Here is a 55,174-nt window from a genome sequence, read left to right on the forward strand (position 1 = left end):
CTGCTCGCGCGCCCGGGCGGCGTCGGCGGCCTCCGCGCGGGTCCGCGCCGCGTCGGCGCGGGACTGCTCAATCTGGCGCCGGACGTCCTGCACCTCGGCCTGCCACCGCCCGGCCCGCTCGGTCGCCTCGGCGGCGGCCCGGGTGGCCCGTTCGGCCTCGGCGCGCAGCGCGTCGCGTTCCACGCTCAGATCGGCCACCCGCTGCCGCTCGGCGTCGCGTTGCGTGCGCAGGTCCCGCACCTCGGCGCGGGCCTGGTCCCGGTCGCGCTCGGCCTGGGCGCGCAGCGCCTCGGCGGCGCTGGCGTCGTGGCGCGCCTGGTCGCGGGCGGCCTCGGCGTGCCGCGCCCGTTCGTCGGCGGCGGTGGCCTGCTGGTGTGCCTGCTCGGCGCGTTGGCGGGCGTCGTCGGCCTCGGCGCGGGCGTCACGGGCCTGCTCGCGGGCGCGCGCCGCGTCGGCCGCCGCGGTCTCGGCGTCGTCGCGGGCCTCGTCGCGTTCGGTCTGCGCCGCCGCGATCTCGGTGGCGGCCTCCGCGCGGGCCTGGGCGAGCTGCCGCTGCACACCCACCGGGGACAACTCGGCGTGCAGCGACTCCGTCAACGTCTCGACGATCTGGTCGAGCCGATCCACCGCCTCCCAGGTGCGGGCCACCTGCCCGGGCAGACCGGGGGCGTTGCGGTGCCGCATCCGGCTGTTGCGGGAGGCGCGCTGGCAGGCGCCGTCGTTGTCGCGGCAGTAGCGAAACGGTCGACCCGCGCCGACACGCTGCGGCACCGGCCGTCCACAGTGGGCGCACGGGCGGGTTTCGGTGGTGCTGGGCTGGGCGTCCATCGAGGGCGAAGTCTAGTGCCGGCGAATCAGCTCGTCGCCCGGGCCGTCGCGTCCAGGGTGTAGCGGCGTTGCAGCAGCAGCGCCGCGAGCATCGCCACCGCCGGCAGCAACCCGAAGCCGTAGCGGACCGCCGCTAGCGCGGCGTCCGGCTGCACCGGCGACTCACCGGCGCTCGAGGCCACGAAGCCACCCACGGTCAGGCACAACGCGTACGCGTACGGGCCCAGGGCCGCGCCGGTGGCCTCGGTGGCCGTCCACACCCCGGTGTAGGTGCCGGCCCCGGTGCCGCTGGCGTTGCTGGCGGCGCGGATCACGTCGGGCAGCATCGAGAACGGCAGCAGCTGCATGCCGGCGAACGCCACCCCGAGCACCGCCACCGCGCCGATGAGCACCGGCAGGCCGGCCGGGCGGCCCACCGCCAGCACCAGCGAGCCGGCGGCGAACGCGCCCTGCGCGCCGAGCAGCGCCCGCTGCTTGCCGACCCGGCGCGCCATCACCAGCCAGGCCGGGGTGACCAGCAGCGCCGGCGCCACGAACGCGGCCACCAGCACCGTGGTCAGGCCGGGCGCGCGTAGCTCGTACTCGGCGTAGTAGGGCACCCCGGCGAGCACCAGGTGGGTGGTGGTGGACATCGCCAGGTACGCGGCGACCAGCCACCGGAACTGCGGGTCGCGCAGCGCCGTGCGCAACGCCCGCCACCCACCGTGCCCAGGCGCGGTGGTCACCGGCGCGGACCCGCGCAGCCGGGCGATGCCGGCGACACCGACCAGCATGGCCGCGAGCATCCCCACCGCGAGGACCACGCCCATCCGCTGGTAGCCGCCGCGCGTCGCGGCGTCGCCGCCGGTGAGCAGGGGGGCCAGCAGGCCGGACACCAGGATGCCCAGGGTCAGCACCACCATCCGGAAGGCCATCAGCCGGGTGCGTTCGTGGTAGCCGATCCGCAGGTCGGCCGGGGTGGCCAGGTAGGGGACCTGGTAGGCGGCGAAGAGCAGGTTGCCGGCGATGAAGAACACCGCCACCCACGCGGCGGCCGGCCCGCCGGTCAGGCCGCCGGGCACGGCGAAGAGCGCGGCGAACGCCACCGGCAGGGCGCAGCCGAGCAGCAGCAGGCGACGCCGGTCGCCGCGTCGGGTCTGTTCGACGTCGGCGCGGTGCCCCACCCAGGGGTGCAGCAGCACGTCGGCGATCTTCGGCAGCAGCAGCGCCAGGCCGGCCAGCCACGGCCCGACGGCGAGCACGTCGGTGAGGAAGTAGAGCAGCAGCAGGCCGGGCACTGTCACCCAGATGCCCATGCCGAGCGAGCCGGCGGCGAAGCCCGCCAGGGGGCCGCGCGGCAGCGTCGTGTCGAGGGCGGCCGCGGGCCGCCGGTCCAGCCCGGTCATCGCCGCATCCTCTCCGCAATCCAACGGTTGCTGGATTCTAGGGGCAGAATGACGGTCATGACCATGCCCCGCCGCCGCCCGGGTCGGCCCCGCCGCGACGAGACCCGGCCGACCCGCGAGGTGGTGCTCACCGCGGCGACAACGCTCTTCGCCGAGCGGGGCTTCGACGCCGTCGGGCTGCGGGAGGTCGCCGCAGCCGCCGGGGTCGACGTCGCCACCGTCGCGCACCACACGGGTACGAAGGCAGCGCTCTACGACGCGTGCTTCGCCCGGGTGTTCGCCGCCGAACGGGACGTGCTGACCGAGGCCGCCGAGCAGGCCCGCGCCGCTCTCGACGCGGGCCCCGGCGCGGCGCGACGGGCCCTGCACGAGTTGGTCGACGTCTTCGTCGACTTCCTGGAGGACCGCCCCGAGACCACCGCGCTGTGGCTGCGCCGCTGGCTGGAACCGCAGCGGCACGCCGAGCTCGACACGCGCTATGCCGACCCGTTGTACCGGCTGGTCGCGGAGCTGCTCACCGCCGCCGCGGCGGCCGGCGCGCTGGCCGAGCCGACCCCGCACATCACGGTGCGGAGTCTGGTGTGGGCGACGCACGGGCACGTGGTGGCGTTGGCAGCGGGTGCGCCCGGCGCTCGGGAACGGCGCGAGTTCCGGGCGTTCGTGCATCGCCTGCTGGACGGGCTGTACGGATCACCGACCCCTTGACGGGCCGCCGCCGCGCGACGATTATCCATCAGACGTTGGATTAGTGGGGGCGGCAATGGGCGTACCACAGCGGGTGGCGGTGATCGGGGCCGGCGCCGCCGGCCTCGCCGCGATCAAGGCACTACGCGACGCCGACGTGCCGGCTGTCGGCTTCGAGGCCGCCGAGCAGGTCGGCGGCCTCTGGGTGTACGGGGCACCTGACTCGCCCGCGTACCGCACGCTGCACCTCAACACCAGCCGTGGTCGCACCCAGTTCGCCGACCACCCGATGCCCACCGACTGGCCCGACTACCCCGATCACCGTCGCGTCGCCGGTTACCTCGCCGACTACGCCGCGCGTTTCGGGCTGGCCGACACCATCCGGCTGCGCCACACCGTCGAGCGGGTCACCCGGAACCGCACCGGCACCTGGACGGTGGCCGCCAGCGGCTCGACCGGCACGGTCGAGGTCACCGTCGACGCCGTGGTCGTCGCCAACGGGCACAACCGGGTGCCCCGACTGCCCGACCCCGGGTACCCCGGCACCTGCACCGCCGAGCAGATGCACAGCCACGACTACCGGGGCCCGGAACAGTTGGCCGGCCGGCGGGTCCTCGTCGTCGGCGGCGGCAACTCCGCGATGGACATCGCGGTGGACGCGTCGTACGCCGCCAGCCGCACCCTGCTGTCGCTGCGCCGGGGCGTCTGGGTGGTGCCGAAGTACCTGCTGGGTCGCCCCTCGGACACCCTCAACGGGGCGTTGGCCCGTCGACTGCCGTGGCGTCTGCGCCAACGCATCAGCCAGACGATGCTGAGCGCCACCGTCGGCAACCCCGCCCGCTACGGGCTGCCCACGCCGGCGCACGGTTTCCTCCAGGACCATCCGACGCTCTCCGACGGGTTGCTGTCGCGGCTGACCCACGGTGACGTCGAGGCCCGACCCGGCGTCGCCGCCCTGGACGGCGAGCGGGTGGAGTTCACCGACGGCCGCAGCGAGAGCGTCGATCTGATCATCTGGTGCACCGGTTATCGGGTGGACGTCCCGTTCCTCGACCCGGCGCTGCTCGCCGGGGGCGCCGACACCCTGCCGCTGTACCGGCACGTGTTCCACCCCGACGCCCCCGGGTTGAGTTTCGTCGGGTTGATGCAGTCCACCGGTTCCGCGTTCCCCCTGGTCGAGGCGCAGGCCAAGCTGATCGCGGCGCACCTCGCCGGCCGGTACGCGCTGCCGGACCCGCAGCGGCAGCGCGCCGTGTGCCGGGCCGAACTGCGGGCCGCTACCGCCCGCTGGGGTCAGCACCGCCCGGCGATGCGGGTGGACTTCGACGTCTACCTGGCCGAGTTGGCCCGGGAGTTGACCGCCGGGACCCGCCGCGCCCGCTCCGGTGCGGCGTCCTCGGTGGGGGCACCCCGGTGAGGGGTCGGTCCCTGGCCGGTCGGCGGGTGCTGGTCACCGGGGCGAGCGGGACGTTCGGCCGCCATCTCGGCGCCGCGCTGGGCGCGGCCGGCGCCCGGGTGGTGGGGCTCGACCTGCACGCCCGCCCCGACGACGAGGTGCCGGTGCTCGGCTGCGACCTGACCGACCCGGACGCGGTACCGGCGGCGGTGCGGGCCGCCGTCGACCGGCTCGGCGGGCTCGACCTGTTGATCAACAACGCCGGGGTCGGTGGTCCCGCCCCGGCCGAGTTGCCGCCCGACGAGGTGGTCCGTCGGCAACTGGAGGTCAACCTGCTCGCCGCCTGGCGCACCACCGCCGCCGCGCTGCCCCCGCTGCTCGCCGCACGCGGACGGGTGATCTTCGTGGCCAGCCGGATGGCGGTGCTGCCGCTCCCGCTCGCCGCCGCGTACGGGGTGAGCAAACGGGCAGTGGTCGCCTACGCCGACGCGCTGCGGCACGAGGTCGGCACCCACGTCGGGGTGAGCGTCGTCTACCCCAGCATGGTCGCCTCACCGATCCACGACAGCACCGCCGAGGCCGGGCTGTCCCTGCAAGGGGTGTCCCGCCCCGAGCCCGTCGAAGGGGTGGTCGCGGCGATCCTGCGGACCGCCACCGCCCGGCGGGCGCCCCGGGACGTGGCGACCACCGCCCGCGGCCGGTTGGAGATGGCCGTCGGCCGGCACACGCCCGCGCTGGCCGATCGGCTGGTCCGCCGTACCCTCGCCGCCCGGCTCGCCGCCGGTGACCTGGACGCCGCGCCGCTGGCCGCCGGGATGGTCGACCGCCACCGGGGGCGGTGACCGCCCAGGGTCAGGGCGTGGCGACGGCCGCGCGCGAGCGGTCGGCGGCGATGCGTACGGCCAGTGCCGCGAGCGCGGTGCCGGTCACCCACCGCTGCACCCGCAGCCACACCGGCCGGCGGGCGAAGAACTCCGCGAGGGCGCCGGCGCTGAGCACGATCAGCGCGTTCACGCTCAGCGCGACGACGATCTGGGTCAGCCCGAGCAGCAGACTCTGTGTCGCCAGGTGCCCGCGGGTCGGGTCGATGAACTGCGGCAGCAGCGACACGTAGAGGATCGCGATCTTCGGGTTCAGCAGGTTGGTGACCAGGCCCATGGTGAACAGCCGCCGGGGCGGGTCCGGTGGCAGCGGCGTGGGGGCGAATGGTGAGCCTCCGCCCGGACGCAGCGTCCGCCAGGCCAGCCAGAGCAGGTAGCCGGCACCGGCGAGCTTCACCACCGCGTACAGCGTCGGCACCAGGACGAAGACGGTGGCCAGGCCGGCGACCGCCGCCGCCAGGTAGACGCCGAAGCCGGCGGCCACCCCGAGCAGCGAGATCAGCCCGGCTCGGCGGCCCTGCGCCACCGAGCGGGACACCAGGTAGACCATGTTCGGGCCGGGCGTGAGCACCAGCCCCAACGCCACCAGCGCGATGCCCAGCAGCGCACCCGTACTCACCACGACGATTCCCCCGTTCGTTGGACCCCACACCGACCGTAATCGGGATGAACGTCCCGACCCAGGGCCACCTCACCGGCCGTGGCCTGCGATCCGGGATGATCCGCTCGTGTTCGGCGCGACCCGGCAGCACCGCGGCGGGAATGCTCGCCGTCGCAGGCGCGCTGACCCCTGACAAGTGCGCGTCGCCGGGCGGACGCGGCGCGTTACGGTGGCCAGGGGAGGTGCCGCAGGGTGAGCGAGGCGTGGGAAGCGGCAGTGGAGTCGCAGATCCGGGGAGCCGTGCAGCGCGGCGAGTTCGACGACCTGCCCGGCATGGGCAAACCGATCCCCGGCCGTGGGATGCCGTACGACGAGTCGTGGTGGATCAAGAGCTTCCTGGAGCGCGAGGCGCTCCCCAGTGACCTGCTCCTGCCCACGTCGCTGCAACTGCGTCGCCGCGTCGAGCAGGTGCCCGACGAGGTCCGTCACCTGCCCACCGAGCGGTCCGTCCGCGACTTCGTGGCGCAGCTGAACGCACAGATCGTGGCGTGGCTGCGCAACCCCGACGGTCCCCGGGTCGTGGTGCGGCCGGTGAACGCCGATGACGTGGTCCGCCGTTGGCGCGCGGAACGGGCCCGGCCCGAGGTCACGACGACCGCCACCGGACCGGCGACCGTTTCGGCACCGCCGCGGCGGCCCCGCCGCAGCTGGTGGCGACGGTGGCGCCGACGGGGCTGACCCCGAGGCCACCACCACGGCAGACTGTGCCGATGCTGATCGAATCGCGGTCACCCGACATGCCCTCGACGCCGGGGGTCGCGCTGCGTCAGTGGTGCGCCGGCGACCTGGATGAGCTGGTGCAGGCGTACCGGGATCCGGTGCTGCGCCGCTGGACCAGAACTCCGGTCACCACCGCCGCCGAGGCCCGGCGGTGGTTGGACGGCACAGTGCGGGACTGGGCCGACGGCCGGCGGTACACCTTCGCCGTCGTCGAAGAGCGGGCCGACGGCGCTCGGCTGGTGGGCAACGTGGTGCTCAAGGGGGTCACACCGCAGCGCCCGGCGCCGGAGGTGGGTTACTGGACGGCGTCGTGGGCGCGCGGTCGCGGCGTCGCCCCCCGCGCGGTCACCGCGCTGAGCCGCTGGGCGTTCGACCGTTTCCCCGAGGTGGCGCGTCTCGACCTGTTGCACCAGGTGGACAACGTGGCGTCCTGCCGGGTGGCGCAGAAGTGCGGCTTCGTGTTCCAGGAGGTGTTGCCGGCCCGGCCGCCCTTCCCGCTCGACGGCCACCGGCACGCCCTGCACGCCTAGTCGTCAGTCCACCCTGGCCCGCCAGCTCCAGGAGGTGCGTCTCGCCCGGCCGGGCAGCTCACCGCGGCCGGTCATCCAGAGCAGCACCTCGGGTGCCGCACCGGCCGGTGCGTCCGGGAAGAGCCGGCGCAGCACCAGCGTGCTCAGCCGCTGCGGCGGCTGCCACGGCACACCGAGGCCGAGGGTGATGTCGTGGGTGTGCAGCAGGGTCTCGGCCACGCCCATGGCGGCGAAACCAGCCGGATCACACGGGCCGAAGTGCCAGGCCCGCGCGTCCGGTTCGGCGGCGTCGACGGCGGCGGCGAGCAGACCGGCGCAGGCCCGCACCACTGTGAGCACCTGCGTCGGGCTCGCGTCGGGAGAGACCCGCAGGTCGTACGGTAGGTAGCCGTCGTCCGGGCGGCCGGTGACCTGCCCCGCGTAGGCGAGGAGGTCGTGCGCGACGTGCGCCGCGGTGGTCCAGCAGCTCCAGCTCAGCGGGCCGGCCGGCACCGACCAGTCGCGGTCCCGGTGTGGCAGCAGCACCCGGGTCATTTCCTCGGCCGCCTCCCGCAGGTCGGCGCCGGTCACCGCAGACATTCGCCAACCCGCGCGGCAGCACCGGGCGTGGAAATCCCGTCATGGGTGAAGAGCGTCGAGGCGTGCAAGAATCCATCCTCGCAGGTGGGGGGAGGCGAGCGGAATGTTGCCCAACATGGTGGTGGACACGACGGTGTTGCCTCCGGCGGACAGGTTCGCGTTCTGGTATGCCCTGGTCGCCCAGGAGACGGCGCCAGCGCACATCAGCAGCGGCCACCTGGACAACTTCGTCGCCTACGTCCAGGCCATCGATCTCGGTCGCATTCGGATGACTTCGCTGCGGTACCCGTCGCTGGACGCGATCCGCCCCACCAAACTGGTTCGCAGCGCCGAGGGGGACGTGTACCAGCTCACGCTACCACTGACCGGTCACAGCACCCTGATCCAGGACCGCGCCGAGTCCACGCTGGAACCCGGCAAGCACTTCACGCTCCTGGACCCCGCGCGGCGGCACGTCGCCCGGCACCGCGCCGACGGCGCCGGTCTCGCCACCACGATCACCGTGCAGATACCGCACGCGGCGCTGCCCCTGGCGCCGGACCGGCTGCGTCGCCTGCTGGCCACGCCGATGCCGTCGCACCTCGGCGTGGGCGGACTGTTGGCCCACCACCTGCGGAGCATCGCGGCGCACCCGGAGCAGTTCGAGCCGGCGCAGGCCGAGATTCTGGGTGGGGTGGCGGTGGACCTGCTCACCGCCGTGCTCGCGCAGTACCTCGACATCGAGGACACCCTGTCACCGGAGGCCCGGCACACCACGCTGCGGGCCCGCGTCGTCGATTTCATCGACCGCCACCTCGACAGCGACGAGCTCAACCCGAGTAGCGTCGCCGCCGCCCACCACATCTCGCTGCGGTCGCTGCACCGCCTGTTCGAGGCGGAGGCGACGACGGTTGCCGAACTCATCCGCTCCAAGCGTCTGGAGCAGTGCCGGCGTGATCTCGGCAACCCGCTGCTGCGGCAGCCGGTTCATGTCATAGCCGCCCGCTGGGGTTTTCCGGACCGGGCCCACTTCAGCCGCCTCTTCCGTGCCCACTACGGACGTTCACCGCAGGAGTACCGGATGGGCGTCGCTCGCCAGAATGGGTGACCGCGGCCGACCGCTACCGCCGCCGGTCGGTCGGATCGTCCTCGACGAAGTCACTGACGGCGGCGCGGATGCTCTCGCCGTACGGGTCCTCGGGTAGCCGCACCAGGTGTTCGCGGGCGCGGGCGAGGTGCTCCCGGGCTAGGCGGACGTTGCCCAGGCGTCGGTGGCAGTCGGCCAGGTTGAGGTACAGCGACGGCAGGAACGCCTGGACCTGGAGCGAGGGTAGGTATTCCTGGGCGCGTTCGTCGGTCAGCTCGGACACGGCGGCCAGGGCTCGTTCGTCCCAGGCCAGTTCCGCCTCGGTGGTGTCCTGCAGGTCGGCGAGGTAGTGCGCCAGGGTGCAGCGGTGCAGGGCGTCGCCGGTGGGGCCGAGCTCGTCCCACACTGCGGTGAGCAGTTCACGGGCCCGGGCAGGCGCGCCGCTCTGGCCGAGCTGGACGGCCTTGATGATGCGGGTCATGGTCGGGTCGGCGGTCGCTTGGTCGCTCATGTCGCCGATGGTCGGGCCTCAACCCGGTCGAGGGTCAAATTGCTCTCGAACCCCTACAGCAACCCGGATTCAGCGGTCGGGGCGGCTGCCATGGCACGCCGAGGCCGAGGGTGATGTCGTGGGTGTGCAGCAGGGTCTCGGCCACCCCCGTCGCGGCGAAGCCGGCCGGGTCGCAGGGACCGAAGTGCCAGGCTCGCGCAGTCGCCGGCGCGGCGTCGACGGCGGTGGCGAGCAGCCCGGCGTAGGCACGCACCACGGTGAGCGCCTGCGCCGGGCTCGCGTCGGGGGAGACCCGCAGGTCGTACGGCAGGTAGCTGTCCCTGGGGCTGGCGGTGACCTGGCCGGCGTAGGCGAGCAGGTCGTGCGCGACGTGCGCGGCGGTGGTCCAGCAGCTCCACGTCAGCGTGCCTGCGGGCACGGCCCAGTCGCGCTCGCGGTGCGGGTGCAGCACCCGCGTCATCTCGTCGGCCGCCCCGAGCAGGTCGGCGCTCGTCACCACTGGCATCCGCCGACCCTCGCAGGGGCGCTCCGATGGTGCAACGTCTCAGCTCCGCGCCGGTGACCACCCGTCGGCGACGAACCGGGAGGCGTCGGCACCCTCGCCGGAGAAGAGCATGCCGTGCCGGTCCGCCGCTACGACCCGGTCGACGTAGACGCCACGCCCCTGGCCGGAGCCGTCGGTGCTGCTACTGAATCGCAGGTGGGTGGCCTGATCGGGCAGCGCCACCGTGACCTGCCACCACACCCGACCCCCGTAGCCGGTGACCGTGCCGTCGGCGCTCCACCGGCGGGCGGCGTCGCGGAGCTGCATTGTCGCCGGCGCCCAGGTCTGACCACCGTCGGTGGAAACCTCGAATCGCGCGCTGTCGAAGCGGGGCTCGGTGTCGTACCAAAGCAGGAAGCTCGCCGCCCCGCCACGGCCGGGCCGACGCAGCGGCGCCGTGAGCGTGCTCGTCGCGGAGTCGCGTGGGTCGGCCCGCCAGGCGCTGGCCGAGCGCGGCCGTACCGGCATCGCCTCCGCGAGGTCACGCGCGACGGCCCGTCGGGCGACGTTGTTGCTGCCCCAGCCCCGGTCCGGGTGCACCCGGTTGCTGAGCATGACGACGAACGAGTGGGAGAGCGGGTCGATGACGATCGACGTTCCGGTGAAGCCGGTGTGCCCGAAGGCCACCGGAGAGGAGAGCCCCATCATGTACCAGTGCTTGTTCAGCTCGAAGCCGAGCCCGCGGTCGCTCTCCGGGTAGGCCGACTCGAGCGGCGCGTTGTGATTGACCAGCATCGCGCGCACCGTTTCCGAGCGCAGGATCCGCCGGCCGCGGTATTCGCCGCCGTTGAGCAGTGACTGGCAGAGCACGGCCAGGTCCGCGGCCGTGGAGAAGACCCCGGCGTGCCCGGCCACTCCGCCGAGCGACCACGCGTTCTCGTCGTGCACCTCACCCCACACCATGCCGCGTCCGGCGTACGGCTGGTATTCGGTCGCGGCGATCCGCGACCGCCGCTCCGGGCCGGGGTTGTAGCCGGTGTCGGTCATGCCCAGCGGCCCGGTCACGCCGTCGCGGACCAGGTCGGCCAGCGGCCGACCGGTTACCCGCTCCAGCAGGACGCCCAGCGCGATCAGCCCCAGGTCGGAGTAGACGTACTGGCTACCGGGCGTTGCCCCGGCGGTGAGCGGCGTGGCGAGCGCGGCGGCGAATCGCTCGGCCGGTGTCGGGTACCTGCTCCACAGTGGTGTGAACGCGGGCAGACCCGATGTGTGGGTGAGCAGCATCCGCACGGTGACCGCCGCCTTGCCGCCGGCGGCGAACTCCGGGACGTACCGGACGACCGGCGTGTCCAGCTCCACCCGCCCCCGCTCCACCTGCTGCATGGCGACGATCGTGGTGAACAGTTTCGACACCGACGCCAGGTCGAAGATGGTGTCGCGCCGGGTCGGGATCTGCTGGTCGGCGGGGAGTTCCACACCGACCAGGTCGGGCGGTGGCCCAACTGCGGAGTACTTCACCGCGCTGCCCACGGCGGCGTGCTCAACGATCACACCGTCCTTGGCAGCCAGGACCACCGCGCCGGCGTACGCCGGGTAGCCGGGGTGCTCCGGGGTCGGCTGGAGATACGCCGCCAGGTCGGCGGGCAGGCGATCCACCTGGTTGGGGAGCAGTCCGACCTGGCGAGCGCTGCCGCGCCGCAACGTGTCGTGACGGAACTGGATGTCCGCGGGGGTGACGGTCGGCGGACCGGACGTAGGTGTCGCGGCGACGGCCCCGGTGGTGGGCAGCACCGTGCCCAGGATCACCAGACCCAGGCCGAGCGCGAGTGAGCGGAGCGGACGACGGGTCGACCTGGTCATGACCGCACTCCTCAGTAGAGCAGGTAGGGCCGGCGACGCCGGTTGAAGGTAACCAACTCCTCGGCCCAGGCGCCGACGACGTCGTCCACGTCAGCTCCGGCATCAATCTGGGTCCGCAGTCGCGGCGACCCGGTGAGCTTGTCGATCCAGTACGGGCGCACGGTGTCCCACGAGTCGCGTCGCCAGGCGAACGCCGGGTACCTGTGCGCCTCCACGAGCATGGCCACTCCGGTGCGGATCGGGTCGTACACCGCCGGGTCGACGACCTTGACCTCGACGCCGGCGCAGAGCTTGTTGAGCAGGTCCGGCTTCTGCCCGGCCGCGGTCGGCGAGAAGTACGCCTCGCGGAACTCGACCCCGGGCAGGTTCCGGGCGTTGAGCCGGTCACCCCAGTGGTGGTCGAAGTCCGTCGCCAGCCCGCCGATCAGCTCGAACGGGCGGCACGTGCCGCGCCCCTCGGTGATCGAGGCGACACCCTCGAACAGCCCGGTGCCCGGGTAGACCAGAGCGGTGTCCGGGGTGGGCATGTTCGGGCTGGGCATCACCCAGGGCACGCCGGTGTCGGCGGCGAGGGCGTCGCGCTTCCAGTGCCGGCACCGCACCACATGCAGGTCGACCGGTCGTCCCGTCTCGGCCGGCAGGAACGTGGCGTTGAAGAACCGGGCCAGCTCTCCGACGGTCATCCCGTGCTGCTGAATGATCTCCTTGAGACCCACGCCCGAGGTGTACGGGCTGGTCATCATCGGCCCGTAGGCCCGCCCGCCGATCGGGTTGGGCCGGTCCAGCACGACGTAGCGTTTGCCGACCCGGGCGGCGGCGACCATCGAGGTGTACATCGTCCAGATGTAGGTATAGAAGCGGACTCCGACGTCCTGGATGTCGAAGACCACCGTGTCCACCCCGGCCTCGGTGAACATCGCTTCCCACCGGGTCTGCGAGGCGCCGTACGCGTCGTACACCGGGATGCCGGTGCGTGCGTCGACGCCGGTTCCCTCGCTGCCACCGGCCTGGGCCGAGCCGCGGAAGCCGTGCTCGGGGCCGAACGCCGCGACCAGTTGCACCCGACCGGAGCCGTGCATCAGGTCGACGAGATGCCGGTAGGACGCATCGACGCCGGTCGGGTTGGAGATGACGCCCACGCGCTGACCGGCGAGTTCGGCGAACCCGGACGACACCAGCTCGTCGAGGCCGGTGCGGACCCGACGGTCACGGGAGTTGGCCGCCGCCGGTCCGACACCGAGCGTCCCCGCCCCCAGCGCGCCCGCACCGACCGCGCCGACCAGGAAATTCCTCCGCTGCATGCTTGCCTCCTACCAGCTCAGGCCGTGGCCGTAGGGGTAGAGCACGGAGCCCGTCCCCTCGGCCGTGGGGATCGTGACGGGCAGCCGTCCGCTCGGGGACAGTTCACCGTGCAGCGCGCGGACGAGGGCGTCCATCGCCGCGCGGGTGTACGAGTACGTCGCCAGGTAGGTGGTGACACCCGGCAGGTACGCGATGTCGTACGGGTCGCGGACGGCCACGACGACCACGGGTTTCCCGGCACCGAGCAGCGCCGCGACGAGGCGCTGCTGGGTGGCTCGCGGGTCGGTGACGGCGGTGTCCCACGCCTTGTTCACGAGCACGACGGTGAGGTCGTGCTCGGCGGCCTGGCTCGCCGTGGCGGTGATCGTCGCGTCGGAGGGCAGGGTCGCCGGTCGGGCGGTGACGCGGGCACCACGCGTGGTGAATCCGGCGGCGACCGTCGCGACCGGGGCGAAGGCGGCGCTGTCCCAGCCGGTGATCAGGACCGACCGGTCGGCGTGGGGCAGGGGTAGCACTCCGGCATCGTTGCGGACGGCGGTGAGCGTCGGGTCGGTGACCTGGGTGACGGCGGCAAGGTGCTCCGGAGCGCCGACGGTCCGGACGGCCTTCTCGACGTCGACCAGCGGCGAGCGGGCAAGTCCCTGGCGATACTTCACGCCGAGGATGCGCCGGACCGACTCGTCGATCCGACGCTCGGTGAGCTCGCCGGTGGCGACGGCCCGCAGCACCGCGTCCCGCGCCAGCGCGAGATTCGGCGGCATCAGGAGCTGGTCGGCGCCGGCCTTGAGCGCCAGTACGGGCACCCGCTCGTCGCCGTACTTCGCCCGCACGCCAGCCATGTTCAGCGCGTCGGTGACGATGACGCCCCGGAAACCGAGCTCGCCGCGCAGCACGCCGGTGAGGATCGTCGGCGACAAGGTCGCGGGGTCGCCGGACGGGTCGAGCGCCGGGACCACGATGTGCGCGGTCATGATCGTGTCGACACCGGCGCGGATGGCACGCTTGAACGGCGGCGCGTCGATCCGATCCCACTCGGCGCGGCTGTGGTTGATCACCGGGAGACCGGTGTGGCTGTCGGTGGCCGTGTCGCCGTGCCCGGGGAAGTGCTTCGCCACGGCGGTCACCCCGGCCCGGTCCTGGAAACCGGTGACCTGGGCGGCGGTGAGGTCGGCCACGAGGGTGGGGTCGGCGCCGAAGGACCGCACGCCAATCACCGGGTTGCCCGGGTTGACGTTGACGTCGGCGATCGGCGCGTACGGCTGTTGGATGCCGACGGCGCGCAGCTCGCGTCCGGTGACCTCCGCCGCCGTCCGGGCGGCCCGGGGCGACCGCCCCGCGCCCAGCGCCATCGACCCGGGGAACTGGGCGGCGGGGGAGGGCATTCGCACCACCGCGCCCTGCTCCTGGTCGGTGGAGATGAGCAGTGGCACCCTGCCCTTTGCCCCGTCGCCACGGGCAGCCCTCTGCAGTCCATTCGAGAGGATCGCGATCTGCCGGGGGCTGTCCAGGTTGTGCGACCAGGAGAAGTAGCAGACGCCGCCCAGGTGGTACCGCTCGATCACCTCGGCCGGCGTCTCCACACCGAAGGCGGCGAGGTTCGCGGTCCGGTCCGCGGCGCTGGGGTCCGTGGCGTCACCGCCGTAGACGTAGGTGGCGAAGAGTTGTCCGACCTTCTGCTCCAGGCTCATGTGTTGCAGCGTCGACGTGACCCAGCCGTGCTCGGCGGTCGAAGGGCGCACCGGCGTGGCGGCCTGGGCAGGCAGGGGAGCGAGAGTGGCCGCCAGTGTGGCCGCCAGGGCGGTCGCGGTAACGAGTCGGGTCTGCATAGACGCCTCTCAGTCCGGGTGGCTGAAACTTAGCTACACGTCAGCCGCCAGTCAAGAAGACAACCTACGGATTGCCGCCGGCCGACACGGGAGGCTCTCGGGAGTGTGCTCGAACTGTCGTGAACGGACACTCGGCGCAGAGTCAGGAAATTACAAAGCTTTGCTCGAATCTTGCAGAGCGCTGTTCGTGATCGGTAAGCTGCCGTGGTGAGCGAGCATCCGCTGGTCGAGGCGAGAGATCTGACCAAGGTCTATCCACCGCGTGGGTCCACAGCGGAGTTCCGTGCCGTCGACGGCATCGACTTCACACTTGAGCGCGGGGAGTCCTTCGGGCTTCTCGGCCCCAACGGCGCCGGCAAGTCGACCACCATGCGGATGATCGCCGCGACGTCGCCGATCAGCGGCGGCAGCCTGCGCGTGCTGGGAATGGACCCGAGGACACAGGGGCCGGAGATCCGCGCCCGGCTGGGCGTCGTCACGCAGGACGACCACCTGGACAACGAGCTCACCGTGCGGGAGAACCTGCACATCTACGGGCGATACTTCGGCCTGCCGAGGGCCGTCATCCGGGACCGCGCGACTCGGCTGCTCGACTTCGCCCAGCTGCAGGAGAAGGCCGGCGACCAGGTCGAGACGCTCTCCGGCGGCATGCGCCGGCGGCTGACCATCGCCCGTTCCCTGATCAACGAACCGGACATCCTGCTGCTCGACGAGCCGACCACCGGCCTCGACCCGCAGGCCCGACACGTCCTGTGGGACCGGCTCTTCCAGCTCAAACAGCAGGGCGTCACGCTCATCCTCACCACGCACTACATGGACGAGGCCGAGCAGCTCTGCGACCGGCTCATCGTGGTCGACCACGGCCGCATCGTCGCGCAGGGCTCACCCCGGGAACTGATCACCAGGTACGCCACCCGGGAGGTGCTCGAACTCCGCTTCCGCCTCGACGAACGGGACACCGCGGCGGAGAAACTTCGTACGTCGGTGCTGGCCACCGGCGGCAACGACACCGACGGCCGGGTCGAGCTGCTCCCCGACCGGCTGCTCGTCTACACCGCCGACGGCGAGGCCGCCCTCGCCACTGTGCACGCCATGTCGCTCACGCCGCTCACCGCACTGGTCCGCCGCGCGACGTTGGAGGACGTGTTCCTCAAGCTCACCGGCCGATCGCTCATCGAGTAGCAGGGGAGACCACTGTGCTTCGTGTCTTCCGATACTGGATCACGCTCTACCGGCGCACCTGGCGCGGCACGATCGTGATCAACGTGCTGAACCCGTTGCTGTTCCTCATCGGCATCGGTGCCGGCCTGGGCGCCCTCGTCGACGACAACGCGCCGGCCCAGATCGCCGGCGTCTCCTACGCCGCGTTCTTCGCCCCGGGCATGCTGGCCGCCGCCGCGATGCAGAACGCGTTCCTGGAAGGGTCCGCGGGGGTCGCCCGGGCTGCGGGCTTCGGGGCGTACCGCAGCGCGACACCGACGCCGCTGAGGCCGGAGCAGCTCGCCGCCGGGCACCTGCTCTTCATCACCTTCCGGGTGCTCATCGCCAGCGGCGCCTTCATCGTGGTGATGGCCGCGTTCGGGCTGATCAGGGGGTGGTGGGCGCTCGGCGCCCTGCTCGGCGCGACGCTGACCGGGGTCGCGTTCGCGGCACCCGCCGCCGCGTGGGCGGTCGGCGTCCGCAAGCTGCGCCAGATCGACACGGTGTTCCGCTTCGTCATCATGCCCCTCTACATGTTCTCCGGCACCTTCTTCGCTGTCTCGCAGCTACCCGAGTGGATCCGACCGGTGTCCTACCTGCTGCCGTTGTGGCACGGGGTGGAGCTGTGCCGCACGCTCAGCCTCGGCACGGCGACGATCGTCGGCAGCTCGGTCCACATCGCCTACCTGCTGGTGCTCGCGATCGGCGGCTTCCTGGCCGCCCGGGTCACCTACCGCCGACGGTTGCGCCCGTGACGGCCCACGCCCAGCGCCTCGGGGAGACACCATGACCACCATCGCCGTACCGGCCTGGACCAGACGCCGGGCCCTGGCGCTCATCGAACGCAACTTCATGATCTACCGCCGGTCGGTCACGCCGCTGCTCAACGCGCTCGTCGAACCGATCCTGTACCTGCTGTCGATCGGCGTCGGCGTCGGGATGCTCGTCGGCACCGTGCCCGGCGTCGACGTGCCGTACGCCGCCTACGTGGCCCCGGCGATCCTGGCGACCACGGCGATGAACACGGCGTTCAACCAGACGAGCTTCGGTGTCTTCGTCCGGATGCGGGTCGAGAAGACCTACGAGGCGATCCTGCCGACGCCGCTCTCCGTCACCGACATCGCCGTCGGCGAGGTGACCAGCGCGATGATCAACGCGCTGTTGACGTCGGTCGGGTTCCTCACCCTCATGGCCGTGGGTGGGCTGGTCACCTCGGCCTGGGTGCTGCTGGCCCTACCGGCGTCGCTGCTGATCTCGTACGCGTTCGCCGCCGGCGGCCTGGCCGTGACCACGTACCTGCGCGACTTCCCCGACTTCCAGTACATCCAGCTGTTCATGCTGCCGATGTACCTGTTCGCGACGACGTTCTATCCCCTGTCGGTCTATCCGGAGGCGGTGCGGCCCCTGATCCAGGCACTGCCGCTCTACCACAGCATCGAGTTGGTCCGGGAACCCGCGTTGGGCCACCTCGGCTGGGACCTGTTGATCCCGGTGGCCTACCTCCTCGCGTTCGGCTCGCTCGCGATGTACGTCGCCACCCGTCGAATGACCCGGGCGATGCTGCGCTGACCGGCTCGCCAGCGTGTCAGCGCTGGGCGACGATGGCCTCGACCACCGAGCGGACGGGGGTCGGGCGGTGACCGATGACTGTCTCCAGCGTCGGATCGGTCACGGCGAACTCTCCTTCTCGCGCCGCGCGGTACATGCCGAGTGTGAAATCGGCCGCGGCCGCGGGCATGCCTCGCTCGATGGCGGATGCCCGCCACGCGTCGTCATCCACGACGACACGTTCGACGGTGCGGCCCGTGATGTCGCTGAGGATGGCGGCCACCGCTTCGAGGTCGAGCGTCTCCGACGCGGTCAGCGGTGCCGTGACCCCATCGAGCAGGCCCTCCTCGGTCAGGGCGACGGCTGCGGCCTCGGCCAGGTCGGCGTGCGCGGTCCAGGACACCGGACCGTCCGCCGGTGCCACGAGTCGACAGGTCTCCAGCGCCGTTGCGATGGAGAGGCTGAGCGTGCTCGCGTAGAAACCGTTGCGCAGGGCGGTGAAGGGAACCCTCAGCCCGGCCAGGTGCTCCTCGGTCGCGGCGTGGGTGGGCTGGGGGGCAAAGAGCGAGCCCCTGGAGGCGGCCTGGTGGCTGGTGTACAGGATCCGTTTGGCTCCCGCGGCGCGGGCGGCGTCGATGGCGGCGCGGTTGGCGACGAGCGCACCGGGCCCGCGGATGGCGGCGGACACGATGAGGACCTTGTCGGCACCCTCGAAGGCGTGTCCCAGCGTGGCCGGGTCGGTGAAGTCTGCGGCGCGCACCCGCACTCCACGCTCGACGAGGCTCGCGGCCCTGTCGACGTCGCGCACGCTCACGCCCACGGTGTCGGGTGGCAGCCGGTCGAGCAGCCGGTCGACGATCTGGGATCCGAGCTGACCAGTGGCGCCGGTGACGACGATCATGACGAACACTCCTTGTTATCGGCGTTACGGCCGGAACGTTAGCACTGATATTCCGTGGTTAACAAGGCGCTGTTAGCATCGGTTCATGCTGACGACGCAGGACACCGCATCCCGCGACGACGTCCGTGCGGGCATCGTCGCGGCAGCAACACGGCTGCTGCGCGAGAAGGGCGCGAACGCGGTGACAACCCGCGCCGTCGCCCAGGCCGCAGGCGTGCAGGCACCAACCATCTATCGCCTCTTCGGCGACAAGGACGGCCTCATCGACGCCGTTGCCGAACACGTGATGGCCAGCTACGTCAGCGGCAAATCGATCGCAGCGGACGCCGCGACGGGCGACCCCGTCGCGGACCTGCGCTCCGGATGGCGCGCGCACGTGGAGTTCGGCCTGACAAACCCCGAGCTGTATGCGCTGATCGCCACCCGGGGGAGCGGCGCACCCTCGCCGGCGACGGTCGCCGGCCTCGACGTGCTACGTCGCCGCGTCCGGCGACTCGCCGCAGCCGGTCTCCTCCGGGTCGACGAAGAGCGCGCACTCCTGATGATCCACTCCGCCGGCAACGGAACCGTCCTCACGCTGTTGGGAATGCCCACCGACCAGCGCGACCTCGGTCTGGGCGAGGCCATGCTCGAAGCCGTGCTGACCAGCATCCTGGCGACAACTCCGGCGACACCCGACACCACCACCAACGCGGTCGCGGTGACCTTTGCGACGGTGCTGCCCGACCTCCCAGGGCTCACCGACGCCGAACGCGCGCTGATGGCCGAGTGGCTGCACCGATCGCTGACTCACCCGACGTGATCGCATGGCGGGGAAACCAGTCGACGGGACCGTGCTCGGGGATATAGCTTGCAGGTGACCGCGACACCGCCCGAGGAGGTGAGACCCATGAACGTTGTAGCGATGTGGGTGCTCCCCCTTGCCGTCACGGTCGGGCGATTGACGTAGGTGTCGCCGGGAGCGCCTTGCCACCACGGCACTCCCGAGAGGCAACACCTATGCACCCTCCGCGATTCACCGCCGAGCCGCCGTCCATCGACCCGGTCGAGCCCGACTCCATCGTGGGCGACGTCAGCGGCCGCCCCTCATCGCCGGCCTCCAGCACCGACAGCGCACCCCGCACGTACGACGTGATCATCGCGGGGTGCGGGCCGACAGGCGCGACGCTCGCCGCCGAGCTGCGGCTGCACGATGTACGGGTACTCGTTGTGGAAAAGGAGACCGAGCCGTCGTCGGCCGCCCGCATCGTCGGCCTGCACATCCGCACTCTGGAGCTGATGGCGATGCGCGGGCTGCTGGAACGCATCCTCCCGCACGGGCGGCAGCGTCCGGCCAGCGCCTTCTTCGCCGCCATCCCGAAGCCCGCGCCCAAGGGCCTGGATTCCCGGTACGCCTACCTGTTGGGTATTCCGCAGCCGGTCATCGAACGTCTGCTCGAAGAGCACGCCGTCGAACTGGGCGCGCAGGTCCGGCGCGGTCGCGCGGTCACCGCCTTCGAGCAGGACGACGAGGGGGTGACCGTCGAGCTGGCTGACGGGGAACGGCTGCGGTCGCGCTACCTCGTCGGCTGCGACGGCGGGCGCAGCAGCGTTCGCAAACTGCTCGGTGTCGGCTTTCCCGGCGAGCCCGCACGGACCGAGAGCCTGATGGGCGAGATGGAAGTGGGCGTCCCGCCGGAGGAGATCGCCGTCAAGGTGGCTGAGATCTGCGAGGCCCATCAGCGGTTCTGGCTGCGGCCGGCAGGAGTGGGCGTCTACAGCGTCCTGGTCCCCGCCGCCGGCGTCAGTGACCGCGCCGAACCGCCCACCCTCGACGATTTCAAGCGCCAGTTGCGCGCCATCGCCGGGACCGACTTCGGCGTGCACTCCCCGCGCTGGCTGTCCCGCTTCGGCGATGCCATGCGGTTGGCCGACCGTTATCGGGTCGGGCGGGTGCTGCTGGCCGGCGACGCGGCGCACATCCATCCCCCCATCGGCGGACAGGGCCTCAACCTCGGCGTTCAGGACGCATTCAACCTCGGCTGGAAACTGGCCGCACGGATCCGCGGCTGGGCGCCGGAGACACTGCTGGACACCTACCAGGCCGAACGGCGTCCGGTCGCCGAGGAGGTGCTGGACAACACCCGAGCCCAGACGGAACTGCTGTCCACCGAATCGGGCCCACAGGCCGTGCGGAGGCTGCTCACCGAGTTGATGGACTTCGACGAGGTGAACCTCCGTCTGCTCGAGAAGATCACCGCCATCGGCATCCGCTACGACTTCGGCGCAGGTCCCGACCTTCTCGGTCGCCGCCTGCGCGACATCGACGTGAAACAGGGCAACCTCTACGGTCTGCTGCACCACGGCCGCGGCCTGCTGCTGGACCGCACCGAACGCCTGACCGTTGGTGGCTGGTCAGACCGGGTCGACTACCTCGCGGATTCCACCGCGGCGCTGGACGTTCCAGGCGTCCTGCTCCGCCCCGACGGCCACGTCGCCTGGATCGGTGACGACCAGCAGGATCTGAACGACCACCTCTCCCGCTGGTTCGGCAGGCCCGCCGACTGATCTCGCCGAACTACCAGGTGCCGAGCGTGGCGACGTCCTGGTACGTCGGGACGTCGCCACAGCACCCGGAATCGGCGTGACACCGGCCGGTCGTCCGGAGGATTCCTGGCACCGCTCATCGGCGTGATGCTCCGGCTACGCCTCGTCCACACCGATCGCGTTGATCGTCATGTGCCAGCGGCGAGTTCAATGAGAACCGGGCGCAGTCGATCGGCCAGGGCCGCGTCCGTGCGAGTGAGTTCTGTGGCCAGGGCGCCCACGGCGGCCGACAGTGCGCGACGTAACTCGGCCTCGTCCAGGGAGCGGACCAGGGTCGTTTCGAGGGGTGCGGTGATGTTGGTGGGTAGGAGGTGGGCGCCCTTGGCGTAGCTGGTGGCATGGCCCAGGCGCTGGCAGGCCAGTGCAATCGTCTGGGTACGCATGGCGCTGATCCAGTGCTCCGCTTGCCAGTATCTGCCTCGCTCGATGCTGATCCGCCCGTGCAGGGCGTGGTGCCACGCCAGGCCGGCGATTGCGTCGTGGTCGCTCGACATGACCGGCTGGGACGGTGCGGATTGCCCGAACATGAGGCGCCAGCTCGGGCCTCGCGGCCCGAAATCGGCTTCCGGGCTGAAGGCGAGGTCGACTTCCAGGCAGTGAGGAAGCAGGAACACCCGGTAGATCACCGACCCGGAAGGCAGGTCCCAGTGATGGACGGCGGCGAAGTCCCGGTACATCTGTTGCGTCCACCGATGCATGACGGCGTCGAGCGGGTCGCTGACCGCGAAGGCCAGATCGACATCTGACCAGCGATCCTCATCGTCGGTGGCATGCGAGCCGGTGACCGCGGCGGCGAGGACAGCGGGATCGTGTTCTGCGAGGTGCAGCAGCCGCTGCCGGATCAGGTCGCGTTCCTCTACGGAGAACATGCGGTCACGCTGGTCCGACATCGAATTGAACGCCTGCCGGGGATGAGCCGACGGCCCGAAGCTGTATCGGCACCAGGCCACCAGCCTCCTCCTCGCACCCGTCAACAGCAGGACGCGAAAATGCTACCCAGGTGCCTCGACCTCGAGGTGGAAGTCCGGCGCACAGGTTCGCCGGTGGCGCTCTCGGCGGTGTTCACCGGCGCTCACGCTCCCACTCGCCGCTGACCGATCCACGCACTACGGCAGTTGGCGATGGCTCAGCAGCCCGTCGATGATGACGTTGAGTTTCCAGGTGGTAGAGACGTGGCTGTTGCGACCGGCGGTGGTCATGGCTGGGCGCAGGGCGTGGATGGTTGGGTGGGTGTCCGCAGGGAGGTCGCCGTAGACGGAATCGAGTTCGAATCTGGCGGCCTCGGACATGGCTTCCTCGGTGGCCTCGGCTGCACTCCCGGTTGCTGCCAAGGTGCGCTGGTCGCGCAGTCGGGCGGCGAGTTCCAGGGCTGACGAGGTGACGTACTGGTCGAGCAGGTCTGCCGCCCATGGGCACAGGTTGTCGTCGATGCCGCCGGCGCGCAGCAGGGCCATCGTCGCTTCGAGGATGCGTAGGGCGTGCGGCCCGGTCGGCACTCGGGAGATCGCGACCAAGGCGATGTCGTCGTGGCTGGCGAGGGTGGTGATGGCCCGGCTGACAAGCAGCTCCAGTTGCGCCCGCCAGTCACCGTCGGCCGGGCCGGGAAGGTCGACTCCGGCCAGCGCAAGGTCGTAGACCTCGGTCATCAACTCGTCGCGGTCGGCCACATAGACGTAGAGCGACGCCGGGCCGGTGTCCAGAGCCTGCGCGACGCGACGCATGGTCACCGCGCTGTAGCCGACCTCGCCGACCAGGTCCAGTGCCGCTGCGACGACGGCCTTGCGGCTCAGTGGCGCTTTGGCCGGGCGGGTGCGCGGCGTGTCTCGGACCGTGCTGTCACTCACCCCACCAGCCTACCGCTTGACGAACACCATTCGCAACGAACATAGTTCGTAACGAACACCGTTCGTCAGGAGGCGTGATGGAAAAACGTTGGTGGGTGCTCGTGGTGGTGTTGACGGGCGCAGTCATGGATCTGCTCGACTCGACCGTGATGACCGTCGCCGGTCCCTCCGTGCGGGCCGGGCTCGGCGGAACAGAAGCCACCTTGCAGTGGCTGACGGCGGGCTACGCGCTCCCGTTCGGGGTGTTGTTGGTGATCGGAGGGCGCCTCGGTGACCGGTGGGGACGCCGGCGACTCTTCCTGATCGGCGCGACCGGCTTCACGCTCGCCTCGATGGCCTGCGCCGTCGCCGCATCGCCAACAATGCTCGTGGCGGCGCGGGTGGCGCAGGGCGCACTGGGCGCGTTGATGATTCCGCAAGGCTTCGGCGTGCTGACCGAGGTGTTCACCAGCGGCCGGGAACGAGGACGAGCCTTCTCCCTGTTCGGCCCGGTCAGCGCGCTGGCAGGGATCGGCGGGCCGATCCTCGCCGGTGTGCTGATCGCCTGGAATCTCGGCGGCCTCGACTGGCGGCTGATCTTCCTGATCAACGTGCCCCTGGGCGCTTTCGTCATCCTCGGAGCGCTGGCCTGGATGCCGGCCGACCACGGCGACCGCTCAGCGCGACTCGATCCGCTCGGCGTGATGCTGGTCGCAGCCGGATCAGCGGCGTTGGTTCTGCCGCTGATCCAGGGCCGGGAGGCGGGCTGGCCATGGTGGACCTTCGCCATGTTGGCCGCCGCCGCGTTCGCGTTCGCGGCCCTCGCACGGCGGCAGACGACCAGTTCCTCTCCGATCCTCACACCGGCCCTGCTGCGTAAGCGACCGTTCGTCGCCGGCTTGTCCGTAGCCGTGGTGCTGTTCGCCGGGTCCGGCGGGCTGATGCTCATCTTGTCGCTGTTCCTGCAACTTGGCCTGCACTATTCGGCTCTGCACACCGGCCTGGCGCTCGCGCCAGTGGCCGTGGGCATCGCGATCTCCTCCCTGCTCGTTCCGGCCCTGTCTCCGCGTCTGGGCCGCCACCTCCTTCACGTCGGGCTCGGTGCGGAACTACTCGGAGCGCTCGGCTTCGCCGTTGTGGCGGCCGCCGGTACTACGGACGTTGCGTTCGCTGCCGCGGGTCTGGTGAGCGGGCTCGGACTAGGGCTGCTGTTCGGCCCCCTGATCCAGAGCACCCTGTCCGTCGCCGCCCCTGACGAGGTGGGCAGCGCCTCCGGAACCATCAACGCCGTCCAGCAGATCGCCACCGCTCTCGGCGTCGCTGTCCTCGGCACAGTCTTCTTCGCCAGCACCGCCCCAGCCCGGGCCCTGGTCACCGGCGCGCTCGTCGTAGCCACCTCCTGTGTGCTCTGCGCCGTCGTCGTCCTCGCCCTGCCCACCACCGAAAGGAACGCAGCATGAGCCTCAACGTCGTAGTTCTCGGGGCCGCAGGTCGCACCGGCCGGCTCATCGTCGCCGAGGCCCTGCGCAGCGGACACCATGTCACCGCCGCCGTCCGCAACCCCGCAAGCGTCCCTGCGGCCCCGGCTCTGCGCGTGGAACGTGCCGACGTCCGCGACGCGGACAGCCTGCGCGCCGTTATCAAAGGTCACGACGCTGTCGTCTGCGCCATCGGCGCCCCCGGCCGCAAAGCGAACAATCTCTACTCCGACGGTGCCCGCGCCACCGTGTCCGCGATGCAAGCCAGCGGGGTAAAGCGGCTGCTGGCCATCACCTCCGTCGGTGTCCGGCACGACGACCCCCGGCACGCCTGGTGGTACCGCGCCCTGATCCGCCCCATCGGCGCAGACCTGTACGCCGACATGGCGCGCATGGAACACATCGTGCGCGACAGCGACCTCGACTGGACCTTCGTGCGACCCACCTACCTCCAAGACCGCGAACCCACCGGCAGCTACCGGGTCACCCACGACAGCACGCCGAAGGGCGGCTGGCGCATCACACGCGCCGATGTCGCGCGCTTCATCGTCGAGGAGCTCGACGCGCATCGTTGGTCACGCCAGGCACCCAGCCTCGCCGAATGACGGCGCCGACCAAGACTTGACGCCCACCCACTCCCGGCCGAGACGCCCTTGCGGTCTCCATGACCCACAGTGGTCTCCGCCGAGATACCGACCGCAGACCCGACAGTTGAACAGGCGCTCTCACTAGGAGGACGGGCCACGTTGCGCGAATCATCGGCGCCCGTAGCCAGCTCGGCGGGCCAGGGCAGGACCCGTTGCCCTGCTGGTGCTGGAAGACTGATCGAATGACTGGGCTGACAGCCGACCTCGTCGTCGATGGTCGTGAACCGCAGACCCCGGCACTCGCCCCGAACGGACGCCTGCTCTGCTACGTCCTCGCCCCGATCAGCCGGGCCGGTGACCACCTCGACACCGAACTCTGGCTCGTCGACACCGATGGCGTCGCGTCGCGCCGGGCGACCACCGACACCGCAACCGAGTCCCGGCCACGCTGGTCGGCAGACTCGGAGACGCTGTTCTTCCTGTCCGACCGTGCCGAGCGCGGGACCCCGCAACTGCACGGGCTCACCCTCGCCGACGGCACGGTGACCACCTGCACCAGCTGGCGCGGCGGCGTCATCGACCACCTGCCGCTCAGCGACCCCAACCTGGTCGCGCTGCTCGCCGAGGACGAACCCACCGAGCAGGACGCGCGCCGCGCCCGGGACCGCGACGACGCCATTGTGGTCGGCGAGCGCGAACCGCGCGCCCGGATGCGCCTGCTCGACCTGCGTACCGGCCGGGTGGCCACCCCGACGGTGTTCGGTGACCGGCACGTCGTGGAACTGCGGCAACGCCCCGACGGCGGCCCCCTTGCCGTGCTGACCTGGGCCAGCGCGGACAACGACTACGGCCCGCGCACCGGCCAACTGCACCTGTTCGACCCCACCACCGGGACTGCGGAGACCCTCGGACCCGTCGCGGCCGACGCACGATCGCTGGCCTGGTGGCCGGGTGAGGACGGTTGGCACGTCGGTTACCTCGCACTCACCCCACCGCTTTTGCAGGCCGGCACCGCCGTGTTCGACCTGGCCGTGGCGAGCCGCGTCCTGCGCAACCGGACCGCCAGTCTCTCGATGTGCCCCACCGAACTCTGCCAGACCGATTCCGCCCCACTGGTGGTGTTCGCCGACGGCCTGAACACGACCCTGGCCCGGCTCGACCGCGCCGATCTCACGACCCTGTCGCATCACCCCGGACGCCTCGACAACCTCACCACCACCACCGATGGCAAAGAGATCGCGGTACGCACCGGCACCCGCTATCAACCCTCGAACGTTCACATCGGACCGCCGACCGGGCCGTTGCGAAGAATCACCAACACCCGACCGGAACTGGACGCCGTCACATTTGGTACGCAACAACCGCTCGCCTACCGCGCCGCGGACGGCCTTGACCTGGACGGACTGCTCGTACTCCCGGTCGGAAGAACCGCATCGGAAGGCCCGTTCCCGCTGGTCACGATCGTGCACGGAGGCCCGTACGACCGCTACGCCGATCGTTGCCAGTTGTTCTGGTTCCCCAGCGCGCAGTGGCTGGCCGCCGCCGGCTATGCCGTGTTGCTGCCCAACCCGCGCGGCGGCCAGGGCCATGGCCACGAGTTCGCGGCGAGCGTCGCCGGCCGGGTCGGTCAGCAGGAGTGGACCGACATCCTGGCCGGCATCGACCTGCTCGTCGCCGAGGGCATCGCCGACCCCGACCGGCTGGGCATCGCTGGCTGGGGCCACGGCGGCTTCATGTCCGCCTGGGCCATCGGCCAGACCGATCGCTTCCGCGCCGCGCTGGTCGGTGCCGGCGTCATCGACTGGGGCATGCTCGCCGCGACGGGGGAGAACGGCCAGTTCGAAGCCGCGCTCGGGGGCAGCACCGGCTGGTCCGGCATCGGACCACACCCGCATGACGCGGTCAGCCCGATCTCCTTCGCCAGCCGCATCCGCACTCCGGTGCTCATCCTGCACGGCGCCGAGGACAGTAACGTTCCCCTCGGGCAGGCCGTGTACCTGCATCGGGCGTTGCGCCATTTCGACGTCGACCACGAGTTCGTGGTGTACCCGAGAGAGGGCCACTCGATCCGGGAACGCCACCACCAACTCGACGTCCTGCGCCGGACCCGCGCCTGGTTTGATCGCTGGCTCCAGCCCTGACCGGGGGGCGCGTGGAGCAACTGTCGTTGCTACCCCACCACCGTCGCCGACCTCCGGCATCCACGCCCACGGCACCTGCCGCTCCACACCATCGGCACCGACATGCACGGCCTCGAGATCGGCGAGCGCGGCTCGCCCCTGGCTGATCGTCGGGACATCATCCGCCACATCAGCTGAGACAAAGGTGCTGGGCCGCCAGACCTCATGAGACACGAACTCAGCCCCCCGTTTGCGCGGTCCAGGCAAAATACGATCCGTGCCATCGTCGAGAGATGAGCCTGCAGCTGAGCAGCCGATGATCACCGACCCGACGCTTGCCCGCATCAATCAAGGGGTGCAACTGCATCATCATCAAGGCCAGCGTGAGACCGCCCGCGACCTGTTCGCGCAGATCTGGGATGAGATCGGCGCTGAGCGAGGCGATCCTCTGCACGTCTGCGTCCTCGCGCACGCGATGGCCGACGTGCAGGACGACGTCCACCAGGAACTGATCTGGGATCAGCGAGCGCTCGCAGCGGCCGACCTGCTCAGCGATACCCGGGTTGCCGAAGCCGGGGTGACGCTGCCGGTGGCCGGCCTGTATCCGTCGTTGCACCTCAACCTGGCTGAGTGTTACCGCAAGCTCGGCGATCTCAGCCGTGCCCGCGAATACCTCCAGCGTGCGCAAGCGGGAATCGGTGCGCTCGGCGATGACGAGTACGCGCGGCTCATCAAGGATGGCCTCGATCAGGTGGCGCAAAAGCTGGCCTCTGAGTAAGCGCGCGACACCGCCGAGGCCCTCCGTGTCCGGCCTCAGCTCACCGATACTTGCGCTTCAGGGCTCCCGTCGGCTGCGGTCTCACCCCCTCCCTCGGGAGCCGCACTCCGTCCGCCAGATCAGCTGAGACTCCGCCACCTGTACCGACAGACCGCTGAGACTCCGCCGAGCCGGCTGAGACTGACAGAGAACTCGCCGCCTCTCTCGCCGCCTCTCTCGCTGCATCCCTCCGCCAACGCCCTTGACGGCATTACCGGATTTTTATTAACGATAATTCGCTAATCAGGCGCCACAAAAGGTGCGAAACGACCATGCATCATAATGACAGTTCTTGTGCGTAAGGAATCAGGCTGGTGTAAGTGGTCCGTTGGGCCGGCGCGAGCCCTCGCTGGGGGCCTACCGGAGTACGTCGGAAACCGGCAACAGGCCGATCAGTGCAGGTCAGCGTGGGGTCCCCCCACAGCTTCTGCCCGGTTAGGTAGAGTCGCGCCCGGCGCGGGGGCCTTGTCCTGTTGTGGTCGGGCTGGTGGGTGGACCCGTGGCGTTGATGGAACGGACCGCGTATCCGCAGTTCAAGCGGGTCGTGTCTGCCCGTGAGCTGCGGGAGACGTTTACGCCGACAATCGATGAGATTCGCTGGGCCCGGGAGAAGACCCGTTCAGAACAGCATCTGCTTGCCCTGGTCGTGTTGTTGAAGGTGGTTGCTCGGCTGGGGCACTTCCCCGTTCTATTCGAGGTGCCGATCGCGATCGTGGAGCACGTACGCATCGCGTTGGAGCTCAAACCGGACATCGAGCCAGGACATGACTCGGACCGGACCCTGCGGTTTCACAAGTCGCTGGTCCGCGAGCGGCTGGGTATCACCTCTGATCCAGAGCGGGCTAGTGCCGTGGCCGAGGCGGCGATCCGGGAGGCGGCCAGGACGAAGGACAATCTTCCGGATCTGATCAATGTGGCATTGGAGGAGCTGGTCCGGGCCCGGCTGGAGTTACCTGGTTACACCACGTTGGATGAGATGGTCGGGACGATCCGTACGCAGGTCAACACCGCGGTGTTCGCGGGGATCGCCGCTCGGATGAGCGGTCCGGCCGCAGATGAGGTGGATGCGTTGCTGAAAGCGGACCCGATCCGGCGGCGTAGCCAGTTCGATCAGGTCAAGACGGTGGCCGGCGCGCCGACCGTGGGCAACGTCAAGGACCACGTGAAGCATCTGGCTTGGCTGGACGCGCTCGGCCCGACCGAGGAGTGGCTGGACGGGTACCGCCGGCGAAGGTGGCTCTCTCGCCGGCGAGGCCAGCCAGACCGATGTCGCTGACTTGGGCAAGTACGGCACCGCCCGCAGGCAGGCGCTGATCGTCTGCTTGGTCCACTCGGCCCGGGTGCGGACCCGCGATGAGGTCGCAGCCATGTTCTGCAAGCGGATAGCCGCTATTCACAAGAGAGCCAAGGAGCGTCTCGAATCGATCCGTGAGGCGTCTCGGGCGGAGTCCGAGCGGCTGCTGGACACGTTCGGGGAGGTCCTGGCGGTGGTCCGGGAGGCGTTGGGAGTGTCCGCCGAGGACCAGGTCGTCGGGGAGACCAACGTCCCGGACTCGGTGTGTGTACAGACGGGGCGCATGGTGCTGGGCGCCCTCGCCCAGGCCGGTGGCGTGACCGCGTTGACCAGCGCGCACGAAGAGGTGTCGGCGCACCACGGCAACAACTACCTGCCGTTCGTGGAGAAGTATTACCGGGGCAGCCAGGCAGCGCTGTTCCAGGTGCTCGACGTGCTCGGCTTCCAGCCCACCAGCTCCGACCACAGCTTGTCCAAGGCGCTGGAATTCCTGCGCGCCAACCGCTCCCGCAGCGGGGAGCACCTGCCGACGAAAGTCGGCGGGAAGCACGGCAAGGACGTCCATCTGGACCTGTCGTTCGCCTCGGAGAACTGGCGGAAGATCCTTCTTGATGGGCGGCGGCCCGGACGGATGGTGCGCCGGCATTTCGAGGCGTGCGTGTTCTCGTACCTGGCTTCCGAGCTGCGTAGCGGCGACATGGCCGTGGTCGGGTCGGAGTCGTACGCCAATTTCACTGATCAACTGCTGTCGCCGGCCGAGTGTGAGCCGTTGATGGCCGAGTACTGCCGGGAGGCGGGATTGCCGCCCGATGCCGCCAGCGCGACCGCCGAGTTGCGGGCCCGGCTGGAGCAGACGGCGGTGAGGGTCGACGAGGGGTACCCGGGCAACGCTGATCTGGTCTTGTCCGAGGGCCGCCCGGTCCTCAAACGCCGTAAAGGCAGAGAGCGACGCCAATCGGCGTTGGATCTGGAGGCGGCGATCCTGGACCGGCTGCCCGAGCGAGGCATCCTGGACGTGCTGACCCGCACCGCGTACCCGACCGGGTGGACCCGCCATTTCGGGCCGCCGTCTGGCAACGATCCGAAGATCAGGGATGCGATGGGCCGGTACGTGCTGCTGACGTTCACCTATGGGGCGAACCTCGGCCCGGCGCAGGTGGCCCGGCACATGGCCGGCAAGATCAACGCCACGCCGCGTTGGACATGACTCTGCTGTGGGGTGACGGGACCAGAGTCGGGGCGGACGGCACGCAGATGGATACCTGGTCGGACAACCTCCTCGCGGAATCGCACATCCGCTATGGCGGCTACGGCGGGATCGCCTACCGGCACATCTCCGACAACTACATCGCCCTGTTCTCCCATTTCATCCCGTGTGGCGTGTGGGAGGCGGTCTACATCCTGCAAGGGCTGCTGGAGAACAAGAGCGACGTGCAGCCCACCGAGATCCACGCCGACACCCAGGGCCAGTCGCTGCCGGTCTTCGGACTGGCTCACCTGCTGGGGTTCGAGCTGCTGCCGCGTATCCGAAACTGGCAGGATCTGACCCTGTACCGGCCCGGCCGCGACACTCGCTACGAGCACATCGATTCCCTTTTCGGCGCGGACGCGGTGGACTGGAAGCTCATCGAAACCCACTGGGACGACCTGATGCGCGTGGTCGTGTCGATCCGCGCCGGGAAGATTTCCTCAGCAACGCTGCTGCGCCGGCTGGGCACCGAGTCGCACCGCAACCGCACCTACCGGGCGTTACGCGAGGTCGGCCGTGCGGTGCGCACCATCGTCCTGCTGCGCTACCTGTCCGAGCCTGAGCTGCGCGAGGGCATCACCGTGGTCACCAACCGGGTCGAGGCGTTCCACGGGTTCGCCAAATGGCTCTCGTTCGGTCACGACGGCATCCTGGTCGACAACGACCCAGACCAGCAGGAGAAAATCGTCAAGTTCAACGAGCTCCTCGCGAACTGCGCGATCTACTCCACCACCCTCGATATCACCACCGCCGCCAACGAGCTAATCGCGGCCGGATGGCAGGTGGATTCCGAGGACCTGGCCACCATCACCCCGTACGTCACCAGCAAGATCCGCCGATTCGGTGATTGGAAACTTGACCTCACCCCACCACCGGCGACCCTGCCCGTGGCGCTCGACCTCGCCCCGGCGGAGCCGATCCGGATCCGTGCAGGCTCGTGACATCTGTCCCGGTCAGCGCTAGGTGCTGCGCCGGCTAGGCTTCCTGCCCAAACCCGGTGGACGCCGCCTGTGCCCAGTGCTTGGGTACGTGACCCCTGCCGCAAAGTAGCCCTGAGTAACTTTGGTTGACGCGGCTATGTCGCCACTCCTGCGGTGTCGAGCTTGTCCGACATGCCGGGAGATCGCTTCTTTCCTGTTCATGGCGCCACTGTGCGGGTCGTGGCCGTGCCGACGGCGTGTTCTGGGTGCCGGCTGACGGGTGCCGGTGCGGGCCCCGAATGCGCTCTACCGGTTTCTTCGAGGCAGGAACATGGCGAGTGGCAGGAGAAGGACCGCGAACCCGACCGTCCACCAGAAGGTTTTCGCGAACGCGTGAGTGAGGATCTCGGGGGATGCGCCGCCGCTGGCCTGGTCATTGATCTGCTGTTGGAGGATCACAGCGACCAGCGCGGTGCCGAAGGACGCGCCGACACGTTGGATCACGTTGGTGGCGCTGGTCGCACGAGGGATCGCGGAGTGCGGTAGCTGGTGATACGCCGCTGCCATCGTCGGGATCCCCACCGCACCCAGGCCGATGCCGCGCAGCACAAGAGACGCGATCAGGAAAACGTCGTTGGGGTCGGACGGTAGCTGGGTGTAGGCGAGTGTGCCGGCTGTGGTGATCAGCGCGCCGAGGGCTACCAATGGTCTGGCGCCGATACGGTCGGCCAGTGGGCCGACGACGGCCAGGGCGAGGGCCGTGCCGATGCCTTGGGGGGCGAGTGTGAGGCCCGTGGTGAGCGCATCGAATCCGCGGGCCTGTTGGTAGTAGAGGGGCAGCAGGAACATTGGACCGTAGAGCGCCGCGCCGGATAGGAACATCAGCGCGGCTGACGCGCTGAACGAGCGGTGCCGGAACAGTCGTAGGTCGATGATGGGAGTCTTGGAGGTGCGTAGGGCGTGCGTGACGAACACCGCGAGGAGGGCGAGACCGATCACGATGGGCGCGAGCACATTGATGGCGGCGAAGCTGGATTCCGCGCCCGCCTTGGACAGACCGTAGACGATCGCCACTACGGCCGGTGAGAGCACGGCGAGGCCCAGCACATCAAGCGGGGGGCGGCTTTGGGGCGGATCGGCGGGCAGTTTCCACCAGGCCAGCACGAAGGCGAGTACGCAGACGGGCACGTTGATCAGGAAGATCCAGCGCCACGGCAGGGCGTTGAGCATGAGGCCGCCGAGCACTGGTCCGACGATGGGGACGAGGTTTCCGGGGATGGCGACCAGCGCCATGACCCGGCCGAAGCGGCGTGAGCCGGCTGCCTGCGCGAGGATGACCTGGGTCAGCGGCAAGATCATTCCGGCGCCGAGTCCCTGCACTACCCGGAAGACGATCAGGCTTTCCGCCGACCAGGCAGCTGCGCACAGCACTGAGCCGGCGAGAAACAGCGCCAGTGTGCACAGCCAGGTCGCCTTGGCGCCGAACCGATCGACGCACCACCCGGTGAGCGGGATAACCAGCGCCATCGCGAGCAGGTACGCCGTGGACACCCACTGCACGGTTGAGGCAGGGGCGGCGAACGCCTGGCCGAGCTGATCCAGCGCGACGCTGATGATGGTGGTGTCTAGCAGCGCGGCCGTCGCGCCGAAGAGCACGATCCCGGCGAGCCGGAGCAGCGCCGGATCCAGCCGCTCCGTCGTCGCCGGCGCGCCTGCCAGATACTCCTCTCTCGTGTCCCGCTCGGTCACGCCTGTCCTGCCCGTGTTCTGACTCATGTGACCCCACCCCTTCTAGCTGGCATGCCAACACTATGGCGGAATTGCTGGCATGCCAACAAAGGTGTTAGCGTGAGATCATGACCACTGAGGCTGGCCCGGGTGGCGCCCGCGCGCCGCACGCGGGGATAAGCGTCGCCGAGGCGCCGTTGAGCTCGCTGCTACTGCAGGCCGTCCGCGCGCACGCCGCGAACGCGACCGCGATGTTGCAGCGCATCGAACTGGTCGCCCCGCAGGAACTGGTGCTGCTGTTCCTGCAGGAGAACGGGCGATCTCCGCAGTCGGAGATCGTCCATTTCCTCGGGCGTGACCGGTCCACCGTCACCAACACCCTCCAGGCGATGGAGCGCGCCGACCTCATCACGCGCACACCGTCCAGCACCGATAAGAGAACGATGATCGTCGCTCTCTCGGGCAAAGGTCGACGGCTGTGTCCCAAGGTCCGCGCGATCTGGTCCGAGCTTGAACGGCTCACCTTCGGCGGGCTGACCGATCAGCAGCGCGTGGACCTCGCCCAGACGCTCACCGAGGTCCGCCGCGGCCTACCGGCCCCTGCGGCCCATACCCGACGAGACCCGGCCGACCTTGAGGCACGAGCCACCCGGGAAAGGACAGCACGATGAGCACCGAGCACCACGAGATTGACGGGCCGCTGCGGATCGCGGTCATCATCGCGAGCACCCGGACAGGACGCTTCGGCGAGACGGTGGGCCGCTGGTTCGTCGCCCGCGCCGAGCAACACGACGACCTGAAACTCGACGTCATCGACCTATATGACATCCCGCTACCGGACAACCTGGAGCAGACAGCACAGGTAACGGCATTCACCGCCCGCGTCGGCGCCGCCGACGCTTTCGTCCTTGTCACCCCCGAGTACAACCATGGCTACCCCGCCGCGCTGAAACGCGCGATCGACGCCGTCCGCTCCGAATGGCAGGCCAAACCGGTGGGTTTCGTCTCCTACGGCGGATTGGCCGGCGGCCTGCGCGCGGTCGAACAGCTACGACAGGTCTTCGCCGAGGTGCACGCCGTCGGTATCCGCGAGACCGTCAGCTTCCACATGGCACACAACCAGTTCAACCCCCATGGGGAACTCGTCAACCCGCACACCGCCAACACCGCCGCCGCCACGCTTCTGAGTCACCTCACCTGGTGGGCCCAAGCGCTGCGCGCCGCCCGCGCCGCCCAGCCGTACCCCGCCTGATCACCCATCCAAAGGAACAGCCCGAATGGTCACAGCGATCGCGTTCACCGCCTACGGCGGCCCCGACGTGCTACACCCGGTCGAGATCGATCTACCAACGCCCGCAGCGGGCCAGATCCGCGTCCGGGTCAAGGCTGCAGGCGTCAACCCGGTCGACGCCAAACTGCGGCGCGGCGACTTCGCCGCAACCATGCCGGCCAACTTTCCGCAACGCCTCGGCAACGAGTACGCCGGCATCGTTGACCACGTCGGCGATGGCGTCGCCGGTTTCGTGGACGGAGACGAGGTACTCGGCTCGGCCACCGCCCAGAGCTACTGCGAGTACGTCGTCGTCGATGCCGCCGACGCGGTGCGAAAACCAGCCACCATGCCCTGGACGGTTGCCGCCGGTCTACCCGCGGCCGGCCAGGCCGCCCACACCGCACTGCGCCAGATCGCCGTCAACCCAGGCGACACCGTCCTCATCCACGCCGCCGCCGGCGGCGTAGGCACCATCGCCGTACAACTCGCCCGCCAATGGGGCGCCACCGTCATCGGCACCGCCAGCGAACACAACCACCACTACCTACGCTCGCTCGGCGCGACCCCGGTCACCTACGGAGACGGCCTCATCGACCGGATCCGCGCACTCGCACCCGATGGCGTCGACGCAGCCCTCGACGCCATCGGCGGCGCCGCGATCACCGCCTCCCTCGCGCTCGTGCGTGACCGGCACCGCATCGGCACCCTGGTCGACACCGAAGCCGCGAAGACGTTCGGGATACTTCGCGTCGGTACCCGCTCGACCGCCGCGCTGACCGAACTCGTCGCAATGTATGAAGAAGGCAGGCTGCAGATACCCATCCACGCGACGTTCTCACTCACGCAAGCCAGCCGCGCGCACCACGAGGTACAGACCGGACACGTCCGTGGCAAGGTCGTCCTGACGGTGGACTGACCCGGACAGCTACGGGAACTCATCGCCGCCGTCCGCCATGAGCTGGCCTCCGCCAGTGAGACCATTTCGATGCGCTGTTCGCCAACCTGCTCGATAACTGTCCTTTGCCAGTGAAGTCTGTCCGCGTCACCCGAGTCCGTCCGAGCCGGGATTTGTGCCACTGAGGTCCGTCTCTGGGCCCGTTGAGCTGCGGTTATCCGCAGCCCGCCACCGGCATGATCTGCCGCGACCGGCGCAGCAGCGCCGACGTCCAGCAAGTTCTCGCCCGGATCTGCACGCGTTCGGGTGGCCGGGAGACAAACTCCAGTGGCAACGGACACACCTCGATGGCAAAGGACAATAACCCGGCCGCGAGGGGCGGCTGTTCGATGAAGGTGATGGTTGTCGTCTGCAATCGAGCTGAGGCACGGCACGCGCTCTGACCTGCGGTGCCTCAACGTGACTGGCAGACCGGTCGCTAGGCTTCTGCCAGTGGAGTTAAGGCAAACCGTCGCGCTGCGCGCGGGCTTCCGCAGGTCGCGGGCGAGGCCCGGCGCTGGCCGGCTCGATGCCTCAGATCTATTGGCAGTGCCTCGGGTTGACTGGCAGCCGGCAATGGTGCTTGACCGCAACGCCGCAGCGGTCAAGTTGACGCTTCACCAACGGGCTCGAAACGCCGATCGCCTACTTCGGATAACACTGATTCTCTGAAGTAGGCTCCCGACATGACTTCAGATAAAGCGTTGACGGAGGATCATCAATCTCCGGTATCGACTTCAGAAAAAACGAACCCGGTCCTCGGCCCCCCGCGCCGCGGACGCCAACCCGAACCACTACCGCTCCGGTTCGCCGGCATCCACGCCACCTACGTGGCCGCCCTGGCCAAGGCGACCATGCTCGACGACGACACCCGCCGCGCCTACGCCTCCCGCGTACGCGGCTACCTGATCTGGCTCGACGGTGCCGACATCGACGGCGATCCCCTCACTCAGGCCCACGCCAGCGACGCTGCAGTGCGCGACTACCGCACCTATCTGCAGACGGTGGCCAAACGCAAACCCTCCACTATCAACACCGTCCTGGCGGCGATCGGCGACTTCTACATCCGCCGAGGCATGAGAGCGCCGGATGTCCGCCGCCTGGACCTGCCGCGGGCGGCCCCACGAGCGCTGTCCGACAAGGACGTCACCCGCTGGCTGCGCACCGTGGAGCGCTGGGTTCACCCCCGCGACCGGGTACTCGCGCTGATCCCGTTCTACGCTGGGCTGCGCTTGGGCGAGGTCGTCGCACTGAACCTGGACGACATCCGCCTGTCCGCACGCAAAGGGTTGATCATCGTGCGGTCCGGCAAGGGCAACAAGTACCGCGAGGTCCCCGTGCACGAGCACGCGCAGCTGCGCACCGACCTCAAACTGTGGATCGATGACGAGCGACCCGACTGGACGGGCGCCGCCAACAGCGAAGCGCTGCTACTCAACCATCGCGGCGGCAGAATATCCGCCCGCGGCGCCCACGATGTCCTCGGCGCCATCGCCGACGAGGCCCGCATCGATGACGAGTTCACCAGCCACGCCCTACGCCACACCTTCGGAACCAGACTCGTCCGCGACGGCCACGACCTCGTGCTCGTCGCCGAACTCATGGGCCACTCCCGCCTAGATCAAACCCGGCGCTACAGCTTGCCCACCCAAGCCGACCGTGAGCGCGCCATCAACAGCCTCCCAGTGGACCGCTGACCAGCAATTTCACACCTCTATTGCCGGTTTCCGACGTACTCCGGTCGGCCCCCTCGCTGATCACCGGGTTTGTGTGGGAGCGCCTACCTAGAGCGGCAACCGCCCGATAACGGCCAGGCCTGCGTGGCGGTGGTGTCGCGACGAACCGCGCGAGGGACCGCGCGGAGGCGGCGTCGTGGGGGACGGCGCGGCGGTGATGTCGTAAACGATTCAGCTCCAAAGGAGCGCCGTGCCACAGGCGCCCCCTGGCCGGCGGGGCCCGGAGTCATCCTGAACGCTCGTGGCCGCTCCACTCGCTCCAAGCTGCTGTCGCAGCTGACCGCCCTGGGCAAGCAAGCCACCGGCCAGTGCGCTGGTGCTGGGCATCGAGAAGGTCTACCCGCACTGCCCCAGGGCGCTGCTGCGCGGCGGGGCCTGGAAGCCGGCGGACGCCCCGCCGACCTCGGCCGAGGTGACGCCGGCCCAGCTGCGGATGCCGACGCTGACGATCGCCGACATCGAACAGGTGGGCGGGCGGACTCGCTGAAATACCGCTAGGAGTGAGTGACAGGCCGAGGACCCACCGCCGTGCCGCTGAGGCCGAGGTCGGCGCAGGGCGGTGGGTCCTATTCCTCCGGCTCCCACGCGATCAGCTGGTCGAAGACGCGCCGGTCGCCGTCGAGCTGCAGCGAGTCCATCTGAATGCGGCCATAGCAGAACATGACCAGCTCACTGGCCGTGCCCCGGGCGGAGGCATAGGCCACCTCCGGGCGCTCGCCGCTGACCGGCGTGGGGAGGCGGGCGGTCCGGGCGCCGTCGGCGGAGAACCAGAGCCGCCAGGAAGGGCCCTCGGTGGCGTGGTAGTCGATGACCGCGGGCTTGTGCGGCCACGCGACCGTCGTCGCGACGCAGGTGGTCAGGAATTCGTCGACACCGTCGAGGGCCACGTCGTCCGGCAGCGGCTGCGGGGCGCCCACGGCGACCTGGGCGTCGTAGGTGTGCACGGCGACCTGCTGCAGCTGGTGCCGGGCGACGGCACCGGTCGTCTGCGGCGACTGCGACGGGCCCCACCACGTCCAGCAACCACGATCCGGGCCGGCCTCCCGCAGCGCGTCCAGCAGCTCCCTCGTGGACGCGGCGAACCAGGCCAGCAGGCCCTCGCGCTCCCGAGGCACCACCGGGGCGGGCAAGGCCGGCGGAGCGTCGGCGGGCCCCGCGGCCACGATGGCGGCCCACCTGCGGCGCCCTTCGCCCAGGTGCTGCACCAGGTCGAACAACGTCCACTCGGGGCAGGTCGGCACCCGCACGTCGAGGCTGGGCGCCGCGGTGACCGCCGCCCGGAAAGCGGTTGATCGTTCGTCGATCAGCCGCAACAGGTCAGCGAACTCCAGGGTCTTCTCCACCGCGGCTTTGTACCACCCCCCTCCGCCGACCGACAGCGGATTTCCCGGCGCGTCATCGCGCTGACGAGGGCCTCCTGTCTGCCTTGGAGTCGCCGAAGCCATGAATGGTTCCCGGCATGTCCGCGTGCTGGCCCACGATCATCGGGGACCCTGGCAGAGCGCAACAACGTACGTCGAAGCGCTGACCGCTGTCCCGATCTTCCTCAGCCCCGCCGCCCTCCGGGCAGGACGCCGCAGTTCCGGCAGGCCGTGCGTGGGCGGCGGGCCTCGTCACCGCAGACCAGGCATCGTCCGGCCGGGTCGGCCCCCGCGGCGTACGCGTCGAGCACGCGCTTCACCACGACCGGGAGCTGTTCGGTGGGATGCTTCTGCGGCGTTGCGGGGCTTCGTCGGCCCTCCCGCTTCTGCAGGCGCCGCTGGGCCGCGAACGTGCCTGCCCTCACCAGCACCAGAGCGCGGGCGATCTCGAGTTCACCGAGGGCCTGGACCAGCGACGGGGGATCGACCTCGATGCCGCCGGGGATGCGGTGGCTGGTCGCCAGGTGGTGCCAGGTGGCGTGGAAGCCGTACGGCGCGAAGTGGTAGTGGCAGTTCCGTAGGTGCATCCGGCGCCGTCGGGGGCTGAGGCTCTCGTCGCGGACCCGGCGGGCGGTCGCGGGGAAGCTGGTCATTCCAGAACGGTCACTACGAGCGGCCGTACGCGGCGCGGGCCTGGGCTACCTCGGCGGCTTCGCGTTCACGCCACCGCCGCTGAGCCTCCCGGTTGCAGATGCGACAGACCCGACGGTACCGGCCGGTGACCGGGTCGAGCTCACGGTCGTGGCCGTTGCGGCACTGTGCCGGCTGGTTCCGGCTGCGGCAGGCCTCGGTCCGGCTGAGCTGGCGCAGATGTGTCGGCTCGATACAGTCGGCGGCACCGCAGGTCTGGTCGACGTCGAGGGCGGGGTCGTACCCGCCGACGAAGACAACGTACGCGGCGATGTGCGCCCAGGCGCGACCGGCGACCTTCTGGTGCACCCCGCGTCGCCGGCCGTAGCCCTCGATGATCAGGCAGCCGTTCTCGGTGCGCTGCGAGCGCCCCAGCAGGTAGGCGCGCAAGGATTCCTCGGTGTGGTAGCGGGACAGACCCTTCACCGCCGACAGCACCGCGTCACCCTATCCACGTCACGTGCCGTCGTCGAGTGACGCCTGACGCGCAGGCGTGCCTGCTCGGTCGCTCGGTAGTCGGTTGCGCTGTCCAGGGTGGTGCTGCCGTAGCGTCGCCGGGGTGGGTCTGCTGTTGGTGCTGCGCGCTCCGCTGCCACGCCCGAAGAGCCTGCGTCGTGCCACCCGCGCGCAGCGGCGTGCACGCCATCGCGCTGACGCCGAAGAGTGGGCCACAGCGCGGGTACGCGGTGTGCTGCTCGACGTGTCGGTGCAGGAGCTGCTGCCGTTGCTGAACGCGGCCGGCGGTAACCGACTTCCCATCCTGGGTCAGCTCGACCCATGGTCGGACGGCGTACTTGTTCGTGAGGACCTGCCGCAGCTCGATGCCGACGTCGACCGCCTGGGGGCGGTGGCGGGTAACGACGAGGAGCGTGGGCTGGTGGCGGCGCTGAAGGCGTTGCTGGCGCGGTGGCGTGACGAGCCTGACCTGGCGCTGCACTGGTACGGCGACTGATCGCCCAAACGCGAGCTGCGCGTCGCTTCGGCCGGCGGCCCGGCCGGCGTCACCGACATCCTTCCAGGTCGGTGACGCCGACGACCGTCTCAGGCGCGGACGCGGTAGTGCAGGGACATCACGCCGTTGCTGAGTCGGCGGTTGCTCAGTAGCTCCAGACCAGCTCGGGTGCCGCTGGGCAGCCCGGGCTTGCCTCCGCCGACGAGGATGGGGTGGATCAGCAGGTGGCATTCGTCGATCAGCCCGGCCTGGAATGCCTGCGCCGCGAGGTGTGCGCCCCCGATAGTGAGGTCACTGGTGGCCGAGGCTTTCATGGCGCGTACCGAGGCGGGGTCGAAGCTCGTTTCGAGCCGGGTCCTGGCGGTCGAGGTCGCGTCCAGCGTGGTGGAGTAGACGACCTTGTCCGCTGCCTGCCAGACGTCGGCGAAGTCGGCCGTGAGCTTCGACTGTGCGGCCAGGGAAGGGTCGGTTTCCCAGAGGGACATCGACTCGTACAGGCGTCGGCCGTAGAGGTAGGTACCCATGGGCCGGACCAGGTCGGTGAGGAACGCGAGGTACTCGTCGTCTGGTGGGGTCCAGTCGAATCTGCCGTGTTCGTCCTCGATGTAACCGTCGAGGGACACGTTGGTCACGTAGATCAGCTTGGCCATGGCGTCACACCTCGACGTCGACTGCGACGAGGTGGGCATTCCGCAGTGTGGCGTCCAGTTTGGAGAAGGCCTCGTTCCAACCCTGGGCGGCGGGGGCGGCCAGCTGCTCGGGGAGCCACTGACGGATCTCGAGTCGCGTCCGTCCATCGGCCTCGTCGTGGAACTCGACCCGCATCCGTGTCTCGTGCGGCTGATGGCCGTCCGGCAGCTGCCCGGTGACGTGCACGATGCCGTCGAGCAGTTCGCCGTCGGCGACGTCGGTGAGGTCGATGTGGACATCGACTCGAAGGCCGGGTTGGGTCGGGAAGAGTTCGGTCCACCGTTGGTGGCCGCCGGGTCGGATGTCGAAGTCCATCTCCTCGCGGGGCAGTGAGTTGCCGATCGGCCCCCACCACGCCGCCAGGTGGTCGGGGTCGGTGAAAGCTCGGTAGACCAGCTCCCGTGGCGCGTCCACCACGCGTGAGATGACGATTTGCGGATCGTCGCTGTCCATCAATTCTCCTTGTCGTGAGTATTGCCCGGTGATTCGCTGTCGGGAATCACCGGGCCGTGGACCGTTCGGTCCGTTGGGCGACCGGCGGCCTGCACGGCCGCGAGGTGGGCGTCGAGACGGGTGAGGGACGTGTCCCAGAACCGCCGGTAGCGCTCGATCCACTCGGCCGCTTCGCGCAGCGGGGCGGCCTCGATGCGACTCATCCGCAACTTTCCCGACCGGGTACGTGAGATGAGCCCAGCGCGCTCAAGCGCCTTCAGGTGCCGCGACACCGCCGGCATGGAGATCGGGAGGGGAGCGGTGAGCTCGGTGACCGTGGCCTCGCGGTCGGCCAACTCGGCGAGAATCGCCCGCCGGGTCGGGTCGGCGAGGGCCGAGAACACCGCGCTGAGTTGATCGCTGCCAGACACCAGGGCCTCCAGTCACTTAACCAACACGTTAAATGTAGTGCCGGGTGAACGCGTGTCAACACGCCGCCACCCGGTTGGTGGTCATGGGATAGTCGCCGCCTAACCCCAGGGCGGTAGCCACACCTCGATGTCGGACGCCTGCGTTCGCCGGGAGTTGAGGTAGTCGCGCAGTGCGCGCAGCGCGGGATGCGGGTTGTCGTCGCGCCAGATGAGCGACATGGGATAGATCGGCGCCGGGTCGCGCACCGGCACGCGCCGCAGGTCGTAGCTGTCCGGCCACAGGTACCGGGTGCGAACGCCTGCGAGGGTCGCCAGCTCCGCGGAGTCGGCGATCTCGGCCAGCAGCGCCTCGTTGCCGAAGACCGGCCCGACCCGGTCGATGGTGAGGCCGAACGCGGCGGCGAGCTCGTCGTAGTAGTCGGCCCACTCGGTGCCGGGCGCCATACCGGGCATCCAGATGCGGTGCTCGGCGAGCTGCGCGGGCGTGACGGTGCGGGCGTTGGCCAGGGCGTGACGTGGGCCGACCAGCAACTCGTGGTGCTCGTCGATCACACGCGTGGTTCTGATCGCGGCGGGCAGGTGACGCGCTGCGACGGTGACGGCGTGGAAGGTGGCGTCGACCGTCCCCGCCTCGACGGCGGCCATCGCGGCGTGGACGTCGGCGTCGAGGGTGACGACGTCCAGTTCGATGCGGGGATGCACGCGGTGGAAGTCCTGGAGCAGCACCGCTGGTGCGGTCCGTCGGCTGTGCACGTCGACGCGCAGTGCCCGTCGACCGGGGCGTACGGAGGCGTCGGCGCGCGCCTCGGCCCGCAGCAGTTCACGGGCGTGCGGCAGGAAGGTCTGACCGTCGACGGTGAGGTGGGTGCCGCGCGCGGTGCGGGTGAACAGCCGTACCCCGAGGTCCTTCTCCAGGGCGGCGATGCGCTTGGAGACGGCCTGCTGGGTGATCGACAGCGCGGCGGCGGCGTCCTGGAACTGGCCGGCGTCGACGGCGGCGACGAAGGTGCGGACGGCATCAAGATTCACCCGACGAACCCTACTGACACAACCTGTGGTTGTGGCGCGCCGCTCATTCGGTTGTTTGATCCGAAGTCACCGACCTTGCTTTGATCGCGGCGGTCAACGACGAGTTGTCGACAGCGGGAGGTGTGGGCTTGTCCGCGAAGCGATCCCTGGGTCGGCGGTTCGGGTGGTTGTGGGCGTCGTACGCGGTCAGCGCCTACGGCTCGGGGCTCGGGTTCGGCGCGTTGCCGTTGATCGCCGTGCTGGTGGTGCAGGCCAGCCCCGCCCAGGTGTCGGTGTTGGCCGCGCTGGGGCCGGCGGTGGGCGCGCTGATCGCGTTACCGCTCGGGCCGTGGGTGGAGTTCCACCGCAAGCGGCAGGTGATGATCGCGATGGACCTGACCCGGTTCGCGGCCCTGCTGACCATCCCCGTCGCGTACGCCATCGGCCGGCTCAGCTTCGGGCAGTTGCTTGTCGTATCGGCCGTGGTCGCCACCGCCAAGATCGCCTTCAACGCGGCCAGCGGCGCCTTCCTCAAGGCCCTCCTCCGGCCGGAGGACCTGCTGGTGGCGAACGCGCGGTTCGAGTCGACGGCCTGGAGCTCGATCGCGCTCGGGCCGCCGCTGGGCGGCGCGGCGGTCGGCCTGTTCGGGCCGGTCGTCACCATCGTGGCCGACGCGCTCAGCTACCTGCTGTCGGCGTTGGGCCTGGCGGCCATTCGCAGCCACGAGGACCAGCCCCGACGCAGTGGCGCGGCCCGGGTCCGGTCCGGTGAGCTGCTCGACGGTTGGCGGCACCTGCTCACCCACAGCGGCCTGCGGGCGCTCTACCTCAACCAGTTGCTCGTCGGCGGACTGATCATGGCCACCGAGCCGCTGCTGGCCGTACTCCTGCTCGGCGAGTTGGGGTTTCCACCCTGGCAGTACGGCCTCGCCTTCGCCGTGCCCTGCGTCGGCGGTCTCATCGGGTCACGTCTGGCCCGTCGGGTGGTGGCGCGCTACGGCCAACACCGGATCATCCGCACCGTGGGCACGCTGCGCGCGATCTGGCTGATCGGCCTCGCCGTCGTCCAACCCGGCGTGGTCGGTCTCGCCACGGTGATCGCCGTCGAGTTCGCGATCATCATCAGCATGAGCCTGTACAACCCGGTGCTCGCCACCTACCGCCTGGAACAGATTCCGAAGGATCGCGTCGTCCGTACCCTGTCGGCCTGGTCGATCGGCAGCAGCGCGGCCATCGCCGCCCTCAGCGCGCTCGGTGGGCTGCTCGCGCAGGCCACCAGCCCCCGTACCGCGATCACCGTCGCCGGGCTGGTGATCCTCGCGAGCCCGCTGCTGCTGCCCCGCCGCGCGGACGCGGATCGGCCGGCACCGGAACGCTCCACGCGGGTCTCTACGATCGCGTGATGTTCCAGCCGACGTACCCGATCCGCACCGCGCGGCTCGTCCTGCGCCCGGTCACCGTCGACGACCTCGACGACGTGTACGCGTTTCAGCGCCGACCCGACGTGGTGCGCTGGATGCTCGGGGCGGAGCCGCGTACCCGTGAGCAGTCGCGGGCGTCGGTGCTCGCCATGACGGGGGAGGACGCGTGGCGCGCGGAGGGTGACTGCCTGACGGTGGCCGTGGTCGCCGACGCCGCGGTGATCGGGATCGTGGAGCTGGTGTGGCGCAGCCAGCTGGACCGTACCGCCGAACTCGGGTTCGTCTTCCACCCCGACCACGGCGGTCGCGGGTTGGCCACGGAGGCCGCCACCGCGTTGCTGGACTGGGGTTTCACCGAGTTCGGCCTGCACCGGGTCTACGGCCGGTGCCACGGTCGTAACACCGCGTCGGCCCGGATGATGGCGCGACTCGGCCTGCGGCAGGAGGCCCGCCATGTCCAGAGTTACCTGTTCAAGGGGGAGTGGGCCGACCAACTCGTCTTCGCGATCCTAACGAACGAGTGGCGGGCCGGGGTCCGCACGCCGCCGTCGTGATCGTCCGGCACGGCGGCGTGCGGGGTGTGCCGGCTCAGGCCTGGCGGCCGAGCCACTCCCGGTACGCCGTGGGGGCGATGACGGCGTCGTCGGAGCCAATGAGGACATCGCCGGGCACGGCGGCGAACATGCCGGCGGTGTTGTCGGTGGTCACGGTGCGCTGGTCACCGCGGGCGGCGAGGGTGATCCGACCCAGCTCGTCGAGGGCGAAGACGTCAGGCCCGGCGACGTTGCGGACGCCCTGCAACGGCGCGCCCATGCTGACCTCGGCGACGGCCTGCGCCACGTCGGCGGCGGCCATCGGCTGCACCGGCGTGCTGGGCAGCCGGACGGTGGTGTCGTCGGCCGTCCAGGACATGATCGCCTCGACGAACTCGAAGAACTGGGTGGCGCGGACGATCGAGTACGGGATGGGACCGGCCGTGAGGATGTCCTCCTGGAGGGTCTTGGCGCGGTAGTAGTCCAGGTCGGGCACCTGGTCGACGCCGACGATGGAGAGGATCACCGCGTGGCCGACGCCCGCGCGGGCGGCTGCGGCCAGCAGGTTGTCCATGGTCGTCTGGAAGAAGGCGGGCGAGGCCTCGTCGAAGGTTGGCGAGTTGGTCAGGTTGACGACGACCTCGGCGCCGGCGAGGCCGTCGGAGAGGCCCTGCCCGGTGAGCAGGTCCACCCCGGTGGACGGCGAGAGCGGCACTGCCTCGTGGCCTGCGGCCTGCAGGATCTTGACGACCTGTGACCCGATGAGGCCGGTCCCGCCCAGTACGGCGATCTTCATGCCTTGCACCTTCCCGTGACGACGTGGTCCGACGGCTGAGGTTCAGCCGATACTCGGACCTCTCTTGTCCGAGAACTATACTCGGACACAATGAATCCGAGTAACGGGGTGACTAGGGTGACGTCATGAAGATGTCCGGCGGGGTCGAGTGGGCGCTGCACTGCTGCGTGGTGCTCACCGCCAGCCACACGCCCGTTCCGGCGGCCAAGCTGGCGGAGCTGCACGACGTCTCCAGCAGCTATCTCGCCAAGCAACTCCAGGCATTGGCCCGCGCCGGCCTGATCCACTCCGTGCAGGGCAAGTCGGGCGGGTACGTGCTGACCCGCGCACCGGAGAGCATCACCCTGCTCGACGTGGTGCGGGCCGTCGACGGCCCCGGCCCGACCTTCGTCTGCACCGAGATCCGCCAGCGCGGACCCTTCGCCACCCCAGCCGACGCCTGTACCACGCCGTGCCCGGTCGCCCGCGCGATGTGGGCGGCCGAGGACGCGTGGCGTCAGGCGCTCGCCGCGGTCACGATCGCCGATCTCGCCCGCGACGTCGACGCCAACTCCGGCCCCGAGGCGCTCGTCGGCATCCAGGCCTGGCTGACCAGCGGGACCAGCTGAACCACTGTCAGCCGGTGTGGCGTACCTCGGTGTCCCAGATCTGCGCCCACGGACGCCGCAGCCCCCGACACACGAAGATCGGGCCGCCGTTCTCGTCGTTCTCCACCTCGACCCGCTGGTCCACCCGACCGGCGGGCGCGCACTGCTCGAACCAGGTGGTCAGCTGGTCCGGGCGCTCCCAGCCGACGGCGATGACCACGTCCGCGTCGGCGGGCGGCCGACCGAAGTCGACCATGCTGTTGTGCCCGGAGTACGCCCGAGGCAGACCACGGGCCGGCCCGTACCGGGCCACCGCGCCGGCCTCGCCATAGTTGCCGGTGAGGACGACCGCTCGCGAACGCTCCTCGGGCGACAATCCACGGTGGACAATGGCGATCGAGTCGACGAACTCCGGCCAACCGATCGTCTCTCCCGCGTCGTAGTTGACGTCGACCACGAAACCGGGCAACCGGTCAGCCGGCAGCACCGGCAACAGCAGCACGATATTGGGCAGCAGGAGCGGCACCACGCCCAGCGCGAGCAGCCCTCGACGCACCCGGACCGACCCGCGCGCGGCCCAGGCGGCGGTCACCACCGCACCGGCTGCGGTGAGGACCAGCAACAGCGGCGCGTCGTAGTAACCCTTGCCGCCGGCGATCAGCACGATGCCAACCACCACCAGCCACGCCCAGCCCACCGCCCGGTAGGCCCGCCACGCCGGCCGGCGCAGCAGCGCGACGAGACCGGCGATCCAGATCGGTACGGCATACGGGCTGATGATGACGAACTGGAGGGTGAACGCGTCGAGCCGACCGCTGTAGGAGCTGTCGCCGTCGGAGATGGACGCGGCCACGCCGAGCTGCGGGAAGCCGTTGGCCGCCTGCCAGATCAGGTTCGGCGCGGCCAGCAGCACAGTGATCCCGGCGGCGGCGAGCACCCACCTGTCGCGTAGCAGTCGACGCGGCCCGGCGATGAGCACCCCGGCGACCAGGCCCACGGCCAGCAGCGCCGGCAGCAGCTTGCTGAGCATGCCCACCCCGAGCGCCAGCCCGATGCCCAGCGCCCAGCGGCTGTCACCGGTGCGGAGCAACCGCACCGCGCACCAGGCCGCGACCAACCAGACCAGCAGGTCGACGGTGGTGGTGCTGAGCAGGTGACCACTGGCGAGCACGATGCCGGAGAGCGCGGCGAGCACCGCCGCGACGAGTTGCGTGCCCCGGCCGGCGCCCAGCTCCCGGGCGATGGCGGCGACCAGCAGCACCGCGCCGCCGGCCAGCACCGCCGACGGGGTACGCAGCACCACCAGGTTGCCCGGGGCGATCGTGTCGAGCAGCCGGGCCAGCGCCGGAACCAGCGGCCCCTGGTCGACGTAACCCCAGTCGAGGTGCCGACCGGCGAGCAGGAAGTACAACTCGTCACGGTGATAGCCGTAGCGGCCCGCGAGCAGCAGCAGCGTCACTGTGGTGGCGGCGGCCACCAGCCACGGGCCGCGGCTGCGCGCGCCGGGCTCGGGTGGCACCGCCGACGGGGGCGACTGGGCGGGCTGGTGAGGACTGTCGATGCCGATCGCGGGCTCGCTCACCCGCTCATGATGACCCTCGCAGTGGCCGCGCGGGTGCCCGTGCCGGTGTTCGGCACTGTCCCGTGTGCGGGTGGCCGGGACGGGTGCGAAGATCAGCTTCGTCACTCGGACCGAAAGGACGATATGCGCTATCGCACTCTGGGCAGCACCGGCACCGTGGTGTCCACCCTGTGTCTGGGCACGATGACCTTCGGCGCGGAAACCGACGACGCCGGCAGCTTCGCCCAACTGGACCGGTTCGTCGAGGCCGGCGGCACCTTCATCGACACCGCCGACGTCTACTCCACAGGTGTCTCGGAAGACATCATCGGGCGCTGGCTGCGCAGCCGACCCGACCTGCGTGACCGCCTGGTGATCGCCACCAAGGGGCGGTTCCCGATGGGCCCGGGAGCGAACGACGCCGGTCTGTCCCGGGTGCACCTCACCCGCGCCCTGGACGCCAGCCTGCGCCGGCTCGGCGTCGAGACCATCGACCTGTACCAGGCGCACGCCTGGGATCCGCTCACCCCGTTGCCGGAGACGCTGCGGTTCTTCGACGATGCGGTCAGCGCCGGCAAGATCCGCTACGCGGGGGTCAGCAACTTCACCGGCTGGCAGTTGCAGAAGGCCGCCCTGCTCACCCAGCACCTCAACCTCACCCCGATCGTGACCCTGCAACCGCAGTACAACCTGCTGGCCCGGGAGATCGAGTTCGAGTTGGTGCCGGTCTGTGAGAACGAGGGCATCGGCATCCTGCCGTGGTCACCGCTGGGTGGCGGTTGGCTGACCGGCAAGTACCAGCGCGACAGCACGCCCACCGGCGCGACCCGGCTCGGCGAGAACCCGCACCGTGGCGTCGAGGCGTACGCGGGTCGCAACGCCGAGGAGCGCACCTGGCGGGTGCTCGACGCGGTCCGCCAGATCGCCGGGGACCGCGGCGTGTCCATGTCGGCGGTGGCGCTGGCCTGGCTGGCGGGCCGACCGGCGGTCACCTCGGTGATCCTCGGCGCGCGCACCACCGACCAGCTCGACGACAACCTGACCGCCGCCGACCTGGTCCTCGACGCCGAGCAGATGCGCCTGCTGGACGAGGCGAGCGCCCCGCTGGTCGGCGACTACCCGTACGGCGCGGCCGGGGTGCGTCAGCGCGCCCGTGACCTGCCGACCGGTTCATGACGTCGTTTCCCGAGCCCACCAACCCGGCCGGCAGCCGCACCGAGGTCTTCGTGCGCTACCTGGACTACTTCCGCGAGTCCGTTGTGGCCAAGGTGTCGGCGTTGGCCGAGCCGGAGCTGCGGCGCAGCCGGCTGCCGTCCGGGTGGACCCCACTGGAGCTGCTCACGCACCTGCGCCACGTCGAGCGGCGCTGGATCGAGTGGGGTTTCCAGGGCCGGGACGTCGCCGAGCCGTGGGGCGACCGCCGCGACGACCGCTGGTACGTCGCCCCCGACGAGACCCGCGCGGATCTGGTGGCGGCGCTGCGGGCGCAGGGCGCGCACACCACGGCCGTGGTGACGGCACACGACCTGGCCGAAATCGGTGCGCCGGGCCCTCGCTGGAAGGGCGCGGACCCGGCGTCGCTGGAGCGGGTGCTGTTCCACCTGGTGCAGGAGTACGCCCGCCACCTGGGTCACCTCGACGTGGTCGCCGAACTCGCGGGCGGCCCGACCGGGGAGTGAGTCCGTCGGCCCGATAATGGGCTGATGCCGCTGCTCGTCGCGCCCGCCCTGCCCGCCGGGAGCCTCGCCGCCCAGGGCCAACCCCACCTTCCGGTACGCCCCGGGCTGACGCTGCGGCCGTGGCGTGACGACGACGCCCCGGCCGTTCGGGCTGCCTTCGGCTGTCCGGCGATCCAGCGGTGGCATGTGCGTCGGCTCGACAGCGACGACGAGGCACGGGTGTGGACGGCGCAGTGGGCGAGCCGTTGGCGTGACGAGAGCGCCGCCAGTTGGGCGGTCGTCGACGCCGACGACCGGCCCGTCGGTCAGGTGGGGTTGCGCGATGTGCTGCTGACCGAGGCGTCGGCGCAGGTGTCGTACTGGGTGGTGCCTGCCGCGCGCGGGCGGGGGATCGCCACCGAGGTGCTGCTCGCCCTGACCCGGTGGAGCTTCACCCGGAGCGGGTTGCACCGGCTGGCCCTGGAGCACTCGACCGGCAACGCGGCGTCCTGCCGGGTTGCCGCGCGGGCCGGCTTCACCGAGGAGGGCGTGGCCCGCGGGTCGGTGCGCCACGCCGACGGCTGGCACGACATGCACCTGCACGCACGGCTGCGCACCGACGGTGACGGTCGCGAGCAGTCGTAGCCGCACAGGCAGGCTTTGTCGACCAGTCCGGCGGCTGTCAGTAGGGGCAGGTGCGCTTGTCGCGCATCATCTGCGCGTACTCGGCGCCGGTGATGCGCAGCCGGTCGGTTTTGGTGCCGTCCTTGGCACGGCAGTCGATGATCGGACTGAGGTATACCCAGGTGTAGGCCGAGTCGTCCGCGCGCCCGGTCACCTCGAACGGCTTGTCGCCGGGTGCCGAGATCACCATCGTCTGGCGTCCTCCGTCGGCGAGGTAGTCCAACTCCAGTCGCCATCGGCAGTGCTGCTTGGCGCTGAGCGCTCGTACCTGAATGACGTTCTTCTCGCCCTTGGGCAGGGTGATCTTGTGGGTGGCGAAGAACGGGGCACCGGCGTCCGTGCCTTCCCGGTCCTCGACGAGCATCCGGGGATTCGGGCGATCCACGTGTGTCACGAGGACGACCTTCGCCGAGTCACCCTGGGATTCGTTGGGCTCCCGGATCCCGGTGAGCGGGGCGCGGCAGGGTTCGACGAGGACGGGCCGGAGGTCGACAGCCTCGGCTGCCTCGTCCCGGGTGCCGACGAGGGTGATCTCCCACGTGCTCCGTTCGACGTCGACAGCGCCGGCCTGGACTGTCGGATCGTCCGGCCGATCGGCGTCCAGGCGGGCCAGGTCGGAGCCGGCGGGGTAGACGTAGTTGAGCGCACCCTCCTGCGGGTACGGAATGTGCTTCACGTCGAGGACGACGAGTGGCCCCCGGCCGGCCAGCTTCTCGGCCAGCTCGTTCGCCGGTTTCCACTGGTTGATCGTGCCGAGGAGGACGGCGCCGAGCCAGGCGCCGACGGCGCCGATCACGATCGTCAGCAGCCAGGTGACGGGGCGCTTCCACCAGGCGACGGTTGCCGGCGCGGGAGCTGCCTTACGGCGACGTGGGCGCTTGTTACGTGGACTCATGGACCGGAGTCTCCTGCGTATCAGTGGACGTGTTGATGGACGTGTCGGTGTCGAGGAGCCGGCGGGCCAGCAGCACGGGCAGCGCGACGAGCCAACCCCAGGCCGCGCCGAAGCGCAGCGCGGAGGTCAGTTGGAGCCCCAGGGACTCCCAGGGCGCGCAGCCGGTGGGGGAGTCCGGGACCGCGCAGTCGACGAGGACGTCGGACGTCGCGGTCAGCGCGGAAGCCGCGATCGTGGCACCCCAGCAGACGACGACGAGCCCGAGACGGTGCCCGGAGTTCGGCAGGCCGGCGAGCAGCGCCCACAGCAGGAGCCACAGCACCAGCAGCAGGGCGATGGCGAGCACCGACCTGTGCACCCACACATCCATCGTCAGGGGATTCGGCTCGATCTCGTGAGTCAGCCGGTATTCCACGTCGCCGCGTGTGCGTGGCGGCGGCGACAGGGCGGGACGGTACAGAAATTCCCTGAGCAGTCCGAGGAAACCCCTCCCGGAATAGCTCTCCCGCACCGCGTGGGTGCCGTTGATCAGCATCAGCAGCAGCACCGGAAGGGCACCGGCCAGGGCCAGGTTCGCGCTGCGTCCTCGCACGTCGCCGATCAGCGGGACGCGGTCTGTCGGCTCCGGGTCCTCGTCCGTGTCGTCAACCGCGTCCTGGCCCTCGTCTTCGCCGTCATCCTCGTCGGTCGCCTTGTTCAGCCGATCCAACAGCACCATGGCCAGGCTGACGCCCCCCACCAGGGATGCGTTCGTGCCTGCCACCAGCCAGCCGAGAAAGAGGGCGTCGGAGGTCCAGGCAGTCAGCGTCAGGTGTGCGCTGGCGAGGAGCGTGGAATGGTCCAGTGCCTCGTTGGCGTACCAGCCGGCGGGGGCAGTGTGGACACGGACCACGAACGTGGCCCACCAGAGCAGGTCCCCCACTGCCGTGGCGGTGAGGGCGGCGGCCGCGCCGGTCATCGCCGCGATGAACGGGTGCGTCCGTCGGGTGACGAGGCCGCAGGCCAGGTACGTCGACACCCCGATCAGCAGGATCACGACCCAACGGATCAGCGGCGTCACCGCGTCCATCATGGGAGCGATGGTGGGATCCAGGGGTGCGAAGAAGACCACGCCCTTCGCGGCGAGCGTGGGGAAGTCGACGGCGGTCCGCGTGACGGTGAGAGGCTCCGTCATCGAGCGCACCTGGGCGGTGACTCCCAGGTAGATCAGGATGGCACCCACCGCGGCGAGCACGGCGACGACAATCCTGTGTGACCGGCTCATCCTGCCGGCCTCATCCCGCAATGGGTCGTCACGCCCGTCAGTCTCTCGCATCGCACCGCCTCGTACAGGCCCGTCCGTGCCCCCTTCGGAGGTGGCTGACGACGCCTCAGCGGGCTTCCGCCCAGCCGACGAAACGCGGGGTCAGATCGGGCAGCGCGACGTCCGGGTTGAGCTTGGTGAGATCAGCTGTGGCTTCCTCCTGGACCTTCGCCAGGTGGATCAACAGGCCCGGCCGATCACCGCGGAACTCGCCGAGCAGTCGCAGCTTAGCGGCCGAGCACGGCCACAGGATGCCGCAGACCGGGCAGCGCCACGACGGTCGCAACGGCGAGTGCTTCGGACGCTCGGACATCAGCCGACCGCCACTGTCGCGCGGCGCTGCTCCGGTGTGGACCGGCGGGGCTGGACGAATGTCGACTTGCGGAATTGAACGCTCGCGGCGGTGGTCAGCAGGACCACGTCCCCGCCTCTGAGGGCGCCTCGTACCTCGTTCTGCACAGCCTCTCCTCCTCCTTGCGGCTCCGTCTACACCGCACTTTGCCGGGTGTTGCTGGACAAACACACAGCGTTACGTAACCTCTTCATCGCAGCGGATTTGTTCCACGGGAGGGACGGCATGAACCACGCCTTTGTCGCAGCGTTGGCTGCGGCGGGTCACACCGCCGAGAGCCTGGCAGGTCAGCTCGGCGTGCACCCGAAGACCGTCGCCAGGTGGGCAAACCCGGGGCACATTCCCCAGAGCCGACACCGCGCGACCGTGGCCGGGTTGTTGGCGAAGGACGCCGACGCGCTGTGGCCGGACGTGGTCCGTCGCCGCGAGCCGGTGTGGTTCCGGCCGTGGGTCGACCTCGAACGCGAGGCCGTGACGCTGCGGTCGTTCCAACTCGCCTGGGTGCCCGGCCTGCTGCAGACCGAGGCGTACGCCCGGGCGACCCTGGCCGGTGGGGTGCTGACACCGGAGGCGGTCGCCGAGTTCGCCGAGGCGCGGATCAACCGGCAGGCGATTCTCGGCCGTAGTGGCGGCCCGCTGCTGATCGCGGTGCTCGACGAGGCGGTGCTGAGGCGGCGTGTCGGCGACGACCGCGCGCTGATGGCGGCGCAACTCGCGCGCCTGGTCGGCTACACCGAGGCGGGCACCATCCAACTCCACATCGTCCCGGCGGACGCCCCCAGCTACCCCGGCCTCGACGGGCCGTTCACCATCGCCGACATGCCGGACGGGTCGCGGGTCGCGCACGTCGACAGCGCGGCACGGGCGCAGATCCTCGATCAAACGTCGGATCTTGTTAGCCTGGAACGGCGGTGGGAGCGTATTCGCGGCGAGGCCCTGCCCCGAGGGCGTTCGATGGACCTTCTCAGAGAAGCGGCAGCATCATGGACATGACCGGTGCGCGGTGGCGGAAGAGCACGAAGAGCGGCGGCAACGGTGGTGACTGTGTCGAGGTCGCCGACAACCTGCCGGGTGTGGTCCTGGTTCGTGACACGAAGGACCGCGACGGCGCAACGCTGGCGTTCAGCGCGCAGTCGTGGCGTGGCTTCGTCGCCATGGCTCGCGACGCCGGCTGACCAACCACATCGCACGCAAGGCTCCCGGCATCGGCCGGGAGCCTCCGTCGTGGGTGGGCCGGGCCGCACCGACGATCGATCGGATCAACGGACGACGGTGGGTTCGGCCGGTTGCGGTTGCGGGGTCGCCGGCCAGGTGAGTCGGCGTACGCCGGGCACGAGCGCGGTGCCCGCGCAGGCGGCGAGGACCAGCAGGCCCGCCACGGCCAGCGGGACGGGTGCGCCGAAGGCGTCGGCGGCCAACGGCGCCAACGCGTAGCCCAGCGGCATGGCACCCAACGACACCAGCCAGTCGTACGAGGTGACCCGGGCCAGGACCTCCGGCGGGAAGTGGTGCTGCACAACGGTCTCCCACACCGGGTTGAGGTAGCCGAGGGCGGTCAGCGCCACCGCGTAGGCGGCGATCACCGCGGCGACGGGCGCGGCGACGGCCAGCAGGAACAGCGGCGCGGCGTAGCAGGCCAGCCCGAGGTTGGCCAGCAGCACCGGCCGGTGCAGCCGGACCCGCCCGGCCAGCAGCGATCCGGTGAGCATCCCGATCGCGCCGGCCTGCAAGAGCAGCACCCAGGTCGTCTCGCCGCCCAGCTGGTCGATGGCGACGGCCGGCCCGAGGGTCATCAGCACGGCGGCTGCGCCGTTCCATACGCCGTGCCCGAGCAGACTGGTCCAGAACCAGTCGCGGGCGCGTACCTCGCCGAAGCCGTGCCTCAGGTCGGCGAGGACGGAACGGCGGGGCACCGGCACGTGGCGGACCCGCACCAGCGCGAGCAGCGTGGCGCTGAGCGCGAACGACGCGCCGTCCAGGATGAACGCCCAGCCGGGCCCGGCGGCCCAGATCAGCGCGCCGGCCAGCGCCGGACCGGCGAGGCGGCTGGCGTTGGCGGTGACCCCCATCAGGGCGTTGGCGCGCTGCCGTTCGGCTGGTTCGACGGTGCCGGCGACCAGCGGAGACGCGGTCGGAATGGCGAACGCCGAGGCGGTGCCGCCGAGCGCGGACGCCACCACCACCGTGGTCAGCGACGGGTCGCCGCCGAGCAGCTCGACGCCGACCGCCAGCTGCGTTGCGCAGCGGACCAGGTCGGCCAGGAGGGCGACCCGACGGGCGTCGAACCGGTCGGCCACCACACCGCCGAACGGCAGCAGGAGCAGCCGGGGGACGACGGCAGCGGCGAGGACGACGGCCAGCGCGCCGGTGGAGCCGGTGGCCCGCAGCACGGCCAGCGCCAGCGCGGCGGGCACCACGGCGTCGCCGAGAGCGGAGAGGGTGCGACCCAGGAACAGCAGCCGGAAGGAGTGGTTGCGCAGGGGGTGAGCCATCACCACAACATACTTCGACATCGAATATTTCGGCAATGAATATTTCGACGCTGAGGTAAGCTGGCGCGGTGACGACCACCCCGGACGCCGTCGACCAGCACATCGAGCGCTGGCTGCCCGTGCTGCCCGACCTCGACGCGGACGTCGAGGGGGCGGTGACCAGGATGATCCGACTGACCCGGCACCTTCGGGCGGTCAAGGAGCGGGTTCTGGTCGACTTCGACCTGCCGGCCCACGAGTACGACACCCTGCACGCCCTGGCCGGCCACGGTGGCCGGGCGGCACCCTCGGACCTCGCCGCGGACCTCACGATGGCCCCCGCCTCGATCACGGCGCGGGTGGACGCGTTGCTGCGGCGGGGCTTCGTACGCCGGATCCCGTCGACAGTCGACCGTCGCCGGGTCGACGTGGAGCTCACCGA

The 55,174-nt window shown here is 70.3% G+C and carries 60 protein-coding genes (1 of these 60 cut by a window edge); 33 read left to right on the top strand and 27 right to left on the bottom strand.

Translation table 11 applies throughout. The features are described from left to right. Positions 1–828: hypothetical protein (locus ABZU74_RS19135; protein ID WP_355425372.1), on the bottom strand; the 828-nt coding region annotated here is incomplete at its 3' end. A gap of 26 nt (positions 829–854) precedes the next feature. Continuing rightward, the gene (locus tag ABZU74_RS19140) at positions 855–2,213 is read right to left on the bottom strand and encodes an MFS transporter (protein WP_355425375.1); all 1,359 of its coding nucleotides are present in this window, start codon (positions 2,211–2,213) and stop codon (positions 855–857) included. Positions 2,214–2,276: 63 nt separating this feature from the next. Here ABZU74_RS19140 and ABZU74_RS19145 point away from each other — a divergent pair, with 63 nt between their 5' ends. Genes ABZU74_RS19145 through ABZU74_RS19155 form a run of 3 tightly spaced genes read left to right on the top strand, consistent with a single transcriptional unit; the run spans position 2,277 to position 5,135 of the window. Continuing rightward, the gene (locus tag ABZU74_RS19145; RefSeq protein ID WP_355425704.1) at positions 2,277–2,918 is read left to right on the top strand and encodes a TetR/AcrR family transcriptional regulator; all 642 of its coding nucleotides are present in this window, start codon (positions 2,277–2,279) and stop codon (positions 2,916–2,918) included. Between the two features lie 55 nt (positions 2,919–2,973). Further along, complete coding sequence (locus ABZU74_RS19150) at positions 2,974–4,314, top strand: NAD(P)-binding domain-containing protein (RefSeq protein ID WP_355425378.1); 1,341 nt, start codon at positions 2,974–2,976, stop codon at positions 4,312–4,314. After that, on the top strand, positions 4,311–5,135 hold the full coding sequence (locus ABZU74_RS19155; protein ID WP_355425381.1) for an SDR family NAD(P)-dependent oxidoreductase: 825 nt from the start codon (positions 4,311–4,313) through the stop codon (positions 5,133–5,135). The genes ABZU74_RS19150 and ABZU74_RS19155 overlap by 4 nt, the downstream gene beginning before the upstream one ends. Before the next feature lie 10 nt (positions 5,136–5,145). Here the strand turns inward: ABZU74_RS19155 and ABZU74_RS19160 are convergent, their stop codons facing one another. Next, entirely contained in the window at positions 5,146–5,796 is a 651-nt protein-coding gene (locus tag ABZU74_RS19160) for a LysE family translocator (protein ID WP_355425383.1), read from the bottom strand. Between the two features lie 231 nt (positions 5,797–6,027). Between ABZU74_RS19160 and ABZU74_RS19165 the strand changes: the two genes are divergently transcribed. After that, positions 6,028–6,513, top strand: a complete 486-nt coding sequence (locus tag ABZU74_RS19165) for a DUF1992 domain-containing protein (protein ID WP_355425385.1) — start codon at positions 6,028–6,030, stop codon at positions 6,511–6,513. A 32-nt stretch (positions 6,514–6,545) separates the two neighbouring features. Then, positions 6,546–7,085, top strand: a complete 540-nt coding sequence (locus tag ABZU74_RS19170) for a GNAT family N-acetyltransferase (RefSeq protein WP_355425388.1) — start codon at positions 6,546–6,548, stop codon at positions 7,083–7,085. A gap of 3 nt (positions 7,086–7,088) precedes the next feature. Here ABZU74_RS19170 and ABZU74_RS19175 read toward each other — a convergent pair whose 3' ends face one another. Further along, positions 7,089–7,664 (bottom strand): maleylpyruvate isomerase N-terminal domain-containing protein, encoded by a 576-nt coding sequence (locus ABZU74_RS19175; protein ID WP_355425391.1) that lies wholly within the window; start codon positions 7,662–7,664, stop codon positions 7,089–7,091. Positions 7,665–7,767: 103 nt separating this feature from the next. Here ABZU74_RS19175 and ABZU74_RS19180 point away from each other — a divergent pair, with 103 nt between their 5' ends. Then, entirely contained in the window at positions 7,768–8,751 is a 984-nt protein-coding gene (locus ABZU74_RS19180; protein WP_355425394.1) for a helix-turn-helix domain-containing protein, read from the top strand. 13 nt (positions 8,752–8,764) lie between these two features. Here the strand turns inward: ABZU74_RS19180 and ABZU74_RS19185 are convergent, their stop codons facing one another. From ABZU74_RS19185 to ABZU74_RS19205, 5 genes are read right to left on the bottom strand one after another with little or no spacing between them, the layout of a single operon-like run. Continuing rightward, on the bottom strand, positions 8,765–9,241 hold the full coding sequence (locus ABZU74_RS19185) for a hypothetical protein (RefSeq protein ID WP_355425396.1): 477 nt from the start codon (positions 9,239–9,241) through the stop codon (positions 8,765–8,767). Positions 9,242–9,275: 34 nt separating this feature from the next. Further along, positions 9,276–9,746, bottom strand: a complete 471-nt coding sequence (locus tag ABZU74_RS19190; protein ID WP_355425399.1) for a maleylpyruvate isomerase N-terminal domain-containing protein — start codon at positions 9,744–9,746, stop codon at positions 9,276–9,278. A gap of 39 nt (positions 9,747–9,785) precedes the next feature. Further along, entirely contained in the window at positions 9,786–11,585 is a 1,800-nt protein-coding gene (locus tag ABZU74_RS19195; protein ID WP_355425402.1) for a serine hydrolase, read from the bottom strand. Between the two features lie 11 nt (positions 11,586–11,596). Then, positions 11,597–12,886, bottom strand: a complete 1,290-nt coding sequence (locus ABZU74_RS19200) for a DUF1343 domain-containing protein (RefSeq protein ID WP_355425405.1) — start codon at positions 12,884–12,886, stop codon at positions 11,597–11,599. Between the two features lie 9 nt (positions 12,887–12,895). Next, entirely contained in the window at positions 12,896–14,713 is a 1,818-nt protein-coding gene (locus ABZU74_RS19205; protein ID WP_355425408.1) for a glycoside hydrolase family 3 protein, read from the bottom strand. Positions 14,714–14,953: 240 nt separating this feature from the next. Between ABZU74_RS19205 and ABZU74_RS19210 the strand changes: the two genes are divergently transcribed. Genes ABZU74_RS19210 through ABZU74_RS19220 form a run of 3 tightly spaced genes read left to right on the top strand, consistent with a single transcriptional unit; the run spans position 14,954 to position 17,482 of the window. Continuing rightward, a complete protein-coding gene (locus ABZU74_RS19210) occupies positions 14,954–15,895 on the top strand; it encodes an ABC transporter ATP-binding protein (protein WP_355425707.1) in 942 nt (313 codons plus the stop codon). A 14-nt stretch (positions 15,896–15,909) separates the two neighbouring features. Continuing rightward, a complete protein-coding gene (locus tag ABZU74_RS19215) occupies positions 15,910–16,668 on the top strand; it encodes an ABC transporter permease (protein WP_355425411.1) in 759 nt (252 codons plus the stop codon). A gap of 31 nt (positions 16,669–16,699) precedes the next feature. Beyond that, positions 16,700–17,482 carry an ABC transporter permease gene (locus tag ABZU74_RS19220; protein ID WP_355425414.1) on the top strand — a complete coding sequence of 261 codons (783 nt, stop codon included), beginning with the start codon at positions 16,700–16,702 and terminating at the stop codon, positions 17,480–17,482. A gap of 16 nt (positions 17,483–17,498) precedes the next feature. On the opposite strand, the gene ABZU74_RS19225 is transcribed toward ABZU74_RS19220, so the two are convergent. Next, positions 17,499–18,362: an NmrA family NAD(P)-binding protein gene (locus ABZU74_RS19225; RefSeq protein WP_355425417.1), complete on the bottom strand. Its 864-nt coding sequence runs from the start codon at positions 18,360–18,362 to the stop codon at positions 17,499–17,501. 85 nt (positions 18,363–18,447) lie between these two features. Between ABZU74_RS19225 and ABZU74_RS19230 the strand changes: the two genes are divergently transcribed. Next, positions 18,448–19,164 (top strand): TetR/AcrR family transcriptional regulator, encoded by a 717-nt coding sequence (locus ABZU74_RS19230; RefSeq protein ID WP_355425420.1) that lies wholly within the window; start codon positions 18,448–18,450, stop codon positions 19,162–19,164. Positions 19,165–19,361: 197 nt separating this feature from the next. Beyond that, complete coding sequence (rox, locus tag ABZU74_RS19235) at positions 19,362–20,909, top strand: rifampin monooxygenase (RefSeq protein WP_355425710.1); 1,548 nt, start codon at positions 19,362–19,364, stop codon at positions 20,907–20,909. A gap of 167 nt (positions 20,910–21,076) precedes the next feature. Here the strand turns inward: rox and ABZU74_RS19240 are convergent, their stop codons facing one another. Beyond that, positions 21,077–21,817, bottom strand: a complete 741-nt coding sequence (locus ABZU74_RS19240; protein ID WP_355425423.1) for a nucleotidyltransferase domain-containing protein — start codon at positions 21,815–21,817, stop codon at positions 21,077–21,079. A 237-nt stretch (positions 21,818–22,054) separates the two neighbouring features. Beyond that, positions 22,055–22,792 (bottom strand): TetR/AcrR family transcriptional regulator, encoded by a 738-nt coding sequence (locus ABZU74_RS19245; RefSeq protein ID WP_355425426.1) that lies wholly within the window; start codon positions 22,790–22,792, stop codon positions 22,055–22,057. A gap of 77 nt (positions 22,793–22,869) precedes the next feature. On the opposite strand from ABZU74_RS19245, the gene ABZU74_RS19250 reads away from it, so the two are divergent. The 7 genes from ABZU74_RS19250 to ABZU74_RS19280 all read left to right on the top strand — a co-directional run bounded on the left by ABZU74_RS19250 (position 22,870) and on the right by ABZU74_RS19280 (position 31,257). Further along, positions 22,870–24,231, top strand: a complete 1,362-nt coding sequence (locus ABZU74_RS19250; RefSeq protein WP_355425429.1) for an MFS transporter — start codon at positions 22,870–22,872, stop codon at positions 24,229–24,231. Then, complete coding sequence (locus tag ABZU74_RS19255; protein ID WP_355425432.1) at positions 24,228–24,854, top strand: SDR family oxidoreductase; 627 nt, start codon at positions 24,228–24,230, stop codon at positions 24,852–24,854. The genes ABZU74_RS19250 and ABZU74_RS19255 overlap by 4 nt, the downstream gene beginning before the upstream one ends. Positions 24,855–25,078: 224 nt before the next feature. Then, positions 25,079–26,977, top strand: a complete 1,899-nt coding sequence (locus ABZU74_RS19260; protein WP_355425435.1) for a prolyl oligopeptidase family serine peptidase — start codon at positions 25,079–25,081, stop codon at positions 26,975–26,977. 295 nt (positions 26,978–27,272) lie between these two features. Continuing rightward, the gene (locus ABZU74_RS19265; RefSeq protein WP_355425437.1) at positions 27,273–27,734 is read left to right on the top strand and encodes a tetratricopeptide repeat protein; all 462 of its coding nucleotides are present in this window, start codon (positions 27,273–27,275) and stop codon (positions 27,732–27,734) included. A gap of 547 nt (positions 27,735–28,281) precedes the next feature. Further along, positions 28,282–29,049, top strand: coding sequence for a DUF4158 domain-containing protein (locus ABZU74_RS19270; RefSeq protein ID WP_355425713.1), 768 nt, complete (start codon positions 28,282–28,284; stop codon positions 29,047–29,049). Positions 29,050–29,113: 64 nt separating this feature from the next. Further along, complete coding sequence (locus ABZU74_RS19275; RefSeq protein WP_355425440.1) at positions 29,114–30,274, top strand: Tn3 family transposase; 1,161 nt, start codon at positions 29,114–29,116, stop codon at positions 30,272–30,274. Beyond that, positions 30,271–31,257 (top strand): transposase, encoded by a 987-nt coding sequence (locus ABZU74_RS19280; protein ID WP_355425442.1) that lies wholly within the window; start codon positions 30,271–30,273, stop codon positions 31,255–31,257. The genes ABZU74_RS19275 and ABZU74_RS19280 overlap by 4 nt, the downstream gene beginning before the upstream one ends. 285 nt (positions 31,258–31,542) lie before the next feature. Here the strand turns inward: ABZU74_RS19280 and ABZU74_RS19285 are convergent, their stop codons facing one another. Further along, positions 31,543–33,012 carry a DHA2 family efflux MFS transporter permease subunit gene (locus tag ABZU74_RS19285; protein ID WP_355425445.1) on the bottom strand — a complete coding sequence of 490 codons (1,470 nt, stop codon included), beginning with the start codon at positions 33,010–33,012 and terminating at the stop codon, positions 31,543–31,545. A gap of 80 nt (positions 33,013–33,092) precedes the next feature. Here ABZU74_RS19285 and ABZU74_RS19290 point away from each other — a divergent pair, with 80 nt between their 5' ends. The 5 genes from ABZU74_RS19290 (at position 33,093) to ABZU74_RS19310 (ending at position 37,394) form a co-directional block, all read left to right on the top strand. Beyond that, complete coding sequence (locus ABZU74_RS19290) at positions 33,093–33,635, top strand: MarR family transcriptional regulator (protein WP_355425448.1); 543 nt, start codon at positions 33,093–33,095, stop codon at positions 33,633–33,635. Beyond that, positions 33,632–34,216, top strand: coding sequence for an NAD(P)H-dependent oxidoreductase (locus ABZU74_RS19295; protein ID WP_355425451.1), 585 nt, complete (start codon positions 33,632–33,634; stop codon positions 34,214–34,216). Before ABZU74_RS19290 ends, ABZU74_RS19295 begins: the two co-directional genes overlap by 4 nt. Positions 34,217–34,241: 25 nt before the next feature. Then, a complete protein-coding gene (locus tag ABZU74_RS19300; protein ID WP_355425454.1) occupies positions 34,242–35,153 on the top strand; it encodes an NADP-dependent oxidoreductase in 912 nt (303 codons plus the stop codon). 704 nt (positions 35,154–35,857) lie between these two features. Then, positions 35,858–36,868: a tyrosine-type recombinase/integrase gene (locus tag ABZU74_RS19305; protein WP_355425456.1), complete on the top strand. Its 1,011-nt coding sequence runs from the start codon at positions 35,858–35,860 to the stop codon at positions 36,866–36,868. Between the two features lie 355 nt (positions 36,869–37,223). After that, positions 37,224–37,394, top strand: coding sequence for a hypothetical protein (locus ABZU74_RS19310; protein WP_355425459.1), 171 nt, complete (start codon positions 37,224–37,226; stop codon positions 37,392–37,394). A gap of 79 nt (positions 37,395–37,473) precedes the next feature. Here ABZU74_RS19310 and ABZU74_RS19315 read toward each other — a convergent pair whose 3' ends face one another. The 3 genes from ABZU74_RS19315 to ABZU74_RS19325 form a co-directional block, all read right to left on the bottom strand. Beyond that, positions 37,474–38,250 (bottom strand): maleylpyruvate isomerase family mycothiol-dependent enzyme, encoded by a 777-nt coding sequence (locus ABZU74_RS19315; protein WP_355425462.1) that lies wholly within the window; start codon positions 38,248–38,250, stop codon positions 37,474–37,476. 203 nt (positions 38,251–38,453) lie between these two features. After that, positions 38,454–38,921, bottom strand: coding sequence for a hypothetical protein (locus ABZU74_RS19320; protein ID WP_355425465.1), 468 nt, complete (start codon positions 38,919–38,921; stop codon positions 38,454–38,456). 13 nt (positions 38,922–38,934) lie between these two features. After that, positions 38,935–39,396 carry an HNH endonuclease gene (locus tag ABZU74_RS19325; RefSeq protein ID WP_355425468.1) on the bottom strand — a complete coding sequence of 154 codons (462 nt, stop codon included), beginning with the start codon at positions 39,394–39,396 and terminating at the stop codon, positions 38,935–38,937. A gap of 121 nt (positions 39,397–39,517) precedes the next feature. Here ABZU74_RS19325 and ABZU74_RS19330 point away from each other — a divergent pair, with 121 nt between their 5' ends. Then, positions 39,518–39,910, top strand: coding sequence for a hypothetical protein (locus ABZU74_RS19330; RefSeq protein ID WP_355425471.1), 393 nt, complete (start codon positions 39,518–39,520; stop codon positions 39,908–39,910). A gap of 89 nt (positions 39,911–39,999) precedes the next feature. On the opposite strand, the gene ABZU74_RS19335 is transcribed toward ABZU74_RS19330, so the two are convergent. The 4 genes from ABZU74_RS19335 to ABZU74_RS19350 all read right to left on the bottom strand — a co-directional run bounded on the left by ABZU74_RS19335 (position 40,000) and on the right by ABZU74_RS19350 (position 42,492). Further along, entirely contained in the window at positions 40,000–40,560 is a 561-nt protein-coding gene (locus ABZU74_RS19335) for a dihydrofolate reductase family protein (RefSeq protein WP_355425473.1), read from the bottom strand. 4 nt (positions 40,561–40,564) lie between these two features. Beyond that, positions 40,565–41,053, bottom strand: a complete 489-nt coding sequence (locus ABZU74_RS19340) for an SRPBCC domain-containing protein (RefSeq protein WP_355425476.1) — start codon at positions 41,051–41,053, stop codon at positions 40,565–40,567. Then, entirely contained in the window at positions 41,053–41,463 is a 411-nt protein-coding gene (locus tag ABZU74_RS19345) for a metalloregulator ArsR/SmtB family transcription factor (protein ID WP_355425479.1), read from the bottom strand. Before ABZU74_RS19345 ends, ABZU74_RS19340 begins: the two co-directional genes overlap by 1 nt. Before the next feature lie 99 nt (positions 41,464–41,562). After that, positions 41,563–42,492 carry a LysR family transcriptional regulator gene (locus ABZU74_RS19350; protein ID WP_355425482.1) on the bottom strand — a complete coding sequence of 310 codons (930 nt, stop codon included), beginning with the start codon at positions 42,490–42,492 and terminating at the stop codon, positions 41,563–41,565. A 128-nt stretch (positions 42,493–42,620) separates the two neighbouring features. Here ABZU74_RS19350 and ABZU74_RS19355 point away from each other — a divergent pair, with 128 nt between their 5' ends. Both ABZU74_RS19355 and ABZU74_RS19360 read left to right on the top strand, forming a co-directional pair. Then, complete coding sequence (locus ABZU74_RS19355; protein WP_355425484.1) at positions 42,621–43,874, top strand: MFS transporter; 1,254 nt, start codon at positions 42,621–42,623, stop codon at positions 43,872–43,874. Further along, positions 43,874–44,446, top strand: coding sequence for a GNAT family N-acetyltransferase (locus ABZU74_RS19360; protein ID WP_355425487.1), 573 nt, complete (start codon positions 43,874–43,876; stop codon positions 44,444–44,446). Before ABZU74_RS19355 ends, ABZU74_RS19360 begins: the two co-directional genes overlap by 1 nt. Before the next feature lie 34 nt (positions 44,447–44,480). On the opposite strand, the gene ABZU74_RS19365 is transcribed toward ABZU74_RS19360, so the two are convergent. Continuing rightward, positions 44,481–45,221 (bottom strand): NAD(P)H-binding protein, encoded by a 741-nt coding sequence (locus ABZU74_RS19365; protein WP_355425489.1) that lies wholly within the window; start codon positions 45,219–45,221, stop codon positions 44,481–44,483. Positions 45,222–45,346: 125 nt separating this feature from the next. Between ABZU74_RS19365 and ABZU74_RS19370 the strand changes: the two genes are divergently transcribed. Next, entirely contained in the window at positions 45,347–45,829 is a 483-nt protein-coding gene (locus ABZU74_RS19370; protein ID WP_355425492.1) for an Rrf2 family transcriptional regulator, read from the top strand. A 7-nt stretch (positions 45,830–45,836) separates the two neighbouring features. Here ABZU74_RS19370 and ABZU74_RS19375 read toward each other — a convergent pair whose 3' ends face one another. Continuing rightward, positions 45,837–47,390 carry a glycosyltransferase family 39 protein gene (locus ABZU74_RS19375; RefSeq protein WP_355425495.1) on the bottom strand — a complete coding sequence of 518 codons (1,554 nt, stop codon included), beginning with the start codon at positions 47,388–47,390 and terminating at the stop codon, positions 45,837–45,839. 123 nt (positions 47,391–47,513) lie between these two features. Here ABZU74_RS19375 and ABZU74_RS19380 point away from each other — a divergent pair, with 123 nt between their 5' ends. From ABZU74_RS19380 to ABZU74_RS19390, 3 genes are read left to right on the top strand one after another with little or no spacing between them, the layout of a single operon-like run. Beyond that, positions 47,514–48,545: an aldo/keto reductase gene (locus tag ABZU74_RS19380; RefSeq protein WP_355425497.1), complete on the top strand. Its 1,032-nt coding sequence runs from the start codon at positions 47,514–47,516 to the stop codon at positions 48,543–48,545. Beyond that, a complete protein-coding gene (locus tag ABZU74_RS19385; protein ID WP_355425500.1) occupies positions 48,542–49,048 on the top strand; it encodes a DinB family protein in 507 nt (168 codons plus the stop codon). Before ABZU74_RS19380 ends, ABZU74_RS19385 begins: the two co-directional genes overlap by 4 nt. A gap of 24 nt (positions 49,049–49,072) precedes the next feature. Then, complete coding sequence (locus ABZU74_RS19390; protein ID WP_355425503.1) at positions 49,073–49,672, top strand: GNAT family N-acetyltransferase; 600 nt, start codon at positions 49,073–49,075, stop codon at positions 49,670–49,672. Positions 49,673–49,709: 37 nt separating this feature from the next. Here ABZU74_RS19390 and ABZU74_RS19395 read toward each other — a convergent pair whose 3' ends face one another. The 4 genes from ABZU74_RS19395 to ABZU74_RS19410 form a co-directional block, all read right to left on the bottom strand. Continuing rightward, on the bottom strand, positions 49,710–50,606 hold the full coding sequence (locus tag ABZU74_RS19395; RefSeq protein ID WP_355425506.1) for a hypothetical protein: 897 nt from the start codon (positions 50,604–50,606) through the stop codon (positions 49,710–49,712). Continuing rightward, complete coding sequence (locus ABZU74_RS19400) at positions 50,593–51,870, bottom strand: hypothetical protein (RefSeq protein ID WP_355425509.1); 1,278 nt, start codon at positions 51,868–51,870, stop codon at positions 50,593–50,595. The genes ABZU74_RS19395 and ABZU74_RS19400 overlap by 14 nt, the downstream gene beginning before the upstream one ends. Positions 51,871–51,976: 106 nt before the next feature. After that, positions 51,977–52,222: a flavin reductase gene (locus ABZU74_RS19405; protein WP_355425511.1), complete on the bottom strand. Its 246-nt coding sequence runs from the start codon at positions 52,220–52,222 to the stop codon at positions 51,977–51,979. Continuing rightward, complete coding sequence (locus ABZU74_RS19410) at positions 52,222–52,368, bottom strand: hypothetical protein (protein WP_355425513.1); 147 nt, start codon at positions 52,366–52,368, stop codon at positions 52,222–52,224. Before ABZU74_RS19410 ends, ABZU74_RS19405 begins: the two co-directional genes overlap by 1 nt. A 118-nt stretch (positions 52,369–52,486) precedes the next feature. Here ABZU74_RS19410 and ABZU74_RS19415 point away from each other — a divergent pair, with 118 nt between their 5' ends. After that, positions 52,487–53,254, top strand: a complete 768-nt coding sequence (locus tag ABZU74_RS19415; RefSeq protein WP_355425516.1) for a DUF5753 domain-containing protein — start codon at positions 52,487–52,489, stop codon at positions 53,252–53,254. Next, entirely contained in the window at positions 53,245–53,436 is a 192-nt protein-coding gene (locus ABZU74_RS19420; RefSeq protein WP_355425519.1) for a DUF397 domain-containing protein, read from the top strand. The genes ABZU74_RS19415 and ABZU74_RS19420 overlap by 10 nt, the downstream gene beginning before the upstream one ends. A gap of 84 nt (positions 53,437–53,520) precedes the next feature. Here the strand turns inward: ABZU74_RS19420 and ABZU74_RS19425 are convergent, their stop codons facing one another. Beyond that, positions 53,521–54,753: an MFS transporter gene (locus ABZU74_RS19425; RefSeq protein WP_355425522.1), complete on the bottom strand. Its 1,233-nt coding sequence runs from the start codon at positions 54,751–54,753 to the stop codon at positions 53,521–53,523. A 68-nt stretch (positions 54,754–54,821) separates the two neighbouring features. On the opposite strand from ABZU74_RS19425, the gene ABZU74_RS19430 reads away from it, so the two are divergent. Then, positions 54,822–55,174 carry the 5' portion of a MarR family transcriptional regulator gene (locus ABZU74_RS19430; RefSeq protein WP_355425525.1) on the top strand. It continues 163 nt past the right edge of the window, so the window shows 353 of its 516 coding nt (coding positions 1–353); the start codon lies at positions 54,822–54,824; its stop codon lies beyond the right edge, outside the window.

Origin of the sequence: Micromonospora sp. NPDC005171 (genome assembly GCF_040608575.1) — a bacterium.
Lineage (GTDB): Bacteria > Actinomycetota > Actinomycetes > Mycobacteriales > Micromonosporaceae > Micromonospora.

Coding starts and splice junctions, on each gene's coding strand:
- ABZU74_RS19140 (WP_355425375.1), bottom strand. CDS start 2,213: ATGACCGGGCTGGACCGGCGGCCCGCGGCCGCCCTCGACACGACGCTG.
- ABZU74_RS19145 (WP_355425704.1), top strand. CDS start 2,277: ATGCCCCGCCGCCGCCCGGGTCGGCCCCGCCGCGACGAGACCCGGCCG.
- ABZU74_RS19150 (WP_355425378.1), top strand. CDS start 2,974: ATGGGCGTACCACAGCGGGTGGCGGTGATCGGGGCCGGCGCCGCCGGC.
- ABZU74_RS19170 (WP_355425388.1), top strand. CDS start 6,546: ATGCTGATCGAATCGCGGTCACCCGACATGCCCTCGACGCCGGGGGTC.
- ABZU74_RS19175 (WP_355425391.1), bottom strand. CDS start 7,664: ATGTCTGCGGTGACCGGCGCCGACCTGCGGGAGGCGGCCGAGGAAATG.
- ABZU74_RS19180 (WP_355425394.1), top strand. CDS start 7,768: ATGTTGCCCAACATGGTGGTGGACACGACGGTGTTGCCTCCGGCGGAC.
- ABZU74_RS19185 (WP_355425396.1), bottom strand. CDS start 9,241: ATGAGCGACCAAGCGACCGCCGACCCGACCATGACCCGCATCATCAAG.
- ABZU74_RS19190 (WP_355425399.1), bottom strand. CDS start 9,746: ATGCCAGTGGTGACGAGCGCCGACCTGCTCGGGGCGGCCGACGAGATG.
- ABZU74_RS19195 (WP_355425402.1), bottom strand. CDS start 11,585: ATGACCAGGTCGACCCGTCGTCCGCTCCGCTCACTCGCGCTCGGCCTG.
- ABZU74_RS19200 (WP_355425405.1), bottom strand. CDS start 12,886: ATGCAGCGGAGGAATTTCCTGGTCGGCGCGGTCGGTGCGGGCGCGCTG.
- ABZU74_RS19205 (WP_355425408.1), bottom strand. CDS start 14,713: ATGCAGACCCGACTCGTTACCGCGACCGCCCTGGCGGCCACACTGGCG.
- ABZU74_RS19220 (WP_355425414.1), top strand. CDS start 16,700: ATGACCACCATCGCCGTACCGGCCTGGACCAGACGCCGGGCCCTGGCG.
- ABZU74_RS19225 (WP_355425417.1), bottom strand. CDS start 18,362: ATGATCGTCGTCACCGGCGCCACTGGTCAGCTCGGATCCCAGATCGTC.
- ABZU74_RS19230 (WP_355425420.1), top strand. CDS start 18,448: ATGCTGACGACGCAGGACACCGCATCCCGCGACGACGTCCGTGCGGGC.
- rox (WP_355425710.1), top strand. CDS start 19,362: ATGCACCCTCCGCGATTCACCGCCGAGCCGCCGTCCATCGACCCGGTC.
- ABZU74_RS19240 (WP_355425423.1), bottom strand. CDS start 21,817: ATGTTCTCCGTAGAGGAACGCGACCTGATCCGGCAGCGGCTGCTGCAC.
- ABZU74_RS19250 (WP_355425429.1), top strand. CDS start 22,870: ATGGAAAAACGTTGGTGGGTGCTCGTGGTGGTGTTGACGGGCGCAGTC.
- ABZU74_RS19255 (WP_355425432.1), top strand. CDS start 24,228: ATGAGCCTCAACGTCGTAGTTCTCGGGGCCGCAGGTCGCACCGGCCGG.
- ABZU74_RS19260 (WP_355425435.1), top strand. CDS start 25,079: ATGACTGGGCTGACAGCCGACCTCGTCGTCGATGGTCGTGAACCGCAG.
- ABZU74_RS19265 (WP_355425437.1), top strand. CDS start 27,273: ATGATCACCGACCCGACGCTTGCCCGCATCAATCAAGGGGTGCAACTG.
- ABZU74_RS19270 (WP_355425713.1), top strand. CDS start 28,282: ATGGAACGGACCGCGTATCCGCAGTTCAAGCGGGTCGTGTCTGCCCGT.
- ABZU74_RS19280 (WP_355425442.1), top strand. CDS start 30,271: ATGACTCTGCTGTGGGGTGACGGGACCAGAGTCGGGGCGGACGGCACG.
- ABZU74_RS19285 (WP_355425445.1), bottom strand. CDS start 33,012: ATGAGTCAGAACACGGGCAGGACAGGCGTGACCGAGCGGGACACGAGA.
- ABZU74_RS19290 (WP_355425448.1), top strand. CDS start 33,093: ATGACCACTGAGGCTGGCCCGGGTGGCGCCCGCGCGCCGCACGCGGGG.
- ABZU74_RS19295 (WP_355425451.1), top strand. CDS start 33,632: ATGAGCACCGAGCACCACGAGATTGACGGGCCGCTGCGGATCGCGGTC.
- ABZU74_RS19300 (WP_355425454.1), top strand. CDS start 34,242: ATGGTCACAGCGATCGCGTTCACCGCCTACGGCGGCCCCGACGTGCTA.
- ABZU74_RS19305 (WP_355425456.1), top strand. CDS start 35,858: ATGACTTCAGATAAAGCGTTGACGGAGGATCATCAATCTCCGGTATCG.
- ABZU74_RS19320 (WP_355425465.1), bottom strand. CDS start 38,921: ATGACCAGCTTCCCCGCGACCGCCCGCCGGGTCCGCGACGAGAGCCTC.
- ABZU74_RS19335 (WP_355425473.1), bottom strand. CDS start 40,560: ATGGCCAAGCTGATCTACGTGACCAACGTGTCCCTCGACGGTTACATC.
- ABZU74_RS19340 (WP_355425476.1), bottom strand. CDS start 41,053: ATGGACAGCGACGATCCGCAAATCGTCATCTCACGCGTGGTGGACGCG.
- ABZU74_RS19360 (WP_355425487.1), top strand. CDS start 43,874: ATGTTCCAGCCGACGTACCCGATCCGCACCGCGCGGCTCGTCCTGCGC.
- ABZU74_RS19365 (WP_355425489.1), bottom strand. CDS start 45,221: ATGAAGATCGCCGTACTGGGCGGGACCGGCCTCATCGGGTCACAGGTC.
- ABZU74_RS19370 (WP_355425492.1), top strand. CDS start 45,347: ATGAAGATGTCCGGCGGGGTCGAGTGGGCGCTGCACTGCTGCGTGGTG.
- ABZU74_RS19380 (WP_355425497.1), top strand. CDS start 47,514: ATGCGCTATCGCACTCTGGGCAGCACCGGCACCGTGGTGTCCACCCTG.
- ABZU74_RS19385 (WP_355425500.1), top strand. CDS start 48,542: ATGACGTCGTTTCCCGAGCCCACCAACCCGGCCGGCAGCCGCACCGAG.
- ABZU74_RS19390 (WP_355425503.1), top strand. CDS start 49,073: ATGCCGCTGCTCGTCGCGCCCGCCCTGCCCGCCGGGAGCCTCGCCGCC.
- ABZU74_RS19395 (WP_355425506.1), bottom strand. CDS start 50,606: ATGAGTCCACGTAACAAGCGCCCACGTCGCCGTAAGGCAGCTCCCGCG.
- ABZU74_RS19400 (WP_355425509.1), bottom strand. CDS start 51,870: ATGAGCCGGTCACACAGGATTGTCGTCGCCGTGCTCGCCGCGGTGGGT.
- ABZU74_RS19405 (WP_355425511.1), bottom strand. CDS start 52,222: ATGTCCGAGCGTCCGAAGCACTCGCCGTTGCGACCGTCGTGGCGCTGC.
- ABZU74_RS19415 (WP_355425516.1), top strand. CDS start 52,487: ATGAACCACGCCTTTGTCGCAGCGTTGGCTGCGGCGGGTCACACCGCC.
- ABZU74_RS19420 (WP_355425519.1), top strand. CDS start 53,245: ATGGACATGACCGGTGCGCGGTGGCGGAAGAGCACGAAGAGCGGCGGC.
- ABZU74_RS19425 (WP_355425522.1), bottom strand. CDS start 54,753: ATGGCTCACCCCCTGCGCAACCACTCCTTCCGGCTGCTGTTCCTGGGT.